The sequence below is a fragment of the Vibrio harveyi NBRC 15634 = ATCC 14126 = KCTC 12724 genome, assembly GCF_001591145.1.
GTDB classification, from domain to species: domain Bacteria; phylum Pseudomonadota; class Gammaproteobacteria; order Enterobacterales; family Vibrionaceae; genus Vibrio; species Vibrio harveyi.
Window position 1 is genome coordinate 1 of record NZ_BCUF01000032.1, and the last position, 57,671, is coordinate 57,671.

At 44.2% G+C, this 57,671-nt stretch carries 49 protein-coding genes (1 of these 49 running past the window's edge); 14 read left to right on the forward strand and 35 right to left on the reverse strand.

Features of this window, described 5'->3' with window-relative positions; all coding sequences use genetic code 11:
- Positions 1-445: 445 nt before the first annotated feature.
- The 7 genes from VHA02S_RS16410 to dusA form a co-directional block, all read right to left on the reverse strand.
- Complete coding sequence (locus VHA02S_RS16410; protein WP_005451533.1) at positions 446-1,225, reverse strand: phosphoadenylyl-sulfate reductase; 780 nt, start codon at positions 1,223-1,225, stop codon at positions 446-448.
- On the reverse strand, positions 1,218-2,954 hold the full coding sequence (gene cysI / locus VHA02S_RS16415; RefSeq protein WP_017817604.1) for an assimilatory sulfite reductase (NADPH) hemoprotein subunit: 1,737 nt from the start codon (positions 2,952-2,954) through the stop codon (positions 1,218-1,220). The genes VHA02S_RS16410 and cysI overlap by 8 nt, the downstream gene beginning before the upstream one ends.
- On the reverse strand, positions 2,954-4,828 hold the full coding sequence (locus VHA02S_RS16420; protein ID WP_102949558.1) for an assimilatory sulfite reductase (NADPH) flavoprotein subunit: 1,875 nt from the start codon (positions 4,826-4,828) through the stop codon (positions 2,954-2,956). The genes cysI and VHA02S_RS16420 overlap by 1 nt, the downstream gene beginning before the upstream one ends.
- A gap of 117 nt (positions 4,829-4,945) precedes the next feature.
- Positions 4,946-5,176 (reverse strand): hypothetical protein, encoded by a 231-nt coding sequence (locus VHA02S_RS16425; RefSeq protein ID WP_005451530.1) that lies wholly within the window; start codon positions 5,174-5,176, stop codon positions 4,946-4,948.
- Between the two features lie 150 nt (positions 5,177-5,326).
- Positions 5,327-5,992, reverse strand: coding sequence for a TIGR04219 family outer membrane beta-barrel protein (locus VHA02S_RS16430; RefSeq protein ID WP_038898100.1), 666 nt, complete (start codon positions 5,990-5,992; stop codon positions 5,327-5,329).
- Between the two features lie 100 nt (positions 5,993-6,092).
- Positions 6,093-6,308 (reverse strand): envelope stress response protein PspG, encoded by a 216-nt coding sequence (gene pspG / locus VHA02S_RS16435; RefSeq protein WP_005451528.1) that lies wholly within the window; start codon positions 6,306-6,308, stop codon positions 6,093-6,095.
- Between the two features lie 163 nt (positions 6,309-6,471).
- Positions 6,472-7,452 carry a tRNA dihydrouridine(20/20a) synthase DusA gene (gene dusA / locus VHA02S_RS16440; protein ID WP_038898101.1) on the reverse strand — a complete coding sequence of 327 codons (981 nt, stop codon included), beginning with the start codon at positions 7,450-7,452 and terminating at the stop codon, positions 6,472-6,474.
- Positions 7,453-7,699: 247 nt separating this feature from the next.
- On the opposite strand from dusA, the gene VHA02S_RS16445 reads away from it, so the two are divergent.
- From VHA02S_RS16445 to VHA02S_RS16455, 3 genes are all read left to right on the forward strand, one after another.
- Positions 7,700-8,767, forward strand: a complete 1,068-nt coding sequence (locus VHA02S_RS16445) for a site-specific integrase (RefSeq protein ID WP_038898102.1) — start codon at positions 7,700-7,702, stop codon at positions 8,765-8,767.
- A 246-nt stretch (positions 8,768-9,013) separates the two neighbouring features.
- A complete protein-coding gene (locus VHA02S_RS16450; RefSeq protein ID WP_038898103.1) occupies positions 9,014-10,078 on the forward strand; it encodes a site-specific integrase in 1,065 nt (354 codons plus the stop codon).
- A gap of 461 nt (positions 10,079-10,539) precedes the next feature.
- Positions 10,540-11,505 (forward strand): replication initiation protein, encoded by a 966-nt coding sequence (locus tag VHA02S_RS16455; protein WP_038898105.1) that lies wholly within the window; start codon positions 10,540-10,542, stop codon positions 11,503-11,505.
- A gap of 107 nt (positions 11,506-11,612) precedes the next feature.
- On the opposite strand, the gene VHA02S_RS16460 is transcribed toward VHA02S_RS16455, so the two are convergent.
- The 5 genes from VHA02S_RS16460 to VHA02S_RS16480 form a co-directional block, all read right to left on the reverse strand.
- Positions 11,613-14,825: a type I restriction endonuclease subunit R gene (locus tag VHA02S_RS16460; RefSeq protein WP_038898106.1), complete on the reverse strand. Its 3,213-nt coding sequence runs from the start codon at positions 14,823-14,825 to the stop codon at positions 11,613-11,615.
- Between the two features lie 11 nt (positions 14,826-14,836).
- Positions 14,837-15,979 (reverse strand): FRG domain-containing protein, encoded by a 1,143-nt coding sequence (locus tag VHA02S_RS16465; protein WP_050567801.1) that lies wholly within the window; start codon positions 15,977-15,979, stop codon positions 14,837-14,839.
- A gap of 2 nt (positions 15,980-15,981) precedes the next feature.
- Complete coding sequence (locus tag VHA02S_RS16470) at positions 15,982-17,322, reverse strand: restriction endonuclease subunit S (protein WP_038898107.1); 1,341 nt, start codon at positions 17,320-17,322, stop codon at positions 15,982-15,984.
- On the reverse strand, positions 17,322-19,361 hold the full coding sequence (locus VHA02S_RS16475) for a type I restriction-modification system subunit M (protein ID WP_038898109.1): 2,040 nt from the start codon (positions 19,359-19,361) through the stop codon (positions 17,322-17,324). Before VHA02S_RS16475 ends, VHA02S_RS16470 begins: the two co-directional genes overlap by 1 nt.
- Before the next feature lie 144 nt (positions 19,362-19,505).
- Positions 19,506-19,841, reverse strand: a complete 336-nt coding sequence (locus VHA02S_RS16480) for a hypothetical protein (RefSeq protein WP_038898110.1) — start codon at positions 19,839-19,841, stop codon at positions 19,506-19,508.
- Positions 19,842-20,053: 212 nt separating this feature from the next.
- Here VHA02S_RS16480 and VHA02S_RS16485 point away from each other — a divergent pair, with 212 nt between their 5' ends.
- Positions 20,054-20,887: a hypothetical protein gene (locus VHA02S_RS16485; protein ID WP_038898111.1), complete on the forward strand. Its 834-nt coding sequence runs from the start codon at positions 20,054-20,056 to the stop codon at positions 20,885-20,887.
- Between the two features lie 21 nt (positions 20,888-20,908).
- Here VHA02S_RS16485 and VHA02S_RS16490 read toward each other — a convergent pair whose 3' ends face one another.
- On the reverse strand, positions 20,909-21,187 hold the full coding sequence (locus VHA02S_RS16490) for a pyocin activator PrtN family protein (RefSeq protein ID WP_038898112.1): 279 nt from the start codon (positions 21,185-21,187) through the stop codon (positions 20,909-20,911).
- Between the two features lie 552 nt (positions 21,188-21,739).
- Between VHA02S_RS16490 and zur the strand changes: the two genes are divergently transcribed.
- Complete coding sequence (gene zur, locus VHA02S_RS16495; RefSeq protein WP_009697566.1) at positions 21,740-22,195, forward strand: zinc uptake transcriptional repressor Zur; 456 nt, start codon at positions 21,740-21,742, stop codon at positions 22,193-22,195.
- Between the two features lie 18 nt (positions 22,196-22,213).
- Positions 22,214-22,675, forward strand: a complete 462-nt coding sequence (locus VHA02S_RS16500) for a chemotaxis protein CheX (RefSeq protein WP_005381269.1) — start codon at positions 22,214-22,216, stop codon at positions 22,673-22,675.
- Between the two features lie 100 nt (positions 22,676-22,775).
- On the opposite strand, the gene pgi is transcribed toward VHA02S_RS16500, so the two are convergent.
- On the reverse strand, positions 22,776-24,428 hold the full coding sequence (gene pgi / locus VHA02S_RS16505; protein WP_033007639.1) for a glucose-6-phosphate isomerase: 1,653 nt from the start codon (positions 24,426-24,428) through the stop codon (positions 22,776-22,778).
- A gap of 306 nt (positions 24,429-24,734) precedes the next feature.
- On the opposite strand from pgi, the gene VHA02S_RS16510 reads away from it, so the two are divergent.
- Positions 24,735-25,154 (forward strand): secondary thiamine-phosphate synthase enzyme YjbQ, encoded by a 420-nt coding sequence (locus VHA02S_RS16510; protein WP_005451524.1) that lies wholly within the window; start codon positions 24,735-24,737, stop codon positions 25,152-25,154.
- 51 nt (positions 25,155-25,205) lie between these two features.
- On the opposite strand, the gene VHA02S_RS16515 is transcribed toward VHA02S_RS16510, so the two are convergent.
- The 3 genes from VHA02S_RS16515 to VHA02S_RS16525 are packed head-to-tail and all read right to left on the reverse strand — an operon-like array spanning position 25,206 to position 28,896.
- Positions 25,206-26,402, reverse strand: coding sequence for a BamA/TamA family outer membrane protein (locus VHA02S_RS16515; protein WP_038898113.1), 1,197 nt, complete (start codon positions 26,400-26,402; stop codon positions 25,206-25,208).
- A 3-nt stretch (positions 26,403-26,405) separates the two neighbouring features.
- On the reverse strand, positions 26,406-27,482 hold the full coding sequence (alr, locus tag VHA02S_RS16520) for an alanine racemase (protein ID WP_005451522.1): 1,077 nt from the start codon (positions 27,480-27,482) through the stop codon (positions 26,406-26,408).
- Positions 27,483-27,495: 13 nt separating this feature from the next.
- Positions 27,496-28,896, reverse strand: coding sequence for a replicative DNA helicase (locus VHA02S_RS16525; protein ID WP_005451521.1), 1,401 nt, complete (start codon positions 28,894-28,896; stop codon positions 27,496-27,498).
- A gap of 320 nt (positions 28,897-29,216) precedes the next feature.
- Here VHA02S_RS16525 and VHA02S_RS16530 point away from each other — a divergent pair, with 320 nt between their 5' ends.
- On the forward strand, positions 29,217-29,981 hold the full coding sequence (locus VHA02S_RS16530) for a DUF481 domain-containing protein (protein ID WP_009697565.1): 765 nt from the start codon (positions 29,217-29,219) through the stop codon (positions 29,979-29,981).
- Between the two features lie 78 nt (positions 29,982-30,059).
- Here the strand turns inward: VHA02S_RS16530 and rplI are convergent, their stop codons facing one another.
- The 13 genes from rplI to pilM form a co-directional block, all read right to left on the reverse strand.
- On the reverse strand, positions 30,060-30,512 hold the full coding sequence (gene rplI / locus VHA02S_RS16535) for a 50S ribosomal protein L9 (protein ID WP_005451518.1): 453 nt from the start codon (positions 30,510-30,512) through the stop codon (positions 30,060-30,062).
- A 32-nt stretch (positions 30,513-30,544) separates the two neighbouring features.
- Positions 30,545-30,772 (reverse strand): 30S ribosomal protein S18, encoded by a 228-nt coding sequence (gene rpsR, locus VHA02S_RS16540; RefSeq protein WP_000090472.1) that lies wholly within the window; start codon positions 30,770-30,772, stop codon positions 30,545-30,547.
- Between the two features lie 288 nt (positions 30,773-31,060).
- A complete protein-coding gene (rpsF, locus tag VHA02S_RS16545; RefSeq protein WP_005451516.1) occupies positions 31,061-31,441 on the reverse strand; it encodes a 30S ribosomal protein S6 in 381 nt (126 codons plus the stop codon).
- Between the two features lie 257 nt (positions 31,442-31,698).
- Positions 31,699-32,370, reverse strand: coding sequence for a ribulose-phosphate 3-epimerase (gene rpe, locus VHA02S_RS16550; protein WP_005451514.1), 672 nt, complete (start codon positions 32,368-32,370; stop codon positions 31,699-31,701).
- 99 nt (positions 32,371-32,469) lie between these two features.
- Complete coding sequence (locus VHA02S_RS16555; protein WP_005451513.1) at positions 32,470-33,309, reverse strand: Dam family site-specific DNA-(adenine-N6)-methyltransferase; 840 nt, start codon at positions 33,307-33,309, stop codon at positions 32,470-32,472.
- A gap of 69 nt (positions 33,310-33,378) precedes the next feature.
- Positions 33,379-34,881 (reverse strand): SPOR domain-containing protein, encoded by a 1,503-nt coding sequence (locus VHA02S_RS16560; RefSeq protein ID WP_009697564.1) that lies wholly within the window; start codon positions 34,879-34,881, stop codon positions 33,379-33,381.
- 53 nt (positions 34,882-34,934) lie between these two features.
- The gene (gene aroB / locus VHA02S_RS16565; RefSeq protein WP_038898114.1) at positions 34,935-36,035 is read right to left on the reverse strand and encodes a 3-dehydroquinate synthase; all 1,101 of its coding nucleotides are present in this window, start codon (positions 36,033-36,035) and stop codon (positions 34,935-34,937) included.
- Positions 36,036-36,066: 31 nt separating this feature from the next.
- Positions 36,067-36,585 (reverse strand): shikimate kinase AroK, encoded by a 519-nt coding sequence (gene aroK, locus VHA02S_RS16570; RefSeq protein WP_005451507.1) that lies wholly within the window; start codon positions 36,583-36,585, stop codon positions 36,067-36,069.
- Positions 36,586-36,774: 189 nt separating this feature from the next.
- Positions 36,775-38,526: a type IV pilus secretin PilQ gene (locus VHA02S_RS16575; protein WP_005451505.1), complete on the reverse strand. Its 1,752-nt coding sequence runs from the start codon at positions 38,524-38,526 to the stop codon at positions 36,775-36,777.
- A gap of 34 nt (positions 38,527-38,560) precedes the next feature.
- Complete coding sequence (locus tag VHA02S_RS16580; protein WP_005451501.1) at positions 38,561-39,076, reverse strand: pilus assembly protein PilP; 516 nt, start codon at positions 39,074-39,076, stop codon at positions 38,561-38,563.
- On the reverse strand, positions 39,066-39,659 hold the full coding sequence (locus VHA02S_RS16585; RefSeq protein ID WP_005451500.1) for a type IV pilus inner membrane component PilO: 594 nt from the start codon (positions 39,657-39,659) through the stop codon (positions 39,066-39,068). Before VHA02S_RS16585 ends, VHA02S_RS16580 begins: the two co-directional genes overlap by 11 nt.
- Positions 39,652-40,227 (reverse strand): PilN domain-containing protein, encoded by a 576-nt coding sequence (locus tag VHA02S_RS16590; RefSeq protein ID WP_005451499.1) that lies wholly within the window; start codon positions 40,225-40,227, stop codon positions 39,652-39,654. Before VHA02S_RS16590 ends, VHA02S_RS16585 begins: the two co-directional genes overlap by 8 nt.
- Positions 40,211-41,227 carry a type IV pilus assembly protein PilM gene (gene pilM / locus VHA02S_RS16595; RefSeq protein WP_029789968.1) on the reverse strand — a complete coding sequence of 339 codons (1,017 nt, stop codon included), beginning with the start codon at positions 41,225-41,227 and terminating at the stop codon, positions 40,211-40,213. Before pilM ends, VHA02S_RS16590 begins: the two co-directional genes overlap by 17 nt.
- A gap of 178 nt (positions 41,228-41,405) precedes the next feature.
- On the opposite strand from pilM, the gene VHA02S_RS16600 reads away from it, so the two are divergent.
- The gene (locus tag VHA02S_RS16600) at positions 41,406-43,976 is read left to right on the forward strand and encodes a penicillin-binding protein 1A (RefSeq protein ID WP_038898115.1); all 2,571 of its coding nucleotides are present in this window, start codon (positions 41,406-41,408) and stop codon (positions 43,974-43,976) included.
- A 66-nt stretch (positions 43,977-44,042) separates the two neighbouring features.
- Here VHA02S_RS16600 and oxyR read toward each other — a convergent pair whose 3' ends face one another.
- The gene (gene oxyR / locus VHA02S_RS16605; protein WP_005451495.1) at positions 44,043-44,951 is read right to left on the reverse strand and encodes a DNA-binding transcriptional regulator OxyR; all 909 of its coding nucleotides are present in this window, start codon (positions 44,949-44,951) and stop codon (positions 44,043-44,045) included.
- Positions 44,952-45,125: 174 nt separating this feature from the next.
- Here oxyR and VHA02S_RS16610 point away from each other — a divergent pair, with 174 nt between their 5' ends.
- From VHA02S_RS16610 to VHA02S_RS16620, 3 genes are all read left to right on the forward strand, one after another.
- Complete coding sequence (locus VHA02S_RS16610; RefSeq protein ID WP_005451494.1) at positions 45,126-45,854, forward strand: redoxin family protein; 729 nt, start codon at positions 45,126-45,128, stop codon at positions 45,852-45,854.
- A 216-nt stretch (positions 45,855-46,070) separates the two neighbouring features.
- Positions 46,071-47,543: a dihydrolipoyl dehydrogenase gene (locus VHA02S_RS16615; RefSeq protein ID WP_009702764.1), complete on the forward strand. Its 1,473-nt coding sequence runs from the start codon at positions 46,071-46,073 to the stop codon at positions 47,541-47,543.
- A 386-nt stretch (positions 47,544-47,929) separates the two neighbouring features.
- The gene (locus VHA02S_RS16620; RefSeq protein WP_026000384.1) at positions 47,930-48,211 is read left to right on the forward strand and encodes a DUF3624 domain-containing protein; all 282 of its coding nucleotides are present in this window, start codon (positions 47,930-47,932) and stop codon (positions 48,209-48,211) included.
- 154 nt (positions 48,212-48,365) lie between these two features.
- On the opposite strand, the gene argH is transcribed toward VHA02S_RS16620, so the two are convergent.
- The 4 genes from argH to argC form a co-directional block, all read right to left on the reverse strand.
- Complete coding sequence (gene argH / locus VHA02S_RS16625; protein ID WP_005432701.1) at positions 48,366-50,240, reverse strand: argininosuccinate lyase; 1,875 nt, start codon at positions 50,238-50,240, stop codon at positions 48,366-48,368.
- A 250-nt stretch (positions 50,241-50,490) separates the two neighbouring features.
- Positions 50,491-51,705, reverse strand: coding sequence for an argininosuccinate synthase (locus VHA02S_RS16630; protein WP_005451488.1), 1,215 nt, complete (start codon positions 51,703-51,705; stop codon positions 50,491-50,493).
- 90 nt (positions 51,706-51,795) lie between these two features.
- Entirely contained in the window at positions 51,796-52,587 is a 792-nt protein-coding gene (gene argB / locus VHA02S_RS16635) for an acetylglutamate kinase (RefSeq protein WP_005451485.1), read from the reverse strand.
- A gap of 21 nt (positions 52,588-52,608) precedes the next feature.
- On the reverse strand, positions 52,609-53,613 hold the full coding sequence (argC, locus tag VHA02S_RS16640) for an N-acetyl-gamma-glutamyl-phosphate reductase (protein ID WP_009701791.1): 1,005 nt from the start codon (positions 53,611-53,613) through the stop codon (positions 52,609-52,611).
- Positions 53,614-53,757: 144 nt separating this feature from the next.
- Between argC and argE the strand changes: the two genes are divergently transcribed.
- The gene (gene argE / locus VHA02S_RS16645; protein ID WP_038898116.1) at positions 53,758-54,894 is read left to right on the forward strand and encodes an acetylornithine deacetylase; all 1,137 of its coding nucleotides are present in this window, start codon (positions 53,758-53,760) and stop codon (positions 54,892-54,894) included.
- A gap of 278 nt (positions 54,895-55,172) precedes the next feature.
- A protein-coding gene (ppc, locus tag VHA02S_RS16650; protein WP_005451479.1) for a phosphoenolpyruvate carboxylase crosses the window boundary here: on the forward strand, positions 55,173-57,671 show its 5' portion. The gene runs 135 nt beyond the window's last position; only the first 2,499 of its 2,634 coding nucleotides appear in the window; the start codon lies at positions 55,173-55,175; its stop codon lies beyond the right edge, outside the window.

Below are 57,671 nucleotides of genomic sequence, written 5' to 3' on the forward strand. Positions count from 1 at the left end.
TTCTTATTTTTAAAGAGCTACTCTTCTTTGTGACTTACATCACTTCGGAAGAGGCGGTCATTCTAGCTAGATAATTTTCTGTGTCAAACACTTTTTGCTATTTATTTTACTTTTTAAAAGTAAAGGCAATTAATTATTTCGCTTTTCTTTCTGACCTTGCCGACTTAGCTTCGAACCCTTGTGAGCTCTGCCCTGTCGACAAGGAGGCATTATAGAGATCGCGCTCACATTGGCAAGCGTTATTTTGCAAAAATTGCAAAAATAATAGTTAAACGACGACTTTTCGATCAAAGCCTTATTTATCCAACTTTACCCCAAGACTGCATACAACTTATCCACAGAGTTATCCTTTTTATGCTCCTTTTTCTTTCACTATATATAAAGAAAGCTGCTTTACAGCAGCTTTCTTTATTTACCCTAAACACGGCTTTTGCCAGATTAGCATCTAAATACCTGAGCCATCCTGCTCACTACCATCGTCTTCATGCAATCCACATTCACGCTTTAAACCAAAGAAACGAGTTTCTTCTTCCGACATGCCCGGTTCCCACTTTCTAGTAGTATGAGTGTCACCGACAGAAAGGTAACCTTGATCCCATAGAGGGTGATAACTCAAACCATGCTCTTCTAGGTAGTAGTGCACATCTTTATTCGTCCAGTCAATCACAGGTAAGAATTTAAATACACCATTTTGGATCGACAAGATTGGAAGACCAGCACGAGATTGACTTTGCTCTCGACGCAGTCCTGAAAACCAAGTACCGACATTTTGCTCACGCAGAGCTCGTCGCATTGGCTCGACTTTGTTTATCTTGTTGTACTTTTCAATTCCCTCTATACCCTGTTCCCAAAGTTTTCCATAACGTGCTTCTTGCCAATTCGCACTTTCTTTAGCTTGATACACTTTAAGGTTAAGGTTCAGTTGCGCTTTCAACTGATCGATGAATTGATATGTCTCTGCAAATAGATAGCCGGTGTCCGTTAGGATAATTGGAATATCCGGTTTTTGTTGTGTCACAAGATGGAGCATCACTGCGGCTTGGATACCGAAACTGGACGAGACAGCGAACTCCCCTTCCAAATTCTCCAATGCCCACTTTACTCTATCTTGTGCCGAAAGCTGTTCGAGCTCGACATTGATTTGAGCAAGACGGAGGATTTGCTCCGTCTTAGTTAATGTCAGTAACTCTGTTAGCTCCGGTTTGGACGCTACAGAATCAAGCATGGAAGTCCCTCTTTGATACGAATACTTCTTGGATAATGCCAGCTCGAATCGTGAAATCGCCAAATGCCTCGCCTTCTTCACGTTCAGCAGCCCAACGAGCCACCAGCAGATCAATCTCTTCTAAGATTTGCTTATCCGTAATGTTCTCTTTATACATCTTCGGTACACGAGTACCGCCTCGGTTACCACCTAGATGTAAGTTGTATCGACCTGGCGCTTTACCAACTAAGCCGATTTCTGCCAGCATTGCTCGCCCACAACCATTTGGACACCCTGTTACACGAAGAATGATATTGTCTTCTTCAGGCAGACCATGCTTTTCTAGAATATCTTCTACATCGGTTACAAATTGAGGAAGGAAGCGCTCTGCTTCTGCCATGGCTAATGGACACGTTGGAAACGCCACACACGCCATCGAGTTCTTACGTTGTTCACTTACGCCGTCATCCATCAAACCATGTTCACGAGCAATCTTCTCGATCTTCGCTTTTTGGCTTTTTGGTACACCAGCAACAATCAGGTTTTGGTTTGCAGTCATACGAAAATCGCCTTTATGGATTTTGGCAATTTCAGCAACACCCGTTTTAAGTGGTTTACCTGGGAAATCTAATAGACGACCATTTTCAATGAAGAGTGCTAGGTGATGCTTACCATCGATACCTTCAACCCATCCGATACGGTCACCACGTTCCGTGAATTCGTAAGGACGGCTTTGCTCAAACTTAACACCGGCACGTTTTTCTACTTCCGCTTTAAACACATCACTACCGACACGATCTAATGTGTATTTGGTTTTTGCATTCTTACGGTTAGAACGGTTACCCCAATCACGTTGAGTTGTTACTACAGCAGCAGCAACATCAAGCGTCTTCTCTAATGGAATAAAACCAAAGTCATCCGCTCTACGTGGATAAGTTGATGTATCGCCATGTGTCATCGCTAGACCACCACCAACAAGCACGTTAAAACCAACCAGCTTACCGTTATCTGCAATCGCTACGAAGTTAAGATCGTTAGCGTGTACGTCTACGTCATTTTGCGGTGGGATAACCACTGTGGTTTTAAACTTACGTGGTAGATAGTTCTTACCTAGAATCGGTTCGTCTTCTTCCGTGCTTTCTACTTTTTCACCGTCCAACCAAATCTCGGCATAAGCGCGCGTCTTTGGTAATAGATGCTCGCTGATCTTCTTCGCCCATTCGTAAGCTTCTTGGTGTAGCTCCGACTCCACTGGGTTAGTGGTACACAATACGTTACGGTTAACGTCACCCGCAGTTGCAATCGAATCAATACCAATGCTGTTTAGCGTTTGGTGCATCAACTTGATATTTGGTTTTAGCACGCCATGGAACTGGAACGTTTGACGAGTAGTAAGACGAATACTTCCATATAAAGAGTGCTCGGTTGCAAACTTGTCGATCGCTAGCCATTGCTTTGGTGTAATGATGCCACCCGGCATACGAGCACGAAGCATGACATTATGCAGCGGCTCCAACTTTTGTTTAGCACGCTCGTTACGGATATCACGGTCATCTTGCTGGTACATTCCGTGAAAACGAATCAATTGGAAGTTGTCTGCAGTAAAACCGCCAGTAATACGGTCTTGCAGATCTTGTTCAATCGTTCCACGCAGTAAATTACTTTCTCTTTTAAGGCGCTCATTATCCGAGAGTGGACCAAGCACCTCACCTAATACTTCTTGGCTGTTTGATTGTTGATTCGCGCTCATTAGTACACATCCCTTTGGTAACGTTTCGCTTTACGTAGATCGTTGATAAATGCTTCGGCTTCTTCACGAGATAGCTTGCCTTGTTGCTCGGCTACAAATACCAGCGAATCGTGAACATCTTTTGCCATACGAGTGGCATCACCACATACATAGATGTAGGCTCCATCTTGAATCCATTGCCACACTTGTTCAGCGTTTTCTAAGATGCGATGTTGAACATAAACCTTCTCTGCTTGGTCACGACTAAACGCAACATCAAGGCGAGTCAGCAAACCTGACTTGAGGTACTTCTGCCATTCAACTTGGTAAAGGAAATCTTGAGTAAAGGTACGGTCACCAAAGAACAACCAGTTCTTGCCTTCAGCGTCACGGTTATCACGCTCCTGAATAAAGCTACGGAAAGGCGCAATACCGGTACCAGGACCAACCATGATGATTGGTGTGTTGTCATCTTGTGGCAGTTTGAAGTTATTGTTGTGCTCAACAAACACTTTCACTTCACCGCCTTCTTCTAGACGTTGAGCGAGGAAACTTGATGCTCCGCCATAGCGCTTTTCATCACCTTTGTCGTATTCAACCAAGCCTACGGTAAGGTGAACTTCTTCATCGACTTCCGTTTGACTCGAAGCGATAGAATATAGACGAGGTGTCAATCGACGAAGTAAACCAACTAATTCTTCTGCACTTAACTTGGTCTTCTTCTCTGCAAGTACATCTACCACTTGGGTATTTGCAGCGTACTCACGAAGCTTGTCTTTATCTTCCACTAGCTTTTGTAGTTTCTTACTACCAGATAGCTCTGCGAATTTAGTGACAAACTGAGGGTTTGATGCGGTGATTTCGTACTTGCTAACCAATGCACTGTGAATAGAAAGGCTTTCGCCATCGACTTCAACACTTTCTACACCGGATAGACCAGCCTTCGCTAAGATAGCGTTGGCTAATTCTGAACTATTGTCGAACCAAACACCTAGCGCATCACCTGGCTGATAGGTCAAACCCGACTCTTCGAGATCAATCTCTACATGGCGAACGTCTTTACCTGAATCACGACCTGTGATTTTCTGGCTTGTCAGTAACGTTGCGGTATATGGATTTTGCTTGTTATAAGCAGAATGTCCTGGAGCAGCTTGACCAACAGGCAGTTGGACTACTTCTGCTTCATTGCCTGAAGAAAGGGCTTCTTTTACTTGTTCAAGCGCTTGCTTACGCCATTCAGCGGCCGGCGCTTCATAATCCACATCACAATCAATGCGATCGATGAAGGCAGTTGCGCCTAACTTAGACAAGTAAGTATCGAAGTCTTTGCCCGTTTGGCAGAAGAACTCATAACTAGAATCGCCCAGTGCGATCACGGCGTATTGTAGATTTGGTAACTTGGGTGCTTTTTTAGATTGAAGGAACTCATGCAGTTCAATGGCATTATCTGGCGCTTCGCCTTCACCATTGGTCGACGCCACGATGATCACGTGAGTCTCTTTTGCTAAGTTCTTGCCTTTGTAATCGCTAGCATCAAACAGCTCTACAGCAATGCCTTCTGCTTTGGCTTCTTGCTCTAGCGCTTCAGCAACGCCTTTCGCATTACCAGTCTGAGAAGCAAAAATGATGCTTAGCTTACCTGCTGGTTTTGCAGCAACAGAAGCAGCAGCCTGTGCGATTGGTGTTGCAGCCGCTGCACTTGGTTGGTTTTGAGCGAGTCCCCAGAAGTAACCGCTGACCCATGCAAGTTGCTGTGAAGACAACTCTGAGACAGTTTGCTGGAGTGAGTTAAATTGCTGGTCATTTAGTGGGCTTGCGATTGGTGGATTAGCACCCTGCCCATTATTATCTTCCGACACTTTCTTGTGAGAATATTCATTCTGTTGAAAAGACATTGTCACGACATCCCTATTCATTGCGTGACGATAGATTAACCACTCTCTCTAATAACAAGAAAGAATAGAAGAGAATGTTTTATAACTTTTTGGAAGTAAGAACGCTGAGCTTAGTGCTCAACGATCCTCAATACGAACTTGTTGAAAGCCAACCGCCAACGCCGATTTTGATGCCGTATCAAGATCATCATATAGGCACTCTTCCCCATGACTGTCTGTGAGGCAAACAAACCCACCACGGGCATGGCGAAACTCGACAACCCATCCTCCCTCTTGAATTGAAGGCTCTATAATGGCTTCGACTAGCTGGTTGTCACGAAATAGATGTCGTAATTCGTTTATTGTCATCGCAATCCCTGCTCCAACTTTTATACATTGCTCCTAGATAAGCATGGTAGAAGAGTGAAACTTGGGCGAGAAATTCGATTTAATATAATGAAGTGATATAAAAAAACGCCGCTTATAAAGCGACGTTTTAAAGGATTTGATGTTATGTAGTTAGAAAGAGTATTGAGCACCAACGAAGAAGCCGTCTGCAAAGATAAACTCTTTACCTAGGCTCGATAAAAACTCCTCTGACTCTAAATCAATCACACGGTAACCACCACGGAAAGTGAGTTGAGACTCTTGAAAAGGAATTCGATACTGAACACCAGCCATTAGATCAGTACTCTTGATACCTTTGTTATCACCAAAGTTCATCTCACCAATTACATCAAAGTTTGTATTTGGCACAGTGATTTCTGCGTAGCCATACCAAGCCCAAATCAGCTCATCAAAATCTTCCGTACGAGCATTAGTGCCTGCGTCTACGTATTTTGTATCACTCAAGTTACTAAAAGTAAGACCCGCATCGAAGTGCATCAGGTCGTGTTCAAGAATTTGGTAGTAAAGAGTAAGGTCGAGCTTCTCAAAACCCATGTAATCCGCATCAACACTTGAGTAACGAAGGCGCGCATTCGGTACGTATTTCACGTCATGCTCAATCGCAGCGTAGAAAGACCCCGTTGTGTCGCTATCTCTTCTTACTTCATTCACTTTGGTATCCGCTACCCAAACTTCCCCACCAACCGTCGTAGTGAAAGAAGACTCTTGTTCTGCGAAACAAGGGTAAGACGCAGCCAACGATAGTGTCGCTAAAGCGATGGTCGCTTTATATGTCATGTAATTTTTACTCCGAGATAGCTGATTTCAACATTAAGGGGCATGTGAGAAATACTAACATACTCTCACAGCCCACCATCAACTAAATCTCTACTATCCGTTACTTATAACGAGGCTGGGCAACGAAGTTTTTAAAAAACCATATACCTAGTGCAATGACTATCAACCAAGGCAATAGTTTTAGTACAGCGCCTACCATACCCAATAAGAACATCACAACCAATGCGATACCTGTTGCGGCAAATACCGTTACCATAGTAATACCGGTTACTAATAGGGTTGCTGTGAAAACTAAAATAAAGATCAGCTCCAACATAATCACTTCTCCTTTGTTTTAGTTTTACTAGAGCAGGTTCCATACCAACTTATAAATATATATCTAATACCATGATCTATAAGTAAAAATAAAGCCAGAGGCATTTCTGCACTCTGGCTTTGTTATTTATCAGTTGGTAAATTTCACCAACCACTGGTGAAATTTACACGTTCAATTCTTTTGGAATCTTCGCCAGTGCATCTTGCAGCACTTCTAGACCTGAACCCGGTTTGTGCGCGTTTTCACTGATGTGACGACGCCATTGACGAGCACCAGGCATGTTTTGGAACAGACCCAACATATGACGCGAGATATGACCAAGGTAAGCACCTTTTGCCAATTGCGCTTCAATATACGGGAACATCTCTTCAACGATTTCGCTGCGCTTTTTCACTGGTGCATTTGAACCAAACAGCTCTTGGTCAACAGATGCTAGCAAGTAAGGGCTTTGGTAAGCCTCACGACCAATCATCACACCATCTAGGTGTTGTAGATGCTCTTTCGCTTCTTCTAAAGATTTCACGCCACCGTTAATCGCAATCGTTAGGTGTGAGAAGTCCTTCTTCAATTGGTAAGCGCGTGGGTAATCCAATGGTGGGATCTCACGGTTCTCTTTCGGGCTTAGACCACTTAACCATGCTTTACGTGCGTGGATAGTGAACTGCTCACAGCCGCCCTTCTCAGAAACAATAGACACGAAATCCGTTAGGAATTCATAAGAATCTTGGTCATCGATGCCGATACGTGTTTTCACAGTAACAGGCACGTCTACCACATCTTTCATCGCGGCTACGCAGTCTGCGACCAACTGCGGCTCTGCCATTAGGCATGCACCAAATCGACCATTTTGAACGCGATCCGATGGACAACCAACGTTTAGGTTAATCTCATCGTAGCCACGCTCTTGCGCAAGCTTGGCACACGTTGCCAAATCTGTTGGGTTTGAGCCACCAAGCTGAAGGGCTAACGGATGCTCTTCCTCGTTATAAGCCAGGAAATCCCCTTTTCCATGAATGATCGCGCCTGTAGTCACCATTTCGGTGTACAGCAGGGTTTCTTTGGTCATTAAGCGATGGAAGTAGCGACAATGACGATCCGTCCAATCGAGCATGGGAGCGACAGAGAGTCTAGATGATGGGTACATTTTACAATACTCCTTTAGTATCAGCATCTTAAGGCAAATACCACAAAGGGGCATTGCAACATTATCTGTCTCATTTGAGCTTATTTTAGCACCGAGGGACAGATAGGGGACAAAACAGGGGACATGCAATGCCCCCTAAAAATACCATTAAAGGCGGCGGATTATAGCTATCTACGGACATAGCTTCAATGCTGCTGAGCAAAAGTAAATCACCTCTAAAGCAATCTATCCAACGCTAGAGGTAAACATGGCTACAATCAACATCGAAAAGGTCGCACGTAAATCAGGGGTCAAATATAAAGCCAGAGTCAGAGCTTCACGGCATAACAAGCGAGTATTCGAGAAATCTAAAACATTCGACAAAAAATCTCTCGCACAAGCGTGGGCTGACGATGTCGTAAAAGGACTAGAGGACAATGGCATACCATCGATAGACATGCCTAAGCAGAATATCCTCATCGGAGATCTGATTACCTTGTATCTTAACGATCAGATAACCTCAAAAGATCTTGGTCGCTCAAAAGAAGCGGTATTACGCAGACTTCGTAGCTACGATATCGCTTTGGTACAAGCAGATCAGTTGACAGCAACACATCTGGTAAGACATTGCAGAGAAAGACTTAATGAACCTAGTGCACCTTTGCCCCAAACTGTATATCAAGATATCACTTACCTGCGAAGCGTCATTAATGTTGCTGGCCCTATCTTTGGATACAAAGCAAATATTCATGCCCACAATGAGGCTATTCCAACTCTCGTTAAATATAGGCTCATTGGTCGAAGCAATAAACGTGACCGCAGACCTAGCAAAGAAGAACTAGCTCTTGCTGAAGAAGGGCTACTCAAAAGACAAAACCATCGTGCATCCCACATACCATTAGTAGATATCTTCCACATATCGATACTTACATGTATGCGTTTAGGTGAAATCACACGTGTAACTTGGAAGGATCTTTCGTTAGTCGACAACACAATCACCATCAGAGATCGCAAAGACCCACGCAAAAAAGCGGGAAATCATTGCACTATCCCACTTTTTCCCGAAGCGCTGAAGATTATTGAGCGTCAGCCCAAACTCGAAGAGCGTATATTCCCATACAACCCAACTTCAATTGGGGCGGCATGGCAACGTATGTGTAAATCCCAAGGCATTGAAGACCTGCACTACCACGACCTAAGGGCTGAAGGAGCATGCCAGCTTTTTGAAAGGGGGCTAAACATCGTTGAGATATCTAAGATTACAGGGCATAAAGATATCAACGTATTAAACAACATCTACCTACGTGTAGGGGTAGCTAACCTGCACGATAGATAGTCATACAGTTAAAGTTAGGCTTGACTAAATCAAGCCTAACCGTGATCTAGTTAACATTTATAGTAATAAATATCTTAAAAAAACAGATTATCAAATCTGCTTTAAGTATGTGAATCACTTCAACTCTTCACAGGTTTCCCCCAGCGAAGTCCGTGAATTACTTGAAAAACGCCTTCACTTTACTTATTTAAAATCAAACAGTTAAATAAACACCTTCTAAAAATATCAATACTTAGAGGGGATTCAATGCCATCAATTTTTATCGAAAAAGTTAACTCCAAATACAAAGTCAGAGTTAGGGGCTTAAAGAACGATCCATTTAAAGGTCAAAAAACTCGCACGTTCCCTTCACGAGCACAAGCGGAAGTATTCATAAGAAAACTCCAAAAACAGTTTAAAAGCGGTGATTTCGGTTTTTTCTGTGGAACAAAGAGCTACCTTACTATCGGTGAAGTGATCGAGTTAATCATCAATCACCCTCAAGGCGCCCCAAAAAGCACCATTGCCCTACTCAAACGAATCTCGAAAAAAACGCCTATTAGCTCAGTGCCAGCAGAAAAAGTTAATAGCTTCCATTGGTACAACTTAGCCGTTTACATGCACGACAACTGGAAGAATCAACCACAAACCATTGCCCACAACTTATCGACTTTGAAAACTCAACTTCAAGATGCCAAAACTATACTTCGTTGCAACGTAGATCTTAGGTCATATCCAGATGCTCTAAGTACACTCAAACGAAAAGGCTACGTTACTCAAAGCAAAGAAAGAACACGTCGCCCTACTCAATCAGAACTAAATACTATTACGGCTCGACTTAGACTGGAATGTTCGAACAAGCGGAGGAAGATTCCATTACTGGATATCTTCGAGTTTGCAATTGAAACAGCGGCAAGGGTCGGAGAGATTTGTAGTAAACGAATATCATGGCAAAACTACGATGAAGATGCAGGCACTCTGACGATTACCAAGCGTAAGTCACCAAAAAAAGGAAGAGAGGTTCGCTCATGCTTTGAACTTTCACCAAAAGCGATCGAGATTATTGAACGCCAACCACGAGGCAAAGATACGGATCCTATTTTTCCATACAACAAAAATTCTTTTGGCTCTGCTTGGCGAACGATAATGAAAGAACTGAACATTCAAGACTTGAGATTTCATGACCTTCGAGCAGAAGCATTATGTCGATTGTACGACAAGGGCTGGGATCTATCTTCGATATCGAAAGTATCGGGACACAGAGATCTAAACATTCTCAACAACATCTATCTTCGCTTCTACCCTTCATACACCAGTCGGCTGGTAGCTTAACCTTCGTATACGCCCTCAACTTCAATCAGAACTGTTGATGAGGGCTAGCTCTTACCAAAAGCATAGGTGTTCAGTACACCTACTTCCCCCTCAAAAAACATGGCACCACTAAACGATGAGGGGTAACCGAAATTCAACAACTACTTGGTCATAGAAATAAGTCTTAAAGTAAATAGGTGAGAGTTAAAGATCCCAGCAGAAAAGTGCCTTTTCGCTGGTATGTAAGTTAGGTGATAAATGAAATATATAAATAATAGGTAATAAAGAGTGACACAGCCCTTATGTACCAATGCTTTCAGAGGCATTGGGGTACTTAATTTGGTATCTGAAGTTACAGAAATTGGTAGTTTTTACTTACTGACTTTGGGACACATGGTTACACAATTTGGTAGACGTATTTTTTTCTTTCGACACTTGAACACTTGTAAATTTCTCACTAGCCTTCTGGAAAAGTAATTATCATGAACGCATTAAGCCACACTTTTCAGCATAATTTTTCTAAATTACTTTCCAATGATTCTCTTGCGTTCCAAACACAAGGTGGGCTTGCTGACCGTCAAGAATCAAATAAAAGAAAACCATATCAACTGAGTGATTCGGCGCTTAGAAATGTTCCTCCGGCTAACCCCTATGGCGGAAAGAAAGTAAAACTCAAAAGCTCACTGGTCTTTGCCGATTACTCTCTAAGTATTCAATCACTTCGACTATTGAACTATGCAATGAGTTATTTTGACAATGAGCCTTATTTCACCGCCAAACGATTCAGTAACGAAGATGCTCACAAGACTTTGGATTGGCACTACGGATTTATTGAAGACCGAACCATTCTAATTCCAGCTAGGGAGGCTGTCCGAATTATCCAGTCAGGCAAGAAGGTAAGCAATAACTACAAAGTGCTCTACAAGGCTGTTGATGAGCTATGTCAAGCAGATATATTGTTCAAGGAGAAGCGAAATGGTGTTACTACAACTAAGCCAGCTAGGATTACAGACACCGTTTATGTACATAGATGCGACGTAAAAAAACAGAAATTTGTTGTTCTGAGTTTCTCCTTAGATTTTATGTCAGCTGTTGTTGCTGAAAGTGGCTACCAAGCATGTGCTCTATCCACTATTAACTCTTTTAGCTCTTCACATGCTGCACGCTACTATCATTGGTTTCTGAATGGTCTTTACAAACGTAAGTTTGAGTTGAAAGTTGAAGAGATAAGGCAACGGTTCGGTCTTGATGAGTTTTCACATCAGAAGCACTTCTTCAAGCGTCTAGTTGAACAACCTGTAAAAGAAGTTATCAAAAAAACTGATCTTCAAATTGATATTGAGCAAATCAAGGACAATCAGAGAAGAGGCAACCCATTGGTTAGAGTTAAGTTCAAGATTAAACGAGACTCTCGTGTGGACGAAATCAGCGATAAAAAAGCAGAATAAGTAATGTTATAGCAAAGCCACACTAGAACCGTAACTATTCTAATTTTAACAACACAGTACGCCCTTAAAGTTGAGCCAGTAACAAAAACTGGCTCTCTCTTCCAAAATTAACTTTCAGACTTACCTAAACCCTTCATCAATACATCAAACATCAACCCAGCAAAGCCTTTTGCAACAGCCTCATTAGATAGTAGCTTCATTGCCATTTCGTTATGAACATCCATACTTTCAATCACGGCATTGCTGATTGACTCAGGGAACTGCCCTAGCATCGCCTGTTCTTTGGTATTACTGCGAAGCTGATCCATTACCACTTCATTTTCTGAGATTTTACCTGCAATGGTATTTGCGTAATTGAGCATATCATTTTCAGATAATCCATCTTCAATGAACAAATCGTTCATTCTCTCGATGATCTCGTTGAGAAACTCAGTTTTTGGATCTTTAGGCGCTGCGCCAGAACCTTCTTTTGCCGCTGGTAGGTAAGGTTTAGGCTCTTCGCCAATTTTATTACCTAGTTGCAAATCCGCTTCACGCTGCTCGTGCAAACGGTAATGGGTCATTACCACATCAGTTAAATCTATATCGTCTTCCACGATATCTAAACGTAATAGTGGATGAAGGTGTTTAGCGAAGATACTGAGCTTTTCTAGCTCATAATCATCAAAATTAACGATCTGAGAAGTAAACTCATAGTAGCGATAGAATGAGATTAAATCCTTCTTGAATACTTCCAGAATATCTCGTGCTTCTTTAGCGTGTTTGACGCTGTTTTCTGCAAACTTAATCCTCTTATCGTTCTTTTCGATTTTCGCTTTGGACAATTCAGCCTGTGCCGATTGAAGTACCTGAGTGGCTTCTTTGTAACGAACCGAGAAGCGGTCAACGGCTGGTTTACACAAATTGGCTAGTTTGGCTTGATTAGCTTGTTTGTCATTGTAAGTATCTACAAACGCTTCAACCTCTCGCCATTGGTAAATACCGACCTTATCAAGCTTTTTCATCAGCTCATAGACGATATTCGGATCTGACACGCCAGCCAGTTCAGCCGTTTGGAAATAAACCTTAAACTCTGCCAAGATCTCTTCTGGGTCATTCACAAAGTCGAGCACAAAGGTCTTGTCTTTAAGCTTGTGGGTGCGATTCAAACGTGAAAGTGTCTGAATACATTCAACACCTTTTAGTGGCTTATCGACATACATCGCAACTAACTTAGGTTGGTCAAACCCCGTCTGAAACTTGTTCGCTACCAACATTACCTGATAATCGGCGGTATCAAATGCTTTACGCATATCACGACCACGCAGATTCGGGTTTATATTGGTTTCAGTGAATGGCTGATCGGGTAAGTCTGGGTCATTCACTTCACCAGAAAACGCAACCATTGCATTAACATTATCGTAGCCTTTAGATTGAACGTATTTTTCAAACGCCAGTTTGTAACGCACCGCTTCTAAACGACTGCTGGTTACAACCATCGCTTTTGCTTCACCGCCTAGCAAGTGTTTCACTTTTTCGTTGAAATGCTCAATGATGGTTTCCACTTTCTGAGCAATATTGTAAGGATGTAAGCGAACCCATTTCGCCATTTTTGAAGCGGCTTTTTTGCTATCCACTTCTTGGTCTAAATCTGGATTTTCGTGGGCTAGTTGGTAAGCAACTCGGTAACTGGTGTAGTTTTGCAGAACATCGAGGATAAAACCTTCTTCAATAGCTTGGCGCATTGAATAAACGTGAAACGGCGACGGTTTGTTTGTATCACTTGCTGGTTCATCAAGATTTGGTCTGCGACCAAACAGCTCTAATGTTTTTGCTTTTGGTGTGGCAGTAAATGCAAAGTAACTGAGTTTGTTTGAACCTTTACGAGCTTCAAGTGATAAGCGCAGCATATCTTCACTGTCTAGCTCTTCGTTACCGTCTAGTTGCTCTGCCATTAATACTTCACGCAATTTACGTGCGGTTGTTCCTGTTTGGCTAGAGTGTGCTTCATCGGCAATAACCGCATAGCTTCGACCAGCAAGGGTTGAGTCTTTGCGGATCGCTTCTAAAACGTGAGGGAACGTTTGAATCGTTACGATAATGATAGAAGTGCTTGCCTTTAGCTCTCCTGCTAATTGGCTAGATTTAGAGCCTTGAGCCTCTTCTCTGTTAACACGAGCAATCATACCTTCGTTATGGTCAAACTGATATATAGTGTCTTGCAACTGGCTATCAAGTACCGTTCGGTCAGTGATGACGATTACGGAATCAAACACCTTATCCCCTGCTTGTTTTTCAAGCTCTGGGTGGTCGGTATAGTAGTGTTTTGATGCGAGTTGGTGAGACAGCCACGCAATTGAGTTTGATTTACCAGAGCCTGCACTGTGCTGAATTAGGTATTTATGACCAGTGCCTTCGCTATCCACCGTTTTAAGCAGCTTAGAAACAACCGCCCATTGGTGATAACGAGGGAAAATCATTGTCTCTTTGACTTTGATTGAGCCGTCTAACTGTTCTTCATCTTTCACTTCGAGGTGAATGTATCGGCTTAAGATAAGCAACAGGTTATCTTTCTGGAAAATCTCTTTCCAGAGGTAAGAGGTCGCATAGCTGCCGTCTTCAGGCACATCATTACCTTTGCCACCGTCAGCCGTACCTTGGTCAAAGGGTAAGAAGAATGTCTTTTTACCCGCTAAACAAGTAGTCATTGCGACATTGTATTGGCTCACAGCAAAGTGAACCAATGCACCACGTTTAAAGGTCAATAACGGCTCTGGTTTACGAGTTTTTGGATCTTTTGGCTGCCTGTCCTTCATATATTGGACTTTGGCGTTATCAATCGACTGCTTAAACTCAGACTTCAACTCACAAGTCGCAACAGGGATACCGTTGACGAAAAGGGTTAAATCTAAACGACCATCATAACCATTTGGTGAATAAACTAGTTCAGGAACAACACGCAGAATGTTTTGCTCATAACGTGCCGTTGCCGTTGGGTTTAGATCGTGATCAGGTTTGAAACTGCAAAGGTCAAACTTCGCCCCACGATTATTGAGTTTATTTCGCAATACCCAAAGTGTGCCTTCGTTTTTAAGCTCTTGCTCCAATGACTTGAGGAGAGCATCAGCGGTTGCGTGAGGGTTATGTTCTGTATCTGGGAAATGCTGCGCTAACTTATCCCACTGTTCTGATTGTGTAGCTTTAGCAAAAGCGATCACATCTTCAGGGTAAAGTGCCAACTCTTTGTTGTATCTGTTCGATTCACCCAGCAACCAGCCGTGAGACTGCATTTGGTCAAGGATGTCGTTTTGGAATATTGTCTCTTTTGCCTTATCTGACATTGTTTCGCCCTTTATACAACTTCCGCAATTCTTCGTTTTAACTCATTGAAAACATTCCTTGAAAATTGTTCTACAATCTCTTCTTCAATGAGTAATTTTAATGCCGCCTCTTCATATTCACCTTGACTTTCTATGATTGCATTTTGTAATAACTTCGGATAATCACCTTGCTTAGCCCGATCTTCAGGGTTATTTTTAATTTGTTCCAGAAGACTTGCATCTGTCATCAGCTTTTCAATTATTATGGCTTCATAAACTGGGGAGATTATCTGTTCAAAATTAACAATCGTATCCTCTTGAGGTTTCACTTTTATATTAGTGTCCTTCTTTAAGAACCTAGCTACATTATCAATTTCTGGGAACAAAGTTGCCTCTGAGATAGACAATGTTGCAAGCTCTTTTAACAGGTTCTCTTTCGAACCCTTTGGTATAGCGATGTGCTTAACGTCGGGACGGAAATGTTCAGGTATACGAATTGGGTCTGTTTTTTTATTTCCCATACCGAACAAAAAGAACGCACCACTCTGTTTTACTATTCGACGGTTGTCCAACTTCGGCTTTACACAGATAACAGAGTGTAAGTGTTCCTCTTTAATGTAAGGTTTGAAGTAGGGTTTTTCGGCTTGGATTGAGTGAAGAAATCGCTCTTGCTCCTCGGTATTGGAGAAGTCAAAGTTTGCTTCTGCTCTAGCCAAGTTACTAACGACAGAAACCGTATCACTATTAAAGTACTTAATTTCATCATTTGGCACTTGGTAAATTAGTACCTGTCCATTCTTGGCATTTTTATCCCTAGAGGTCTCGGGAATCAACGTGCAACAGGCAAAATATAGAGCGACTAAAGGGTTACTTGTAATGTCAAGCAATCTTGTAGGTAAACCATAATGTTGCATTTTGACCAAGAAATCGAAGGTAGATACACAATCTTTAAACTCTTCAGGACACTGAGTCACCAAATTATGAAATAATTCACCTTCACTCTCCACATAACGACTTTTCTTTGCATCATCATTCTGGTTTCTGAAAATAGTAGGCAAAGGATTAAAAGCATCTGAGGCGTGACCACGATAAAACAGTGTATGGTCATCCTTTACCTGTATTTCCGAGCAAGCAGCAATGAAGTGGGCTAGAGACTTAATATGTTTAACTGCCACAATTAAGCCTCCCAATCACTGATATCAATTTTACCTGTTACGGCTGCTGAAATAAGAGCCGCTTTTCGCTCTCTTAAAGTGCTACTTAATAACTCTGATTTCGATATGGCATAGTCAATTTTTGTTAATTTTGGGGCTGTACATTCAATAATTTCATTTTGTTCTTTTACGCAAGGAATTGGTATCGTCAAGTTTTTGATGTTTGACATGTTCAAAAATGGTTGAACATTCGAGTTTGCTATCAACATCAACTGTTGATTCATTGACTGAATTACCCAAACAAGAAATTCAGGAAGGTACAATGTACGTTCAACTGTTATCTTACAACTACCTGTAGTTGAGAGTATTGCTTCAGGTATGTCAGACGGAAGTAAGCAAGCATTTCCAATAGTCCCTACTTTAGAAAACAGTACATCATTAGGATGTACAGAGTGCCTTTGCAGTTGTCGAAACTTCTCTTCACGCATAAACATCAGATTATCTTTAACGAAACCTTTATTTGTTATGTTTACGGTTCTTACGACAGGAATACCATCATCTACATAATCTTCAGATGTATTTACGCTGGAGCCAAATGGTCCATCAACAATTGAATTTTTTTCTTTATCAACAATATGTTTTAAAGCCCCAACATTCCAATGTTCAGGGACTTCACCCAGCCATTCAACGCCTGAGTCTTTCACTGATACGTCTGGGTTAAGCCCTTTGGTAACTGCATGAAAAATTACTGCTTGGCGTTTTTCTTTCAACAGTTCAATCAACTTGTCTTGTTTAGCCATTAAGTCGTCAATTTTGGCCGTTTCGTGATCAAGGAAGTTGGCTATTGTTTGTTGCTCCGAGGTGCTCGGATAAGGATATACAACCTCATTAAATGCTTCTGTAGGAAGACGCCAACGCCCTAAATGCGCACTGCCTTGTCCAAGAGGAAAGAAGATTTTTTGCTTGTAGCACATTTGCAACAAATATAGATAGTATTTGGCATTGAACTGTTTATCATCTTTAAGCGTGAATACCCTGTAGTCAGGGCTAGTCACACCGTTAAAGCAAGATATATCTACATACCCTGTTAACAAATCCATATGGTTCATAGCAAAATCGCCTTCAAAAACCAATTGGTATTTTGAATAGTCCATTGAAAGCTGACCATCACCACTCTCAATATCTTTAACGATAATTCCCTTTTGCGTTACTGAGAGAACATCAAAACCTAACTGCCCTGCAATTCTCTTTTTGATATCGAAAATATACTTAAGGCGTTTAACCCCCCAGTGACTGGGAATTTCGCCAATCCAATCCACACCTGAACTAAAGTAGTCTGGATATTTCTTGTAACTACTAGCCATTATGAATGTACCTCGTTCAGCAACTTCCGAATTTCAGCAGATACTGAATCCAAATCAGCATCAATTTCTTCTAAATCTCGTGGTGGTTCATAAACATAAAAATGGCGATTAAATGGAATCTCATAACCGATGACACCAACCTCTCCATCTGTAGGGTCGGTTTTACTTTCATCAATCCAAGCATCTGGCACATGAGGTAACACTTCACGAGCAAAGTAGTCAGCAGCCGTTTCTGTTAGGGGAATGTTTTCGTTATCCCGAAGCTCTGGATTTGCTTCCTTTTGACCTTTTGTTTTACACAATTCAGCTTCAGCATCATGTTCACCAAGGTGTTTAATGATCAGTCTTAACTGCGCTGCGCTAATTTTGAACATATACAGTTTAGTTTTGAGCTGCTTGAGGAACTCATCACGAGACAGGTACTTTTCTTGTTCAAAAGAGTCAAGAGCGTTCAGCACGGCTTGTTGCGTATTTTCATCTATTTTTGCCCATGCATTATCTGCTTGTAAGGCTTCAAGACGTAGTAAATCTTTAGGGTAAATAGCTAACTGAAGAGGTCGCTCAACGGTAATCCTGCGATAGCCAAATTCTTCGTAATCAAAAATTTTACTAAAGTCATTTTCGACAAACTGACCATAAGTTTTCACTATAGTATCAATCGCTTCAGGAGTAAGCGCTTTACGCTTACTTCCCAGCGATTTTCGCATTACAGCATAAAACACACCATCATCATCACCTTCTACTTCACTACCGCCACTACGTCCTCTACCACCATTCTTCGCTCGCTCTTTTGATGCATTGATAAGCTGAACTTTGCCCTTACGTTCATCGGTCTTATGGCTAGATAGCACCCAAATATAAGTTGCAATACCAGTGTTGTAGAACATATCAGTAGGCAGAGCCACAATTGCCTCAAGTAAGTCGTTTTCAAGAATGTAGCGTCTAATTTCACTTTCACCGCTACCAGCACCACCGGTAAAGAGAGGTGAACCATTCAAGATAATACCTATTCGTGAACCGCCTTCGCTTTGGGGGCGCATTTTGCTAATCAGGTGCATCAAGAATAGCAACGAACCGTCAGAGACTCGTGGTAAGCCTGCGCCAAATCGACCTTCAAAACGTTTTTGATTGTGCTCATCATTTATCTTTTTTTGAATCTTTTTCCAATCTACCCCAAACGGTGGATTTGACAGCATATAGTCGAATTTATCGCTGTAGAGTTGGTCATTCGATAATGTATTGCCGAGCTTAATGTTGTCGACCTTTTGCCCTTTTATCAGCATATCCGCTTTACAGATAGCATAGGACTCAGGATTTAGTTCTTGTCCAAACGCCGATAAAGACGCTTTTTCGTTGAGCTGAAGAACATATTCCATAGCGGATGATAAAAAGCCCCCGGTGCCTGCGGTAGGGTCATAGATTGAACGTACCAATCCTGCACTGGTTAACTCTTTTTCATTTGTGAACAGTAATGAAGTTGTCAGCTCCACAATATCTCTTGGGGTGAAGTGCTCCCCTGCGGTTTCATTAGAGCTTTCAGCAAAACGTCTTATTAGCTCTTCAAACACTAACCCCATATCGTAGTTACTAATAGTATCTGGGTGGAGATCTTCTTTCTTAAAGTGTTTTACCACGTTGTAAAGTAAATCCGCTTCTTGCAGTTTGTCGATAGTATTGGAAAAGTCGAAGTGTTCAAAAATTTCACGAGCATTAGGACTAAATGATTGAATGTAGCTCTCTAGGTTACTTGCTACACCTGTTTCACCAAGGCGGTTTAAGTCCATTTTTGAAGTGTTGTAAAAGCTCAACTGCGCTGCGTGCGTCAATAGTTTATCTTGTGCCTCTATTGGCATCGCCTTTACTACTTCGTATTTTGCGAGAACGTCTGGTTTTGTCGCTTCAAGCACACACTCTAAGCGTCTTAGTAGAGTGAAAGGGAGAATGATACGTCCGTATTGAGATTGCTTGAAATCACCACGTAGAAGGTCAGCTACTGACCATAAAAACGCTGCTGTCGAAGAGAAATTGTTGTTAGTCATTATAATCAGCACATTGAATATGAAAGTTGTGCAGATTATACAACAGAGTGACATCGCTCGCTGCTAGTTCTACCGCATAAACAACAAGCTAAGTACTATCTAAGAGCGCCTTATTTTGGCGCTTCAGGGTAAAGGAACACATTATTAAGCCTCGTAATTAGGTATTCCTAGCAAGATTTTTTGGGCGATCATCTCCACAATGTCTGTAACTTTTTTATCTCTCTCTACCATCAGTAAAGCAATTGAGTCCGCATTAAGTTCGGGTTCAACCCTGCCATCCAATTGGTTTTCAATAGCGTACGCAAATAGGCAACGCTCTGTTAACTTTTGAACCCAGCGTAACCGAGAAGATCGTGTTTCAATATCCAAAGTTGAAACAAATCCAGCCTCTTTACATTTGCCGACAACAAGACTTTCGATTGTTGTTTCTCTGAACCTTTCAATTTGAACAGCTTGTAGTATTGGTGAGTTAGTATTCATAGGTTTTTATTTAAAACTAACCAATTTTTTCTCATATACCAACCGATGCATTCAAAGGGGTAGTTAAGAAGGGATTCCCCCCTTCTTGCCAGTGGACAACAACTCAGCGAAGCTGGGTTGTCCTATCTGGAACCGCAGCTCTGTATACAGGGTTAGCAGCAAGTTTTGGAACAAGAGCAACTAGTTAGTATGCTTAAAGAAAATGAACCAACATGCTAAAAAACTGGACTGTCATTACCCAACCCGTTCGCCTAGCAAGCGATGGTATAATGATGCGGGAGCGCTATTTACTCAATGCTAAACATGCAAACCACAAGCATACTGAGCACATCATCTCCATCTATGGTTGTGCCAAAACATCTCATCAAATCGCATTGGCTGGAGAAGGTTTTCGACTCAAACAACAACTCAACAATCGCAAAGGAGGGCGACCACTATCGAGCTATGCGATGGAATATTGCCTGACGCTCCCCAAAGGGTATCGACCCACTCCAAAACAATGGCAAAGCGTTGTAAGGGATTGTTGTATCGCTTTAGCCAAGCATTGCAAATTGAATAAAGCAGAGTTTGCTCAGTTTCGTCAGCAAATCCGTGCCGTTATTCACCAGCAACACCAAAGCGGCAGAGGCGGTAGTGGTGACCATGTCCATCTAGTCATAGGAAAAATTGTTGGCAATCGCATCCTAAAAGAACTCCAGCAAAAAAAAGCAACAAAGCTGATTAAAAAGGCTTTCAATCAATCAGCGCTAAAGCACATTGGTATCGATTACCGTAGTTACGCACCAGAAGAAAACAAAAAAGGGAAACGACTTGGCGAATGGCAGTATCAATACGAAAAATCTCAAGTTGCTCTGGAACTGGAAAAGCAAGTTTTGCAGATGCAGAAACAGTTCAAGAAGTGGCTCACTGCCCTTGAAGAAAGTGACGAAAGGCAAAAACGCCGACAAAAAAACCGTTTGATGAAAACCTATGACTCTATCGATCATAGGCTATTGTCATCAAAGCAAAGTGAGGAAATCGAAAATATAAGAAAAAGGATACCGTAGCTAGCAATACCTGTTGAGTGACTAGGGCTGCATCCGGCACCAGTCTTGGTGAGACTCGCATAATTGACGTTCGATAAATGAAGCTAAGTGATCAAAACTAACGTACCAAGGGAGCTTTTGAGACTCACCTAGTCGAACCACAGGGAAAGGGAGTTCACTGTTTCGGGCTTTACGTTTTGCTGTGTTAGGCGTTAAGCCTAAGTATTCCTCTGCAACTTCACTCAATGGGATAAGGGGTTGGTAGTTGTACTTTGCCGCCAAAAGGGATTTTGTTGATGGAGAACCCAATAAGCTTGTCATTCTAGCGTCCTAATATCAAAGTCTGTCTATAGCTTTGGGTATTTAGCTGCTAACTTTCACGCCCATCAAGCGTTTTTTTGACCTTCGTTTGTAGGGGACGTAAGATAGGAGCGAGAGTGATTTACTGCTTGTGTTTGTGGTAACCGTCCCTCATCCATCCCTCACTATTTCAGCAATAGACGTAACGCCTTGTTTTAGCTGAATCAACCTCTCTAATCACTTCCAATCCAACATTGGTGCTACAGAGAGCCTGCAAGAATGAGTCATGATATAAACACCCGTTTTTACGTTGCCAAGATAGAGCGCGACGGTGCGCTCAAAAAATGAAGTCGGGTATTGTATACCCACCGTGCAGTGGATGCGAGTGTTGTGAGCTTACTTACCAATAGACATATTTCGGCATTGGGATCTCGTTCTGTGATATCGGTTACTCTCTCTGATATACACTGGCTTGCTTTAATTCATGATTTTCGTTCTGATAGTAGGTAAAATGAAGCCTTTCTAAACGAACTTCGTATAGAAATGGTTTATCATAAAGCACGTCCGATAGTTATGGTGAAAGATTTGGACCCAACAATCCTTGAACAAATTGAACATATCTGCGCTGAGCGCGGAGTAAGGTTGACGCCGCAACGCCGACGCGTTTTTGAGCTCATTTGTTCTAATCGCCGCGCCTCTAGTGCGTATGAGCTATTGGAGCAACTGAAAGAGAGTGAACCACAAGCGAAACCACCGACGGTATACCGAGCATTAGATTTTCTTCTAGAACAAGGCTTTATTCATCGAGTGGAATCTAACAACAGCTTTATCACTTGCTGTTCGTTCAACACTCAACAGCACTTTTTCCAACTGCTAATTTGCGATAAATGTGGCGATGTCGTTGAACTTGAAGACGAGACGCTGATATCCTTATTAGCCAATAACGCCGAGAAACATGGATTCAAACTGACGAATCAAGTTATCGAAACCCATGGCGAATGCCAGGCATGTTCCTCGGAGACGAAATAAGAAAGATAGAAGAACGTTATGCGCGCTGAATTTGTAAACCCGTTTTTAGCTTCTTTAATGAATGTTCTAAAAACTATGGCTTCGCTTGAACTGAAGCCACAAAAACCGCGAATCAAGAAAGATGAGATCGCACGAGGTGACGTTTCTGGTCTTATCGGTATGGTTGGTCCACAAACTCGTGGCTCAATGTCGATTACCTTTGATGAAGCGTTAGCACTGGAAATCATGCAGAACATGCTTGGTGAACGTCCAAATGGACTGAACGAAGAAGTGACGGATATGGTTGGTGAGATCACTAATATGGTGACAGGCGGTGCGAAACGCATTCTAGCGGAAAGTGGGTTTGACTTTGATATGGCAACACCAGTTGTAGTATCTGGTCGAGGTCACACCATTCGCCACAAGTGTGAAGGCTCAATCATCATCATGCCTTTCTCTTCACAGTGGGGAAATGCCTTCATCGAGATTTGTTTCGAATAATAGAGAAAAAATAGGTTGGTCCGTACCAACCTATTTTGTTTCTGCCCCAGGCAATAAAAAAGGTCAGCATTTGCTGACCTTTTCTTTTTCTATTCAAACATTAAGCTTTAAACGCTTTAAATGCATTGATTAGACCGTTTGTCGAGCTATCGTGTGAGTTGATTTCAGACTCATCAGCTAGCTCAGGTAGGATTTGGTTCGCTAGTTGTTTGCCTAGCTCAACACCCCATTGGTCGAAGCTGAAGATGTTCCAGATAACGCCTTGAACGAAGATTTTGTGCTCGTACATTGCGATCAGGTTACCTAGCGTGCGAGGTGTGATTTGCTTAACTAGGATAGAGTTCGTTGGGCGGTTACCTTCAAATACTTTGAACGGAACTAGAGACGCCATTTCTTCTTCGCTCTTACCTGCTTTCGCAAATTCTGCTTTTACTGTTTCTGCTGACTTACCAAATGCCAATGCTTCTGTTTGTGCAAAGAAGTTAGACATCAGTTTTTGGTGGTGATCGCTTGCTGGGTTGTGGCTGATTGCTGGTGCAATGAAGTCACATGGGATCAGCTTAGTGCCTTGGTGAATCAGTTGGTAGAACGCGTGCTGACCGTTAGTTCCTGGTTCACCCCAGATGATAGGACCAGTTTGGTAAGTCACTGCGTTACCTTCACGGTCAACGTACTTACCATTAGATTCCATGTTACCTTGCTGGAAGTACGCTGCAAAACGGTGCATGTACTGGTCGTAAGGTAGGATTGCTTCAGACTCAGCGCCATGGAAGTTGTTGTACCAAATACCGATCAGAGCAAGAATCACAGGGATGTTGCTTTCTAGATCTGTCGATACGAAATGGTTATCCATCTCGTGAGCACCGTCTAGAAGCTCGATAAAGTTGTCGTAACCTACAGACAATGCAATTGAAAGACCGATTGCTGACCATAGTGAGTAACGACCACCAACCCAGTCCCAGAACTCAAACATGTTGTCTGTGTCGATACCAAACTCAGATACCGCAGGAGCATTAGTAGATAGCGCTGCGAAGTGCTTAGCAACGTGTGCTTGATCGCCAGCAGTTTCTAGGAACCAATCACGAGCAGAGTGCGCGTTTGTCATGGTTTCTTGAGTCGTGAACGTCTTAGACGCGATCAAGAATAGTGTTGTCTCTGGGTCTACTTTCTTCAAAGTCTCAACGATGTGAGTACCATCAACGTTAGAAACGAAGTGTAGGTTCAGGTGGTTTTTGTATGGTGCCAATGCTTCTGTCACCATGTAAGGACCAAGGTCTGAGCCGCCGATACCGATGTTTACGATATCTGTGATTGCTTTACCTGTGTAACCTTTCCACTCACCGCCGATTACACGCTCAGTGAAGGATTTAATTTTTTCTAGAACCGCGTTTACCGCTGGCATTACGTCTTCGCCGCCAACCATTACAGGTTTGTTCGAGCGGTTACGCAGTGCAGTGTGAAGAACAGCGCGATCTTCTGTTTTGTTGATCGCTTCACCACTGAACATCGCTTCAATTGCTGACTTAAGCTCAGTCTCGTTAGCAAGAGCGAACAGGTGCTTCAGAGTTTCCTCGTTGATTAGGTTCTTTGAGTAATCGACTAGGATATCTGAGCCGAAGCGTGCTGAGTATTTGTCGAAACGCGCAGCGTCTTGAGCAAATAGCTCTTTCAGATCCATATCTTGTGCAGATTCGAAATGCGCAGTTAGCGCTTTCCAAGCTTGTGTTTGCGTTGGATTGATATTTTTCAACATGGTCTTTATCCCGATGTTACAGTAGGTTCCATTCCTTACAGTCTAGCGAAAACTGCGGAATCCCCGATTTAGCAAATAGAATATAAATGAGATGTTTGGGCGAATTGCCACAAAACAAGTCTTTGTAATTTTTTTTCAGTCGCCAATTATGACTGAGTGCCCTTACACTCACATTGAGTTAGGTCACGTTCCCTGTTTCGAATTTAAACAATTCATTTATGACGTTGGGAATCATATCATTTACTAATGACAGGCTCTAATTGGATTAGGATAGACGCCAAACCAAATTTTTCCAAAGGAACGCATATGTGGGCACAAAAAACTCTGCAATTAAAAGCACGTAGCCGAGGCTTTCATCTGGTCACTGATGAAATTGAACAACAATTACCACAAATCCAATCGCTTTCAGTAGGTTTGTTACATTTATTCATTCAGCATACGTCTGCCAGTTTGACTTTAAATGAAAATGCCGATCCAACAGTACGCATGGACATGGAAGCCCACTTCAATAAGTTTGTGCCTGAGCGTGCCCCTTACTACCAACACACTTATGAAGGTGATGATGACATGCCAGCTCATATAAAAGCGTCTTTGCTTGGTAGTAGTGTGACAATTCCTATTCAAAGCGGTCAATTAGCATTGGGGACATGGCAGGGCATTTACTTAGGCGAGCATCGAGACTACGGTGGCAGCCGACGCATTATCGCTACCATCAACGGCGAATAGCTTAGAGACAACAAAGGCTAACCTCAGGGTTAGCCTTTGTTTTATATCGAGTTAAAACGGTTGGTTTATCATAACTCGGAAAGTACCTTCATCGGCACCTTTTGCCATCTCGGCACGAACAACAATCCCTTCCACTTGGAAGCGTACTGCGCCACCGACGTTCCATTTCATGTCTTCATGTAATGTCTTGAGGTCATAATCGTCCGCGACTCGCCCCACTTCAACAAACGCAACCCATTGCCACCAAGGTAAGTCGTAATAGTTGATCAGAGGAATATCATCAAGCGGCTGCCAGTCTGGCAATACGCGGTATTCCGCAGAATAGTGAATCGCGCTGCGTCCATGGTAACGACCCGCAGTATAACCACGCAAGCGATACAAGCCACCCAAGCGAACTTGCTCCTGCTCTGGAGGACGACTACATACTGCGCCATCGCACTGATTCCATGTCGGTGTATCTGCAGTATAGAAATCGAATGCCAGAACTTGCTGATCAAACCAATCACCTAACGGACCTAGGGAATAGTACTGACTGTTTTGGAACTCCCACTTTAGCCATAAGTCTTCCGCCTGTAAGCTGTCTGCTCCTGTGGTTAAATCAAACGAGGTATGGGAGCCTCGCGTGGTATTACGCACACTGTCGCGGTTGTCCCAGTCAAATGTCAGGCTAAACCCTGTCGCTTCTTCTTTCTTATCGTTGTAGATGTCTAATTCACGAGAAGAATAAAACGGCGTGAAGATAATTGAGCTGACACCAGAATCGACCGGAGAAGCAAAACTTACATCGCGAATAGGTTGGAATGCACCAAGTAACCCATGTTCACGAACGTTACCCCAAGGAAGCAAGTACTTGAACTCGAGTTTATAGTTCTCTTCATCCCCATTGGTTATCGTTTTGTCTTCCGTTGAAGAGTTGTTTGAACCTTGATTGTCTAGGTAATATGGGTTGTCGTTAAAGCGCGCTTGATACATTTGCGTGCTAAACAAAAGATTTGATGACAAAGCGTAGTTGAAGGCAGAAAGAAAACCGACATAGCTATCTTTCTCAGAATACAGCCCCATACCAAACAATGCAGCTTGAGGTTGACCAACACCTTTTGCCACACCAGCTAAACCGATCGTGCTACCCATGGTATCCGTACTGAAATAGAACGGAACAAATGCTGAGTCTTTCTCTTTCGCGACTATCTGCGGGGATAAAAAAAGGCTGGCAGAGAATGCCAGCACTGAGAATAATCTTTTCTTCATGGGTTACTTCGAATATTCCATTTCGACGCGAGAAGTCAGTTTAGTCACCAATTCATAAGCGATAGTGCCGATGTGACTCGCCACTTCTTCTACTGGTAAATCCATACCCCACAAAATAGCTTCGTCGCTTACTTTATCAGTCGCGTCTGGACCTAAATCGACCGTCAGCATATCCATAGAAACGCGACCTGCAATTGGTACTTTGCGTCCGTTAACAAGAACTGGCGTACCATTCGGTGCTGTTCGTGGATAACCATCTCCGTACCCAACAGCAATGACACCGACTTTAGTATCTCGCTCACTGGTCCACATGCCACCATAGCCGACACTTTCACCTTTCTTCACTTCACGTACCGCGATTAAGTGCGATTTCAGTGTCATGACGGGTTTATAGCCCATGTCTTGTGCCGTTTTATCATCAAATGGAGACACGCCGTACATGATGATTCCAGGACGAACCCAATCAAGTTGACTCTGCGGCCATGCAAGCAGACCTGCCGATGCCGCTAAAGAGCGCTCTCCTTGACAGCCTGCGGTAAGCGACATAAATAAGTCGATCTGCTCTGTCGTAATACTATTACCTAGCTCATCGGCACAGCCAAAATGACTCATGTAACGTAGCGGTTTCGCCACGTTTGGACACTCTTTAAGGCGTGTGATGAATTCATCGTACTGTTCTGGACGCACACCAAGTCGGTGCATGCCACTATCGATTTTGAGCCAAACGACAACTGGCGTTTCAAGCTCTGCTTGCTCCAACGCCGTCAATTGCTCTTCACAGTGAACGACCGTTTGAATGTTGTTCGTCACCAATACAGGCAAATCACCTGGCGAATAAAAACCTTCAAGTAAAAGAATCGGCTTTACTACGCCACAAGCGCGTAACTGAAGGGCTTCTTCGATACGAGCAACACCAAAAGCATCCGCATGAGTAGCGTGTTTAGCTACATGACGAAGACCATGACCGTAGCCATTCGCCTTCACCACGGCCATCACTTTGCTGTCTGGTGCTTGTTCTTTTACTCGCTGTAAGTTGTGCTGCAGTGCTGACAAGTCAATGCATGCCATCGCGGCTTTCATGTAGCTCATTGCATTACTCATCATCAATATCAAATGCTGGACCCGCGTAGTTATCAAAGCGCGAGTGTTGACCTTGGAATGTTAAGCGAACCGAACCGATAGGACCGTTACGTTGCTTACCAATAATGATTTCTGCCGTGCCTTTGTATGGGCTGTCAGGATGGTAAACCTCGTCACGGTAAATAAACATGATCAAGTCGGCATCCTGCTCGATAGAGCCCGATTCACGCAAGTCTGAGTTAACCGGACGCTTATCTGCGCGTTGCTCTAGGGAACGGTTTAGCTGTGATAGCGCAACGACAGGCACATTCAATTCTTTCGCCAACGCTTTAAGCGAGCGCGAGATTTCCGCGATTTCCAAGGTACGGTTATCCGAAAGAGCAGGCACACGCATTAGCTGAAGGTAGTCGACCATGATCATGGACAAACCACCATGCTCACGAGCGATACGACGAGCACGAGATCGCACTTCGGTTGGCGTTAAACCTGAACTGTCATCAATGTACATGTTCTTCTTGTCCATAAGAATGCCCATGGTAGAAGAAATTCGCGCCCAATCTTCATCATCTAGCTGACCAGTACGAATCTTCGTTTGGTCAACACGAGATAAGGACGCCAACATACGCATCATCAGCTGTTCAGCAGGCATCTCTAACGAGAAGATAAGTACAGGTTTGTCTTGGCTCATCGCCGCGTTTTCACACAAGTTCATCGCAAAGGTAGTTTTACCCATCGATGGACGCGCCGCCACGATAACCAAATCCGAACCTTGTAGACCTGCCGTTTTCTTGTTGAGGTCATTAAAGCCGGTCGTTACCCCCGTCACACCGTCTTGCGGGGTTTTATATAGAATCTCAATTCGCTCTAGTGTTTTCTCCAGAATGTTATCCACGTTTTGTGGACCTTCATTCTCGCTAGTGCGTGATTCTGCAATGGCGAAAACTTTACTCTCCGCCATATCAATTAAGTCTTCTGAGCTTCGACCTTGAGGATCGTAACCAGCATCAGCGATTTCGTTCGCGACACCAATCAAACCACGTACAATCGCGCGCTCCGCGACAATATCAGCATATGCGTTAATGTTCGCCGCACTTGGGGTGTTTTTGGCAAGATCAGCAAGGTAGGCAAAACCACCCACGTCTTCCAATTGTTCGTGACGCTCTAGGTGTTCAGATAACGTGATCAAGTCGAGAGGCTTACCATCTTCAAGAATGGTTTTAACCCCTTCAAAAATCAGGCGATGGGGACGACTATAGAAATCACTACTTACAACACGTTCGGCTACGGTGTCCCAACGTTCATTGTCTAGTAATAGACCGCCAATTACTGATTGCTCAGCTTCTAGCGAGTGAGGTGGCACCTTGAGTGCTTCGACCTGACTGTCTGAAGGTTTGCGATTTCTGTTTTCCGCCATGACTTTGCTCGATAACTACTAATGACCCAAGATTATAACCTTAAACTTAGCTAAGATGCTTCCCTCATGAGACAATTACTTGTTAAGAATTCCACAAGTGAAGAACTAAAAAGTGGCTTTTTATAGTGCGAATTTGTTCGATTACGATAGAATCTCATCAATCCGTACTGAAGCATATTGTTTGTAAAGTTTAACACCTTCATAAAGGTGTCTAACAAGGTTCTACCGCTTAGGTCTAATAAAAATTAACCTATCATTGACCCAATAAAACATCTGTATCAGTATCATGCCCCTCCTTTTTATTTACGTTCGAGGTTTTTGTGTCCCGATACTGGTTACTTGGCTTTAGCTTACTTTGCACGGGAGCATCGTACGCTGAAGAATCAGTAAAGCCAGAGCAAGAAATTGAAGTGCCCGATCCTCTAAAAACTGAGGTCGAGTTCGGCTATCAAGCTCACACAGGTAACACGGACTCTCGTTCCCTGAATGCTCGTCTGAGTGCTGAATATACTTCTGGTCGCCACCGTTCTAATGGCGAATGGAAGTACTACAACCTTTACAAAGATGGCGAAGAAGACAAACGCTCTTCGACCTATAGCGCACAAACCGACTACAAGTTAGGTCCAAAGACATACTTGTATGGCAGTTTTAAAGGGGTTGATTCACGCTACAGTGCTTACTTTAAAGACTACACTCTTTCTGGCGGTCTGGGTTACCAGTTCGCTTATACTGAAAACTTCACCCTTGAGGCAGAAATTGGTCCTGGTTTTCGCTACCAAGAGCCAAATTTAGATGAGATTGATGATGATGACATCGTCTTTCCAGATATCGTTCAAGAAGGGATCTTGCGTGGTAACATCAATACCACGTGGCACGCACTTGATAACTTGAGCCTTTCTGCAGATATCACGTTAGTGAGTGGTAGAAGTAACACGCGTGTCGACAGTGATCTTAGTGTTACCAATGACATTACCGAAGACATTGCTCTTAAATTAGCGCACTCTCGCCAATATCACGATAAAGTGCCAGAGGGCTTGAGCAAGGCGGATAGTGTATTTTCCGTCAACCTTTTGTTTGCCTTCTAACTCCCGCTTTTCATCATATTCAGACATAAAAAAAGCACCTCCGAGGAGGTGCTTTTTACTATTTCGCTTGGTACTGAATTACTCAGCAGCAACAACTTGTAGGTTGATTGTAGCGAAAACTTCAGAGTGAAGTTGAACGCTGATCTCGAACTCACCAGTGTTACGTAGAGCACCTTCAGGAAGGCGAACTTCGCTCTTAGCAACTTCAACGCCTGCAGCTGTGATAGCTTCAGCGATGTCACGAGTACCGATAGAACCGAATAGTTTGCCTTCGTCACCAGCTTTAGAAGCAAGAACAACTGCTTCTAGAGCGTTAACTTTCTCAGCACGTGCTTCAGCAGCAGCTAGTTGCTCAGCAACTTTAGCTTCTAGTTCAGCGCGACGAGCTTCGAACATTTCAACGTTGCCTTTAGTCGCCATAACTGCTTTACCTTGAGGGATAAGGAAGTTACGCGCGTAGCCAGATTTAACGTTTACTGTGTCGCCAAGACCACCTAGGTTACCGATTTTATCAAGTAGAATAACTTGCATTGCTTAATCCTCTTTCTTAATAAAACGACCGATTACTGATGCTTATCAGTGTACGGTAGTAGAGCTAGGTAGCGTGAACGCTTGATAGCGCGAGCTAGTTGACGTTGGTATTTAGCGCTTGTACCAGTGATACGGCTAGGAACGATTTTACCAGCTTCAGTGATGTAGTTTTTAAGAGTTGCTACGTCTTTGTAATCAATCTCTTGTACGCCTTCTGCAGTGAAACGGCAGAATTTACGACGACGGAAGAAACGAGCCATGGGCTATCTCCTGATCTTAAATTTGAGTAATGTTGTCGGCGATAACACTAACTTCCTAAATCTTTCGATTGGAGTGACAAGTGATAAGCTCACTTATCTTAATGCTACTGCCTTGTACTAAATCTGAGTGAATACTTGTGACCTAAGCCCAGTGACGACTACCTGTCTAAATCTGCAGAGTAAAACTCTATCCGAAACCAACAGTGTCTTATTATCAATAGGCTTAATTACGAATGGGCAATTTGGCAATGAAGCCAAGTAGCACCATCCGGATGGTCAAAAGAAAAATTACTCAGCAGCTGCTTCTGGCTTAGCTTCAGCACGCTCTTCGCGACGAGGAGCACGCTCTTCTTTCTGCTTAAGCATGATAGATTGCTCAGTGATAGCCGCTTTAGTACGCATGATCATGTTACGTAGAACTGCATCGTTGAAACGGAAAGCAGTTTCTAGCTCATCGATTACAGCTTGGTCAGCTTCAACGTTCATTAGAACGTAGTGAGCTTTGTGAAGCTTGTTGATTGGGTAAGCCAGTTGACGGCGACCCCAGTCTTCTAGACGGTGGATTTTACCGCCAGCTTCAGTGATTGAACCAGTGTAACGCTCGATCATGCCAGCAACTTGCTCGCTTTGATCTGGGTGCACCATGAATACGATTTCGTAATGACGCATTGGTTGCTCCTTACGGATTATTCAGCTTCCACAAATGGCTCAGTCGTCCAGAGGAAGCAAGGAACTAAAGAAAATTGACTGAGTTTTAAGGAGCACGAATAGTACAGAAAGGACGCAAAATAGGCAAGTGATTATTTGCACACCGCGATGGATATTTTTTCTCGGTTTGCACTAGAAACAACAAAGGCTGCCGGTACGGTGGCAGCCTTTCAAATCATAGCGTTAACGCGCTAGTTTAAGAGCGTGTTTATCCGCGCTTATTTTGCTTCTGCAAGCTCAGCGCGCATTTTATCGATCACTTGCTTGTAATCTGGCTCACTGAAAATCGCAGAGCCCGCAACAAACATATCTGCGCCCGCTTCTGCGATTTCACGAATGTTGTCCACCTTCACACCACCATCGATTTCTAGGCGAATATCACGACCAGACTCATCAATCATCTTACGCACTGCGCGCAGTTTATCTAATGTGTGAGGAATGAATGATTGACCACCAAAACCTGGGTTAACTGACATCAGTAGGATCAAGTCAACTTTATCCATAATGAACTCAAGGTGAGCAAGTGGGGTTGCAGGGTTTAGAACCACGCCAGCTTTACAGCCGTGCTCTTTGATTAGTTGAAGCGTACGGTCTACGTGCTCAGATGCCTCAACGTGGAAAGTAATCATTGATGCACCTGCTTTCGCGAAATCAGGAATGATGCGATCGACTGGCTTCACCATTAGGTGTACATCAATTGGAGCTGTGATGCCGTAATCACGTAGCGCTTTACACACTGGAGCACCAAAAGTCAGGTTTGGTACATAGTGGTTATCCATAACGTCGAAGTGCACCACATCCGCACCCGCTGCGAGAACTTTCTCTACGTCTTCACCGAGACGAGCAAAATCAGCCGATAAAATGGATGGAGCAATTAGAAAATCTTTCATACCTGACCTCAGTAGTGGCGAGCAAACAGCAAACAATTTGCGCGCAATTCTACCGAAGCCAGTGGGGAGATCCACTATTTCAATGCAATAGTGTGAGAATTAAGAGTCAGATTTGTCCGCGTCAGGTGCACGAAATAGCGCCAGCAACTCGTCAACTTTATTACGGCCACTGCCATTACGACTGATGGTTCGCTTCACTTTTACGACATTAAGCTCCGCACCATGATAAAGGCGACGCGTTAATGTCGTGTCATGGTTTGAGATCAGAACAGGGATACCACGTTCAGTTGCGGCTTTCTCTGCAATATCAGCCAATGCAGCTTGATCATCCAGCGTAAAGCCGTTGCCAGCATAAGAGGTAAAGTTCGCCGTGTTCGACAACGGTGCGTACGGTGGATCGCAATAAACCACACTGCCTTTACGCGCTCGACTGAACGTTTCTGGGTAACCTTCACATACGAACGTCGCTTTCTTTGCTTTTTCAGCAAAGAATTCTAGCTCCGCTTCTGGAAAATAAGGCTTTTTGTAAGAACCAAACGGGACATTAAAGCCGCCTTTTTTGTTATAACGACATAAGCCATTAAAGCCAAAGCGGTTCATGTATAGGAACGCCAACGAGCGGTACATCACGTCATCTGTTTTATTAAACTCGGCGCGAATATTCAAGTACGCTTCTTTGCGATTGTTCTCTGCAACAAACCAGCGCTTCGCTTCTGAGATGTACTCTTCAGGACGCTCTTTTAGTAAGTTATAGAGATTAATCAGGTCGGGGTTAATATCCGCCAGTAGATAGTGGTCATAGTCGGTATTTAGAAAAACCGAGCCAGCACCAACAAAAGGTTCAACTAGCTTTCGAGCCGGTGGTAAATGACGTTGGATGTCTTCAACCAGACCGTATTTGCCTCCTGCCCACTTAAGAAAGGCTCGTTGCTTTTTCATCTACTGCTCTATCTATCGACCAAAAATTAAGGCTGCGGAATGTAACATATTTTTCAACGAAGCTCAGGATTATTTCACGCGATCAATTTCTCGATGTACTTGACCCAGTGATTTTGCCCATGGACTCACCGATTTAAGTGCATCTGGCAAGCTTTCAACAGCGTCTCGCGCCAGCTGAATCGTAGGGTAATCTTGGTAAGTGATAATGTACCACTCTGTTCCGCTACGAACGGTTGGATAAATTCTCACCTGACCATTTAAGTCGTACTTATCAAGGAACGCTTGTACATCCTCCATCGCCGTCATTGCCCCCAACTGTAAAGTGTAAGCACGAGGCGATAGTGCTTTCAGCTCTTCTCGAGCAAAAGAGAACTTCACTATCGGTTTTCCAGACGTCGCTTTCTCTGCTTCAGGCTGCTGACCGGTTTGAACCACATTGATCAATGAGGAATTTGATGCACTTTTCGCTTGAGGGATAGATTCTTCGACAACCGTTTCAATGTTAGTGGTATCGGCTGCTTCAGGCTTACCTTCTAGAAGTGCGTCAACGACATCCGACTCAATCACAACGCGTTGCTGCTTATCTTCGCTGCCGACACTCGCTACTTCACTCGTTACCGCTGGAGGAAGAGCATCTGAATCATCCGTAGCGTCTGTCAGGTTAGTATCATCCGAAGGCTCTGAGCCATCATCCATCGATGAATCTGCACGACTGATTTGAGCCTCTGGCTCGTTTAGAGTTGGAATGGCAGTTTGCTCAATGACTTCAGTGATTTGCTGCGCTTTATCATCAGGGCTTGGTTGATTATACATCCACCAATATCCACCAGCCGCCAACAAAAGTAATACCAGCACAACGAGTGCAATGTTAAGGGGCGAACCGACAATTGAGCGGATAATGATCCTTTTTTCCACTTTCATCTCTCCTAAAGCCATGATGTCACCCGGTACCGGGTCAACTTTCTTGAATGCATCTCGAACGCGTTTTTCAGAGTCATCATCGACATATCGAATCACTAGCGACTCAAAAAAGCGACGAGCTTCAACTTCTGACAGCATATCAATATCGAGTTCAACTGGCTTGTACTCTTGTCCGTAGCTAATACGCGACAATACTGACTCTAAACGCCCAGTTTGCGTGAACAGTAAGACGTTGATTTTCCAATTTGGATTGGCTTGCGCAGCAAGCACTAGCATCCATAGCTCTGAAACTAGGTTTTCACTCAACAAATGCGCATCATCGACCACGATGGCAATATCGCACGTGTCATCACCTAAGATTCTCTCCAAGCTATCGAGCAAAGTATCTTGCTGATTGAACAACGCATCCGAGACGATCTGACTCAAGATAAGCATGCGACGCTGCACATCATCTTGATTTGAATGACAAAGTAACAAACATTGATTTTTGTTACTGGCACCGAGCTCAAGGTATCGCTGTGCCAACCAAGATTTTCCGTACCCGGCTTGACCATTAACAGCGATCAGATTAGACGCAAAGTTAGTTAATAAGCCTAATCGGTCTAATAACTCGGTTTGTGAATCCAATTCAAGAACGTGAGCGAAACTCATCTAAATAACCTTAATAAACTACAAGAATGACGCCCCAAGGCGCCATTACAAGGTTAAATGTCTCGACCGAAGTCGATAGCTTGTTTGATTATGTCTTGCGGCGTATCAGCAATGACTTCGGCACTACCAATACCCGTAGGTAAAACTAAGCGTAATTGACCAGACAATACTTTTTTGTCGCGCATCATGTGCGTCATGAAGTCATCAAAAGTCATGCTATCTGGCGTATGCACTGGCAGTTTTGCTCGGCGCATAATGGAAATGATGCGATCAAGCTGCTCTTGCGAAATTAATCCACGCAAATGAGATGTTTTCGCCGCCATAATCGTACCCGAAGATACCGCTTCACCGTGTAGCCAGTTACCATAGCCAAGTTCAGCTTCAATGGCATGGCCAAAGGTATGACCCAGGTTCAACAGCGCTCGAATGCCCGACTCTTTCTCATCTTGAGCAACCACTTCCGCTTTGATTTCACAACAACGTGCAATAGCGTAAGTTAGCGCCTCTTCGTCAAGTGCATACAATCGTTCTAGATTCTCTTCTAGCCAATCGAAAAAAGCAGCATCGTAAATGATGCCGTATTTGATCACTTCTGCAATACCCGCTGCAAACTCGCGTTCTGGCAGTGTCGATAGGCAGTTAGTATCGATGATAACGGCTTTAGGTTGGTAGAAGGCACCAATCATGTTTTTGCCCAGCGGATGGTTAACTGCGGTTTTACCACCTACTGATGAATCCACTTGAGACAATAATGTGGTTGGGATTTGAATGAAATCAACACCACGTTGGTAACACGCCGAAGCAAAACCCACCAAGTCGCCAATAACACCACCACCTAACGCAATAATCACCACATCACGAGCATAACTTCCCTCTAGCAGGAAGTTCATGACTTGATTAAATACGTCTAAGCTTTTGTATTGTTCGCCATCTGGCAATTCAAGCAGGGATGCATCACAACCGAGCTGTTTTAGTTGGCTAAGAATTTTATCCGCATACAGAGGCGCGACCGTAACATTACTGATCACAACCACTTTCTGGTTTGCGTTTTTGCTTGAAAGAATTTGAGAAAGGTACGCCGGGTCTTCAAATAACCCGGCGCCAATTGAGATTGGGTAGCTACGCTCTGCTAGATTGACCGTAATCCGTTCCATCGGTGTGCTCCAATTTGAAAAAGATAAATGCTTATCTCTCTTCTAGCATTTTTACGATCTGGTTGGCTACCACTTTTGCACTCTGATCGTCAGTACGAACTGTGTAATCCGCTACTTCTTCGTATAGAGGGTTACGTTCGCCTGCCAAACTTTCCAACACTTCACGAGGGTTTTCAGTTTGAAGTAGAGGACGCTTCTTGTCGCGGTTTGTACGCGCAAGTTGCTTTTCAATAGTTGTTTCTAGGTAAACAACAACACCACGTGCTGAAAGACGGTTACGGTTTTCTTTGCTCTTAACAGAACCACCGCCTGTTGCTAGCACGATGCCTTGCTCTTGAGTTAGGTCTTCAAGTACCGCTTCTTCGCGCTTACGGAAGCCTTCTTCGCCTTCTACATCAAAAACCCAAGCAATGTCTGCACCAGTGCGTTCTTCGATCACTGTATCAGAGTCTACGAACTCCATATGCAGTTGCTGTGCTAGATGTCTACCAATTGTACTTTTGCCGGCACCCATTGGGCCAACAAGGAAAATATTACGTTTCTCAGCCATATTTAGCGATAATTTACAACGTTAATTCAATAAGATCGCCACAAGAAACACACAGCCAAACTGCTGTTCTACAAGGCTTGTGGCACCAATTCCTCACAGATAATTCGTGATAAGACCCGAAATTATCCAAGCATGGTGCCACTAATGCAACTTTATTTTTGATCTAATCGATTTTTTACTCGCTGAGTCTTACTGAATCACCACTTTAGGCGTAACAAAAATCAGCAACTCACTTTTACCGACATTTTCGTAACTTCGACGGAAAAGTGCCCCTAAGAGCGGTAAATCACCTAATAAAGGTACCTTATCGACGGAGTTTGTAATGCTGTGTTGGAAAATACCACCAAGCACAACCGTCTCACCATTATTCACCAATACTTGAGTGCCAATACGCTGAGTATCAATCGCAACTGCCTCACCGGTACCAGTTTTTACCACTTGACCCGGTCTATCTTGCGTAACACTCAAATCCAGCACCAAACGGTTATCAGGCGTGATCTGCGGTGTCACTTTTAAGCTCAGCACTGCTTTTTTGAACGTTACGGAGGTCGCACCGCTGGAAGAGGATTCTAGGTAAGGAATTTCAGTACCTTGTTCAATATAAGCTGGCTTCTTATTGGTAGTAATTAAACGCGGACTAGAAATGATTTCTGCTTTTGATTCTTGTTGCAACGCAGACAACTCCAAATCCAACAAAGTATCAGACCCTAGTTTCGCAACTTGGAAAGCAATACTGGTTGCATTCGGGCTGGTTGCAGCAAGGTTAACGTTCAGGAAGTCATCAATACCAACACTGCCGCCACCGTCTTCACCATCGCCGTCGCCACCGCCGCCATCGTAGAGACCAATAGTTGCAAGGTTGTTCTCGATCGATCCACCAACCGTATGACTACCATTAATCGATGTGAAGCCCCAGCGAACGCCAAGTTCATCCATGTTACCTTCATTGATAGTCACGATACGTGCTTCAATCTGAACTTGTTTTACTGGGATATCTAATGATTCAATGATTTCGCGAATTACTTGAATATTCTCCGGCAACTCACGGATCAATAATGAGTTAGTACGCTCATCAATCGTCATGCTGCCACGATCAGAAAGCATACTAATGTTACCTTCACCGTTAATCATCTCTGCAATATCCGATGCTTTCGCAAAATTCACTTTGATAATTTCAGAAGAAAGTTCACCCATTTCTTGTTCAAGCTTTTGTTTTTCTAGTTGTTGCTTCTCGCGCAGATCGAGCTCATCCTTCGGAGCAACCAAAATAACGTTACCATCTACACGCTTATCCAAGCCTTTGACTTGAAGGATGATATCCAGCACTTGTTGCCAAGGTACACCGTCCAAACGCAAGGTCAGGTTCCCTTCAACTGAGTCTGAAACCACAAGGTTAAACTGGTTGTAATCAGCAATAAGCTGCAGCACATTTCGCACCGGAATATCTTGGAAGTTAATCGAAATCAACTTGCCTTCTTTTTCCAGAATACTTTTGTCTGGTGCTTTTTCGTTGGCTTTGAGCTTACCAACCTTCACCTCAAGGTAACGTCCTGTGAGGCGATAGTCATGGGTATAATCTTCATCAATGTAAGCGACCAAACGCGTCGTAGAGGTATCGCGGAAAACCTCAACACTCTCTACCACTGTAGAGAAGTCTTTTACATCAAGTAGATAAAGCTGATCGTCTTTAACTGACGTATTGAGCAAGTCGATACTTAAACCTTCTTGCACACGCTTGATATCAACAATAGCAGCTGGCGATGCAAGCTCTACGACGATAACCGCGTCTTTATCTTTATTAGTACGGAAGTCGATGCTCTTAAGCGAGTTAGACTTTACTTCTTCCGCTGCGACTAAAGGGGCTAAAAGTAGAAACAACCATAAAGAGAAGAGCCCTGTTAGCTTCCTTGGTGTCAGTGTTAATCCTTGTCTCATTTTCATCATTACTCAATATCAAAAATAAATGCAGCTATGCCTATCTCAAAGCCAACTTAACTTTGCGTTTTTGCCAACAGCCCAAACCGTCTGGCAAGGTTTCATTAATCAATAAATAGTTGTGGGATACATGGGTAACCTTGCCATTGTTGCGTCCGAGGTATTGACCTGGTTTTACTTTGTAAACAGTGCCATTCGGAGCCTGAACCAACCCAGAAACACTGCTGCCGATACCCATCACACCCTTCAAGCGCAGTTGCGCAAGAGGAAACCTTTCCAATTTGCCAGTTCGCTTTCTTGAAGGAGGTTGCCAGCAGTCTTTTCTTGCAACAGGTTGAGTCGCAATCGTTGCCTCTTTTGGTAATTCGAAAGGTGCACGCAATATTTCGGGTTCGTAATTAACGACAACATACTCTTCAACAGGCTGCAGTTTGGTGACATCACGGCGAGCTTGGTTCTCCACGTCACGAATAAATTCCGTCAGTGATTCATCATTGGCTTGGCAGGCAGTCAAAACGCCAGCAATACACACCATCAGCAAAGATTTACTTCTCATCTTTCTTCACCTCTGGTTTGAACTGGTAAGTGTTTGCTTTCACACGAAAGTGCAGAGTTTCACTCTCTTGGCTGACACGCTGCCAAGTCACGTCTTTAAAAGTGATGATGCGTGGCAACGTCGCAATCGCTTGGGAGAAACGGCCGATATCATGAAAATCCCCTGTCAACTCAATGTCGAGCGGTAAACGATAAAGGAAGTGTTCTGATTGCTTATCACCCCAGTCGATTCGGGTGAACGTCAACTTATTATCAATTCCGAGTTCATTCACCGAAGCCAACATGGTTGCCAGCTCTTTCTGTGCAGGCAGTTGTTGCAGTAGCAATTCGTATCGAGTAGTAAGCTCATCAAGTTGCGATTGCAATTGAGGCAAAGCAGCGACTTTGTTCGCTTTGATCCGTAACGCAACTTTTAAGGTTTGTTCTTCTTGAATAAGGTTATTCAGCTGTTCTTGCTCTGGCTTTAAATAAAACCAATAACCAAGGCCTTGAATCAGCACAACTAACAACAAGATCACTACTATCTGAGGCACCAATGGCCACTCAGCGATCTCATCCATTTCTAGATCTTGCCAATTAACCATGTTGGTTACCTCCTTTCACCGAGGCGTCTTTGAACATGAAGGAAACTTTGAAAGTCTGAAACTCTTTTCCAAAACGCGCTTTACCATGAACGATAGAATGCATGTCGACATCTAGCAGCTTGGCTGAACGCTCCATGTTGTCGAGCATGGTGGCCAAGCGAGGTGTACTATCAGAGATACCCGAGATTTCAATTTCATAATCATTCATTTTGATCTTATCGACGTAGACTCCTTCAGGGATCACCGACGGCATCAGGTTCATGAACTCCGTGGTCTTATTACGCCCATTTTGCAAACCTTCAACGATCTTTAACCTCTCCAAGATCTTGCTGTGCTCTTGTTCAGCAATCTTCATCGCTTCGATTCGTTTATCAAGCTGGGAGATATAGTGCGCCAAATAATCAAGGCGCTGCTGTTGTTGATCCTGCTGATATTGATAGAACTTACCAATGCCCCATTGCACGCCCAACGCAACAATCACCCCCAAGACGATCAAACTGAGAAAGCGGCGGCGGTGTTCTTCACGTTGATTCTCACGCCACGCAAGGAGGTTAATGTGATACAGCATGTTTGCCTCCTAGCCATTGAATACCTCTAACCGCTAAGCCCGCAGCCGCAGTAAAATGCTGCCAATCTGCTGCACGGCGTTTGCGTTTCGATACTTTCATCTCGAATAGACCGAGCGGATTAAGCAACTCACACTCCAATGCCAACTGACTTGAAAGTTCTTCTGCTAACATTGGCGTAGCTGCACCTTCACCAGACAACCAAATGCCTTTGATGTCTTGACTTCCATTAATCGAGGTATAGAGCTGAATCTGGCGCTTTACACGATCAACGATTTGTCGATTAAACTGCTCGGTAGCAACCTGCGTGTCTTCAGCAAGAGGGTCTTGCTGAAATAGATCATTTGAAGTGCGCGTGCCGTAAGGAAATTCCTTGTGGAACAATTCACTCTGCTCTGTAAACATGGTGAAAGAGCTGCTCAATGCACTGATATCCAACAAGCAATACTTGCTCTTTTCAGGGAAGCGCTCGACAGCCAGTTTCCATATATGCCCTAAACTTTGTGAATGCACGTCCACCAGCACGGTTTTCAAGCCTGACTTTTGCAGAGCATCGACACGAGTTTCAACGACATCTTTGCGAGTCGCGAATACTTGATAACCGTCTGTTCCACGCATCTGCTCATCGGCATCAAGCTTTACAAAATCAAGACTGAGCTCTTCAACAGGAAATGGGGATTGATGCGAGAAAGCTTGCACCACGGCAAACTCTTTCTCACTCTCCTCCAAGTTCTGCTCAATTTGCAGCTTCTTGCTGATCACGGCATTGTCAGGAACAGAAATTGCGACCCGTCGAGCCCAAAATGGCAGCTCTTTTCTTATCTCTTTAAGGGTCTTTACAATTTCTTGATGATTTATGGTGTTATTTTCAGCGACAATACCTTCCTTAAGTATTATTTCTTTGTAACCCAATAAGGCGTAACTGTTGCCATTGGGTTTAAGTACCACGGCTTTGAGGCTGTTATGGCCAATATCTATGCCCGTAACTAATAGCTTATCCATCTCTACTCTCGCTCCGAAATTCCTGCGTGCTTATGTAGTTAGCGCACAGAGAATTTTCTTCGTGCAAAGGTTGTTATTAGCACCCAAATAGGAGTTAATACCTCTTATGTGCTAAATTTTTGACCTAAGAGTACAAGGGTTTGCCGTTACACAGCCTCAACCAATCAGGGATTCTCCGGTGAAGTTCATAAAGCGTTTATTATTTTTAACATTGATTTGCATAATTCTTGGAGTCACCACAATTTTTGGCTTCTATCAGTACGTGAAGCCTGAATTGCCAGATGTTGCAACCCTAAAAGATGTTGAATTACAAACACCTATGCAGGTTTTTAGTCAAGATGGGAAACTGATCGCACAGTTTGGCGAGAAGCGCCGAATTCCTGTTACCTACGACGAAATTCCGCAAGATTTGATTCACGCGCTGATTGCGACCGAAGATAGCCGCTTTTATGAGCACCCTGGTATCGATCCAATCGGTATTACTCGTGCTGCTGTTGTGGTGGCGTTATCTGGTTCTGCAAAACAAGGTGCGAGTACCATCACTCAACAGCTAGCGCGTAACTTCTTCTTATCTAATGAGAAGAAAATCATGCGTAAAGTGAAAGAGATCTTCATTGCGATTCACATTGAGCAGTTGTTGACAAAACAAGAGATCATGGAGCTATACGTTAACAAGATTTTCCTTGGCTACCGCTCTTACGGTTTTGGTGCAGCAGCTCAGGTTTATTTCGGTAAGAGTTTGAATGAACTGACTCTCAGCGAGATTGCTACGTTAGCAGGTATGCCAAAAGCGCCATCAACCATGAACCCACTTTACTCACTAGAGCGAGCGACAAAGCGTCGTAATGTGGTGTTGATGCGTATGCTGGATGAGAAATACATCACTCAAGCGCAATACGATGAAGCACGCTCAGAGCCAATTGTGGCACGCTACCATAGCGCTGAAATCGAACTGTCTGCCCCATACGTCGCAGAACTAGCACGTTCTTGGGCAGTAAAAGAATACGGTGCAGACAAAGCGTATACGTCTGGTTTGAACATTTACATGACGGTAGATTCCAAGCTTCAAGACGCAGCAAACAAAGCATCCATCAACAATATCCTTGCTTACGATGAACGTCACGGCTATCGCGGAGCAGAGAAAGTACTGTGGAAACAAGGCGAACCTGCTTGGGATACAGAGCAGATTGAGAAGCATCTGAAGAAGCAGCCAACATATGGTCAACTTTATCCAGCGGTTGTGACCAAAGTAGACGGTAAAACGGCACAAGTTTGGGTGAAAAACAACGACGAACAAACTCTCGCTTGGACAGGCATGAGCTGGGCTCGTAAGTTCCTGACTGATGAACGCCAAGGCGCAGCACCAAAATCAGCGCAAGAGATCCTAGAAGTAGGCCAGCAAGTTTGGGTTCGCGAAGTCAGCACAACTGACAAAGATGGCAACACCATCAACAATTGGAAGTTGAGCCAAGTGCCAAATGCAAACACCGCGTTTGTCGCAATGAACCCAGAAAATGGTGCGGTACTTTCTCTCGTTGGTGGTTTTAACTTCGTCCATAGCAAATTTAACCGTGCGACCATGTCGGTCCGTCAGGTAGGTTCAAGTATTAAGCCTTTCATCTACTCTGCTGCGATCAATAAAGGTCTAACGCTGGCATCATTAGTTAACGATGCTCCAATCAACAAATGGGATGCAGGTTCTGGTTCGGCATGGCGTCCGAAGAACTCACCACCGACATACATTGGTCCTACTCGTCTACGTATCGGTTTAGCACAATCGAAAAACGTAATGGCGGTGCGCACTTTGCGTGAAGTAGGCTTAGATGCGACTCGCGAATACCTGACTCGCTTTGGTTTTGATATCAACGAAGTGCCGCGTTCAGAGACTATTGCGCTTGGTGCGGGTAGCTTAACGCCGATGAAAGTAGCACAAGGTTACTCGGTCTTTGCCAACGGTGGTTACTATGTTGAACCATTCTACATTGACCACGTTGAAGACTCTTTCGGTGAAGTGCTATTTAAAGCCAATCCAAAAGTTATCTGTCAGCATGATTGCCCTCAAATGGAGCAAGAAGCGCCAGTTGAAGATAAGTTTGCCGCAGAGTTTGGCGAGCAAGATATCGCAATGGATGAGCCAACATCAGACAACGCATTAGAAGACGATACACCACAATATGCGAAGCAAGTTATCTCAGCACAAAACGCATTCTTAATGCGTGAGATGATGTACAGCAACATTTGGGGCGGCGGTAGCTGGCGTGATGGTACCGGTTGGAACGGCACAGGTTGGCGCGCTCAGAAACTCGAACGCCGCGATATTGGCGGTAAGACCGGTACAACCAACGATTCAAAAGATACATGGTATAACGGTTACGGTCCGGGCATTGTCGCTATTGCATGGGTTGGCTTTGACGATCACTCCCGCACTCTAGGTCGAACGACTGTGAACAGCAACCTTGGTAAAGGGCAGATTTCTGGTGCGGAATCGGGGGCGAAGACAGCTGAGCCAGCTTGGATTGATTTCATGCGCGTCGCACTTGAAGGTACGCCTCAAAAAGCGAAAAACATCCCAGAAGATATCGTCCGTGTTCGTATTGATCGTGATAGCGGTCTTCTGACTCATAAAGTCGATGGTTCATCCATGTTCGAATATTTTGAGAAAGGAACTGAGCCAACTGAGTACGTCGGTAACAGTTTAGAAGACAGTATCTATTCAGGTGCTGGTAGCGGCTCAGAAGAGTTGTTCTAACAACCACTCATCAGATAAAACAAAAAAGGGAGCCATTGGGCTCCCTTTTCCTATATTAACTTGCGCTTAAGCGGCAATAGAGTCTTCCTGAGCCTCTAGTACCCCTTTAATCGTTGCAGCCAAGGTTTCGAAGCGAGCACGCAGTGGAGAGCCCGGACGATAAACTAAAACAATGCTGCGCGAAGGTGTTGGATTAATCGCAGGGACATAACAGACACCATCCTTCTTCTTCTCATGCGGTACAGATAACTGTGGTAATAACGTGATACCTGCGCCCGCCGCAACCATATTACGTAATGTTTCTAGGCTGGTGGCTTTAAAGCGCTCGTCATCTTTTGCTCCTGCAGCAAAGCAAAAACCAAGCGCTTGGTCGCGTAGGCAGTGACCATCTCCTAGCGCCAAAACGGTTCGCCCATTAAGATCCAACATGTCTATATGGTCTAAACCAGCCCATTCGTGATCGCAAGGTACAGCAACACTCAACGGCTCGTTATAGACTTCAATCTCTTTAAACGGAGCTGTTTCATCAACTGACGCTAGAACAAGACAATCAAGCTTACCTTCTTCCAACTGACGTACCAGTTGGTGGGTTTGAGCCTCATGTAAAAACAATTCTAACTCAGGAAACTCTTCTTTCAGTCGAGGGACTATTTTGGGCAATAGGTAAGGACCAACGGTTGGAATAAAGCCAATGTGCATTGGACCGGTCATCGCACCGCTTTGACCGCTCGCCATATCTTTGAAAGTTTTCACTTCACTTAAGATGCGTTTTGCTTGCTCCACCAATTGCAAACCAGAATCAGTAAACAGCACTCGACGGCTGCTCCTTTCTAGTAAGGCTGTACCAAGTTCGTCTTCCAGTTTTCGAATCTGGCCACTTAAAGTTGGTTGGCTAACAAAACAGGCTTCTGCTGCTTTTCGAAAATGCTTGTGCTCCGCAAGCGCCACCAAGTACTCAAAATCTCGGATATTCATACGTACGATTCGCTTCTTGTTTGGCGATAGAAATAATCTATCAAAACCATAGCATTAAACGATTAGAGCTATCAAAGTTTTTTTTCAATAATGAGCTCAACAAAACGAAACTGAGCGACAAATAACGCTAAGCTCGAAAACGAATTATTTCATAAATTTAAAAAGGAAATCATCATGTTTGCATCAAAAGAAGGTCAAGCTGTACCACAAGTTACTTTTCCTGTTCGTAAAGGTGACGCATGGGTGAATGTAACCACGGATGAACTGTTTAAAGACAGAACGGTTATCGTATTCAGCTTGCCAGGTGCGTTTACTCCAACCTGTTCGTCAAGCCACCTACCTCGTTACAACGAGTTATTCTCAGTATTTAAAGAGCATGGTGTGGATGAGATTCTATGTGTATCAGTAAACGACACGTTTGTAATGAATGCATGGAAAGCTGACCAAGAAGCTGAAAACATCACTTTCATCCCAGATGGTAACGGTGAGTTCACAGATGGCATGGGTATGCTAGTAGACAAAAACGACATCGGCTTCGGCAAGCGTTCATGGCGTTACAGCATGCTAGTGAAAAACGGTGTGGTTGAGAAAATGTTTATTGAACCAAACGAACCAGGCGACCCGTTCAAAGTTTCTGATGCAGACACAATGATGAACTACGTAGCACCTGAGTACAAAACTCAAGAATCGATCACTGTGTTCACTAAACCAGGTTGCCCTTTCTGCATGAAAGCGAAACAAAATCTGATTGACCACGGTCTTCAATATGAAGAAGTGATTTTGGGTAAAGACGCAACAACAGTCAGTCTACGTGCAATTTCGGGTCGTACGACGGTTCCTCAAGTGTTCATCGGTGGTAAACACATCGGTGGTAGCGAAGAATTAGAAGCTTACCTAGGTTAATAATTTGCCTAATGGGCTTGGGTTGGCAATTTAGCTGTCCAGAACTCAGCCCTCAGTCTCCCGGAGCATCCCTCGCCCGGGAGACTACCCCCTCAATCACTTCCTATGCTTAGTCTTGATCACTGCTCTTCTTCGGACTATCAAGATTAATGAACTCAAATTCACTCTTCTAAACTTAGTCATCTCAACTCAGTTTGGACAAAACGAGAATCCATTATGAAACAGTTAAATGTTGACGTAGCAATCATTGGTGGTGGTACAGCAGGTCTTGGTGCATACCGCGCAGCAAAAGCGCACACAGACAGTGTTGTGATGATCGAAGGTGGTCCTTACGGCACAACATGTGCTCGTGTAGGTTGTATGCCCTCAAAACTTTTGATCGCTGCAGCAGAAAGCGTACATCAAATCGAGAAAGCACCAGGTTTCGGCGTGCACCCACAAGGCGAGATTTACATTAACGGTCGTGAAGTAATGGATCGAGTAAAGCGAGAACGTGACCGCTTTGTTGGCTTTGTGTTGGAAGGCGTCGATGAGATCCCTGCTGAAGATAAAGTTTCAGGCTATGCCAAGTTTATTGATGACAATACGCTAGTCGTTAATGACCACACTCAGATCACCGCAAAGCGCATTGTGATCGCAACAGGCTCACGTCCAGCATACCCAGCGGTATGGAATGAGCTCGGCGATCGCCTAGTCATTAACGATGATGTATTCGATTGGGATGACTTGCCAGAATCCGTTGCAGTATTTGGTCCAGGTGTCATTGGTCTTGAATTGGGTCAAGCGCTGCATCGTTTAGGAGTGAATGTGAAGCTATTTGGTCTTGGTGGTCAAGTAGGACCATTGACGGACCCTGAAGTGATGGCGTACGCCGATAAAGCATTCAAAGAAGAGTTTTACCTTGATGCCGATGTAAAAGTCGAAAGCATGAAACGTATTGCTTCGCCAGAAAATAACGGTGAAGATAAGGTCGAAATTCAGTTCATCAACCACGATGGTGAACTAGAAACCTTTATTGTCGATTACGTATTGGCAGCAACAGGTCGTCGCCCGAATGTGGATAAGCTCGCGATTGAAAACACCAGTGTGGCATTAGATGAGCGCGGCGTACCAACGGCGGATCACTATACATTGCAAACTTCGGTAGAGAGCATCTTCATCGCAGGTGATGCAAGTAACCAAATTCCACTGCTTCATGAAGCGGCAGACCAAGGTCGTATTGCTGGTGATAACGCTGGTCGCTTTCCTGATATTCGTGCAGGTTTGCGCCGCTCGCCTATTTCTGCTGTATTCTCTGATCCACAAATTGCCATGGTTGGTGAAACCTTTAAGCAATTGGAAGCACGTTTAGGCACCTGCGGCTGTTTCGCAACCGGAGAGGTCTCGTTTGAAAGCCAAGGTCGCTCACGAGTGATGCTACGCAATAAAGGCATATTGCATGTGTACGGAGAACAAGGCACCGGACGCTTCTTGGGCGCAGAAATGATGGGACCAAACGCCGAGCACTTAGCCCACCTGCTCGCTTGGGCACATCAAAATAAAATGACAGTTTCAGCAATGTTGGATATGCCGTTTTACCACCCAGTAATTGAAGAAGGCGTTCGCACCGCACTGCGAGATTTGAATGCAAAACTTCACTTAGGCCCAGAGACAATCAAGCACTGCCTAGACTGTGGTCCTGGTTGTTAATCCTGCCCTCATTATCCTTAACATCGATAAACAAAAAGCCTCGTCATAGACGAGGCTTTCTTCTTTCAGCTTTATCAATTCAAGAATCAATAGAGCTGTGGTTATGCAGTCATCATTGCATAGCGACTCACCAACACAATGGCTGTTAATCCAATCGTGAAAAAGCTACCCGCTAAACCAAGTGCTACTTTAAGTTCTGTCGACATTATTATTTTTCCTATTGTCAGGCTGACAGCGCACCATACATCAGTTACGTGCTACACAATTTTGACCAAGCTAATTTTTCATTTTTGGTTTGATAAGTGAGACTAAGAAACCAAGCAAAAACACTATCAAACAGGAGTTGAGGTTATAATCAGAAGCAAATAGATAGTTTGGGTAGAACAATGACTTGTCGAAGTTGCCAAGAGCATTGGTTTTGGAAAAAAATCGGGCGTTGTCAGCGATGCATGGATCAACTTACCGTGCTCTCTGTCTTATGTTGGATCGTATGGTGGTTTGCATTTAAAGATGATCCACAAAGCATCGAGTCGATCGCACTGATCTTTGCGGGCTTTGCGTTTAATGGTCTGCTGTTTTTACACCTCTGGATGCGCTTCGTTATTCTGCCGTGGCAGCGCCGCCATAGAAAACAAAATAAAGATGATCATCATCCAGATGACAGATAGAAAAAAGCCCCAAAACCAATACCGGTCTTGGGGCTCTCTTAGATTCTTCTAAGAAAAAGCAGTGGTACTTTAATAGACCGGGCTTCCTCTCAAAGGTTCCAAATTTTTTTCTGATTTTTTTAGTATTTTCTTAAATACTAGTAGAATCATTAACCTAGGCTACATTACTTTTCTGGATCAATTGTTCGAACAAGTTGATCTCCAGTGCAACTTCATCACATGCATGCTGACGTGGGCACTGATCGCAATCTTTCAGTACTTTCTCTGGCAGCAATGACTTCGACGTTGGCAAGAAGCTTTGCTTCATAAAGAACTCTGGCGTACGTGTCAGCACAAAGACTTTCTTAATAGCCATCTGGCGCGCCTTCTCAACCAGATAGTTCACAATCGCACTGCCCTGCCCTTGACCTTGCCAACCCGCTTCAATACCTAAAGAGCGAATCTCTGCTAAGCCTGAGTCATAGACATACAAAGACGCACAACCAGTGACTTCTCCGTGGTGCTCGGCAACCGCGAAAGAACCAATGTCACGTACCAACTCATTACGTGAGCGTGGTAGATTCTCACCCATATTTGCCCAGTACGCCACCATGCCTTCCAGTGTCTCAATATCCGTCAGACGTGCTGGACGTACTTTGACTGCTGAAGTGTCACGTTGAGATAGACGCTTGTCTGCTTGGTCGACAGCATAAGCCACTTGCTGCGGCGACACGCCGCCAAGCGCACAACGTTTCTCAAGGCATGAATCGATGGTCAAGATGTCATACACATCCGCCTCAATCACTTCAGAGAAAGATTTCAATTCTTCAATCGACAACTCTTCTAACGCACAGCCTTTGGCAATTGCACCAACCACAGCAACACCGACGATATGGTGCGCTTCACGGAATGGGATGCCTTTCGCCACTAGGTAATCCGCCAGCTCAGTTGAGTTTGCGTAACCTTGCTTCGCCGCTTCTAACGTACGCTCGCCATTAACCTTAATGCCATCGAAACACAATGCTGCCATTTCCATACAGTCATTCCATGTATCAAGCGCATCGAACAGACCTTCTTTGTCTTCTTGCATGTCTTTGTTGTAAGCCAGTGGCAGCGCTTTCACCGTCATCATCATGCCAGCAAGCGCGCCGTATACACGACCTGTCTTGCCACGAATAAGCTCTAATGCATCTGGGTTTTTCTTTTGTGGCATCAACGAAGAGCCTGACGTCACGGTATCGGCTAGTTCAATAAAGTTAGACTCACCCGAGTTGTAGAAGATCATGTCTTCTGCCAAGCGAGATAGGTGCAACATCGAAATAGATGCCACAGACATCAGCTCCATCACATGGTCACGGTCAGAAACCGAGTCTAGCGAGTTACGTGTCGCACGGTGGAAACCAAGGTTGTGAGCCAGCTCTTCACGGTCGATAGGGTAAGCGGTCCCCGCAAGCGCACCCGAGCCGAGTGGACACGTATCCAAACGCTTTAGCGCATCGTTCAGACGTGAGTAATCACGCTCAAACATTTCAACATAAGCCAAGCACCAGTGAGCAAACGTCACAGGCTGAGCACGTTGTAAGTGCGTATAACCAGGAAGAACAGTACCTTGATGCTGCTTAGCAACACCAACCATTTGAGTTTGTAGGCGATCAAGTGCAATCAACAGTTGTTGGCCTTGCTGACGACACCAAAGCTTGAGATCGGTTGCAACTTGGTCGTTACGAGAACGTCCCGTGTGTAGCTTTTTACCTAGGTCACCAACTTTATTGATCAGTTGCTGCTCGACCCAAGAGTGGATATCTTCAGCGTCTGAACGTAAGATTTGATGTGGGTCTTCCATCACTTCAAGCTTGAGTTCATTTAGTGCTAGCTCAAGCTTTTGTTGTTCATCTGCAGATAACACGTCAACAGACAGCAATGCTTTAGACCACGCAATTGAGCCTACGATGTCTTGCTCAGCCAATCGGTAATCGAAACGCAACGAATCGTTGAAGTCTTTAAATCTGGTATCTGCCGCTTGGGTAAATCTTCCGCCCCATAATGCCATTGCGTCTCTCCTGATGACTATTGCTTACGCTAACGTGTTATTCATTAAGTGTTGACCAAATCGGTGGTCATTTGCTCACTTTTTCTTATGCCTCAACGTTACGATAATCGTAGACAAAAATAAAGTAGAAATTCAATATTTCTACATATTTATTCATGACTATTTTATCTTTATGCCAATAAGGTCAGCAAAAACCAAAAAGACCTGCCAATAGTGGCAGGTCTCTTATCTTATAAGACGTTAAATTGGCTTATTTTTTCTGGCTGTTCAGCGCACGGATACGGCTTGATAGTGAGTAAAGACGGATAAAGCCTTCAGCATGGCTTTGGTCATAAACTTCATCTTCACCAAAAGTAGCAAACTCTTCAGAGTACAAACTGTTATCCGAACGTTTTTGCGTTACCGTTGCGTGACCTTTGTAAAGCTTCACAACCACTTCGCCATTCACGTCTTGCGCGAGCTCTTCAGAAGCCGCAAGAATAGACTTGCACAGCGGCGTGAACCAACGACCATCATAAACAAGGTGCGATGCTTTCAGACCAAGCTCCTCGCGGAATTCAAATGACGCTTTATCCAGCACCAGTTGCTCTACCGCACGCAGTGCTTCCATCATGATGGTGCCCCCCGGAGTTTCGTAACAACCACGAGACTTCATTCCCACTAGACGGTTTTCGACAATATCGATACGACCAACACCGTGCTTCGCACCTTTTTCGTTTAGGTAAACCAACGCGTTATATGGTGTCATCGCTTCACCGTCTACCTCAACAACTTCACCTTTCGCTACTTTTAACGTCACGGTTTCTGCTTCATTCGGTGCTTGCTCTGGGTCTACAGTCCAAGCCCAGCAATCTTCATTTGGCGCGTTCCATGTATCTTCTAGAACGCCACCTTCAGTAGAAATGTGCCATGCGTTCGCATCACGCGAGTAAATCTTAGTAAGAGATGCTGAACAAGGAATGTTACGCTCTGCTAGGTAATCTAAGCACTCTTCACGGCTCACTAGATCCCATTCACGCCAAGGCGCAATAACATGCAGATCTGGTGCTAGTGCTGCAAATGCACCTTCAAAACGTACTTGGTCATTACCTTTACCTGTACAACCATGGCACAGAGCGTCTGCGCCCACTTTACGTGCAACTTCAACCTGCGCTTTGGCAATGATTGGACGCGCCATTGATGTACCTAGTAAGTATTTACCTTCGTAGTAAGCACCGGTTTTTAGCGTAGGGTAAATGTAATCCGCTACCATTTCTTCTTTCAGATCAGCGATGTAACATTCAGAAGCACCAGAAGCTTTTGCTTTCGCTTCAATACCTTCTAGCTCCTCTGCACCTTGACCAACATCGGCAACGAAAGCTACTACTTCACAGTCGTAGTTCTCTTTTAGCCACGGGATGATTACTGAAGTATCTAGACCGCCTGAGTATGCGACTACCACTTTATTTACGTTCACTTTGCTCATGTTTTTTCTCCAAACTTAACTGGCGCTGCTCTCGGCGGTCAGTGCCAACCACTTCCTAATGTTCAATTCTTTAACTGGTTTGCTTCTGCTCTATTGCGGCAGAAATTGCGTTCCGATACTTTCACCCGCGAATAGCTGGGTCAGTTTCTCTGGGTAACGCCATGTCGCAACTTCGATAGGACGACCAAGATCATTGGCAGCCTCCAAAGCGGCTTTAACTTTGACGATCATACCGTCGGTGATCACTTGCCCTTTGATCAATGCATCGGCTTCTTGCTCGGATAGCGTTTTGATCAGGTGACCTTTGCCATCGAGTACACCGCTAACATCAGACAGAAGTACTAACTCCGCATCTAACGCACCGGCCACTGCAACAGCGGCTTGGTCAGCATTCACATTCATCATCTGACCTTTTTCAGTCAGACCAATTGAGCTGATGATCGGCAATGCGTCTGCGTTTAGCACCGCTTGTAATAGGGTTGAATCACCCGGTGATGCTTTACCTACTGCGCCTAGCTCTGGGTCCAGCTCTTCAACATGACATAGCCCACCATCAGCGAGACTAAGACCTACAGCGTTTAGACCATCCGCAATCGCTTGACCTTGAAGCAATTTGTTTGCTGTACCCGCAAGCGCACCTGCAATCACAGGAATTTGCTCATAAGGCGTTACGCGAAGACCGTTTTTCTTAACGGTTTCAAGCTGAAGCTTTGCCATCAATTCATCAACTAGGTAGCCACCGCCATGAACGATGGCGATTTGTCGCTGTGCCGACTTTTGGTAAGCCGCAATGGCACCAAACAGTTGGCTTAAGGTTTGAGTGCAAGATAGGGCTGCACCACCGAGCTTAATGACTAAAGGAGCTTGATTGGTTTGCGTCATCGCATTTCCCTCTTTCAACGACTACAGCAACGCTGTCAGTTCTGGGTAACCGTAATGAATATTGAGACATTGCATCGCTTGACTCGATGCACCTTTAAGTAGGTTGTCGATCGCCGAAATCACAATGATGTGTTCGCCTTGTACCTTCCAGCCGATATCACAAAAAGGCGTATTTTCGACATCCTGAATACGTGGAATACCGTCACCTTTAAGGCGAACCGCTGGCTTGCCTTGGTAAGCTTGTTCAAACGCTTGTACCACTTGTGCTTCCGTCACACCTTGTGCCAATTTCATCGTGATAGTGGCAAGAATGCCGCGTTTGAAGTTGCCTAGGTGTGGAGTAAAAATCACATCGCAACCTAAATGCTGAGCAATCTCTGGTTGATGACGATGGTTAAAGACACCGTAAGGTTGCAAGCTCACTTCGCAGAAGCTGTTAACCATGGAAGCTTTACGCCCTGCACCTGATACACCACTGGTTGCATTAATCACAGGCCATTGGTTGGTATCCAGTAATGCGTGTTCTAATAAAGGTTTGATTGCAAGCTGTGAAGCGGTTGGGTAGCAACCTGCCACTGCAATCAAAGGAGTGGTTTTTATTGATTCTTGGTTCCACTCTGCTAAGCCGTATGCTGCTTTATCTAGCCAGTTGTTATATTGATGTTCGAAGCCATAAAAGGTGTCGTAGAAGCCTTCGCTTTTCACACGAAATGCACCAGATAAATCGAATACCTGACATCCCGCCTCTAAGAAGATAGGAGCTAAGTCATGGCTCACTTCATGTGCCGTTGCCAGAAAGACCACATCAGACACTTGAGCAACTTGCTCAGGGTCAGTCAGTGGTGAAACTGGCATATCAATCACACCCGCTAGCTTGCCGTGCAATTGAGCAATATTCTTTCCTGCATCTACGCTATTGGCGGAAACGTATAAACCTGATAGCGTGAGTTCAGGGTGTTTGTTGACCATTAAAGCCAACTCTGCGCCGGTGTAGCCGCTGGCTCCGATAATCGTGGTTTTTAGCATTACATGACATCCATATACTTAAGGCTCAAAATGACTATTCATATTTAATTTTTGCTTTATTTTGATTTTTTATTCATTAAATATGATTTAATATGTGTTTTACATTTTTGTGCTCTGTCTGTCAATAGGAGAATTGAAGAATCCATGCAATTACCAAGTTTTCTAGAGGTCTATGAAGGACTGATCAGTACCTCTTCGATCAGCTCAACCGATCCAAGTTGGGATCAAGGCAATGCCAAAGTGATCGAGAAGCTAGCTTCTTGGTTTAAAGATCTTGGCTTCAGTGTTGAAGTGATCGAAGTGGAGCCAGGCAAACACAATATGATTGCACGTATGGGTGAAGGTGAAGGCGGTCTACTTCTCGCAGGTCACAGCGACACAGTGCCATTTGATGAAGGACGTTGGAGTTTTGACCCACATAAGCTGACCGAAAAAGACAACCGCTTTTACGGTTTGGGTACTGCTGATATGAAAGGCTTCTTTGCCTTTATTTATGAAGCGGTAAAGAAAATCGACTGGAGTAAGCAAACCAAGCCGCTTTATGTATTGGCGACCTGTGATGAAGAAACCACCATGCTAGGTGCCCGTCATTTCACTGAGAATGCGCCTTTTAAGCCGGATTACTGCATCATTGGCGAACCCACCAGCCTCGTACCAATTCGAGGTCATAAAGGGCATGTGGCAAATGCCATTCGCGTAACAGGCAAGTCCGGTCATTCGTCTGATCCTGCGCTCGGCATCAACGCAATTGAAATAATGCATGAAGTCATGTTTGCCATGATGCAACTGCGCGACAAATTGGTTAAAGAGTATCACCATCCGGGTTTTGCTATTCCAAGCCCTACCCTAAACCTTGGTCATATCCATGGTGGTGACAGCGCAAACCGTATTTGCGGTTGCTGTGAACTGCATTATGACGTTCGTCCTCTTCCTGGCATTAGCCTTGATGGTTTAGAGAACATGCTGCGCGGAGCATTGAAAGAAGTCGAAGCGAAATGGCCAGGGCGATTAGAAATTATTCCCCTGCACGAGCCAATTCCGGGTTACGAATGTCAACACGATCACCCATTTATTGGTGGTGTTGAAGAGATCTGTCAAACCAGCTCAGAAACCGTCAACTACTGTACTGAAGCGCCATTTCTGCAGCAACTGTGTCCAACCTTAGTTCTAGGTCCCGGTTCAATTGATCAAGCTCATCAACCAGATGAGTTCCTCTCTTTCGACTTTATCGACCCAACCATCGACGTGTTATCACGTGCGATGGTGAAATATTGTTGTTAGTCGCATTCTGTACTTTCCTCACAATGCAGCTCGATTGAGCTGCATTTTGTTATCTTCGCCACTATTCTTCTAGCACGCTATATCCTTCTTTAAGCGGCAATTTTGTAATTAATTTTCACTTCGAGTGGCATAAGCTGACCTAATTTTGCTCTAAATCAGGTCAGCAGCGGAATAATTGCAAACTTACTCTGCTTTATTTGACTAGAACTGGTTATTTTCGCTAGATTGGAGTCTTAACAAGGACAATGGATGTAGTTTTTTTACGAGGCAGGATGACAATGAACGAGAAATACGCCGCACTTAAAAGCAATGTGCGCATGTTGGGCCACCTTCTGGGTAACACGATTCGTGATGCTCATGGCGAAGAAATCTTCGAGAAAGTGGAAACCATTCGTAAATTATCCAAATCGGCTCAAGCTGGAAATAACGCTGACAGAGAAAGCTTAATAGAAGAAATTAAAAGCTTACCAGATGAGCAATTGACGCCAGTGACCCGCGCGTTCAACCAATTTCTAAACCTGACCAATATTGCTGAGCAATACCACACCATTTCACGCCATTGTGAAGAGCATATCTGCGAACCTGACGCAATTAATTCGCTGTTCTCAAAACTAGTGCAAAATGATGTGAGTAAGCTAGACACGGCACAAGCGGTTCGCGATCTGAACATTGAGTTAGTTCTGACTGCGCACCCAACCGAAATCACTCGTCGCACTATGATCAACAAGCTTGTAAAGATCAACGAGTGTCTATCTAAGCTAGAGCTGAGCGACCTCTCTTTCAAAGAGCGTAAGAAAACTGAACGCCGTCTTGAGCAGCTGATCGTTCAAAGCTGGCACTCTGACGTTATTCGTCAACAGCGCCCGACACCGCTTGATGAAGCCAAATGGGGCTTTGCTGTAGTAGAAAACTCACTATGGGAAGCCGTACCTGACTTCTTACGTGAAATGAACGACCGTCTAAAATCATACCTTGGCGAAGGTCTACCGATTGATGCTCGCCCTGTGCACTTCTCATCTTGGATGGGTGGTGACCGCGACGGTAACCCATTTGTAACTCACAGCGTAACTCGTGAAGTACTGCTTCTGTCTCGTTGGAAAGCTGCAGACCTATACCTCAACGACATCAACGAACTGATCAGCGAACTGTCAATGACAGTGTGTAACGACAAAGTTCGAGAGCTTGCGGGTGAAGATCAACACGAACCATACCGTGCGATCCTTAAACAGCTACGTTCGCTACTGAACGAAACAAAAGACATTCTCGACGCAAAAGTTCACGGTCAGAAACTGGCAGTCAAAGCGCCGCTACAAAAAGTAGAGCAGCTTTGGGAACCACTTTACGCGTGTTACCAATCACTAAACGAATGTGGCATGGGCGTGATTGCTAACGGCTCACTGCTGGATACGCTACGCCGTGTTAAAGCATTCGGTATCCACCTAGTTCGTCTCGATATCCGTCAAGAAAGTACGCGTCATGCCGACGTTCTATCTGAACTGACTCGTTACCTAGGTATTGGAGACTACGAACAGTGGAGCGAGCAAGATAAGGTAGCTTTCCTAACTAACGAACTCGCATCTAAGCGCCCTCTTCTGCCTCGTGACTGGGAACCATCGGAACCAGTTAAAGAGGTTTTGGATACCTGTAAGATTGTTGCAGCACAACCTCGCGAAGCATTCGGTGCTTACGTTATCTCAATGGCGCGTACCGCTTCTGACGTACTTGCCGTACACCTACTACTTCAAGAAGCAGGTTGCCCTTACCGCATGGACGTTTGTCCTCTGTTCGAAACGCTAGACGATTTGAACAACGCAGAAGCGGTAATCAAGCAGCTAATGGGTATCGACCTATACCGCGGCTTTATCCAAAACCACCAAATGGTGATGATCGGCTACTCTGACTCTGCAAAAGACGCAGGCGTAATGTCAGCAGGTTGGGCGCAATACCATGCGATGGACTCACTGGTTAAGGTTGCAGAAGAAGAAGGTGTAGAACTCACACTATTCCACGGTCGTGGCGGTACAATTGGTCGTGGTGGTGCGCCAGCACATGCTGCACTACTATCTCAGCCACCTAAGAGTCTGAAAGGCGGCCTGCGCGTAACAGAGCAAGGCGAAATGATCCGCTTTAAGTTGGGTCTACCTGATGTAGCAGTTAATAGCTTCAACCTGTACGCTAGTGCAATCCTTGAAGCAAACCTACTGCCGCCACCAGAGCCTAAGCAAGAGTGGCGTGACCTAATGGACGTCTTGTCAGAAGTAAGCTGCGAAGCATACCGTAGTGTAGTTCGTGGCGAGCCAGATTTCGTGCCTTACTTCCGCCAAGCAACACCGGAGCTTGAGCTAGGTAAACTGCCACTTGGTTCACGACCAGCGAAACGTAATCCAAACGGTGGCGTAGAAAGCTTGCGTGCGATTCCATGGATCTTCTCTTGGAGCCAAAACCGCTTGGTTCTGCCAGCATGGTTAGGCGCAGGTGAGGCTATTCAGTACTCTGTCGACAAAGGTCACCAGGCGCTACTGGAAGAGATGTGTCGTGAATGGCCGTTCTTCTCTACTCGTCTAGGCATGCTTGAGATGGTGTACACCAAGTGCAACATGGAAATCTCTCGCTACTATGATCAACGCCTAGTGGAGAATCAACTTCTACCATTAGGTGATCGACTACGTGAGCAACTCCAGCGTGATATCAAGTCGGTACTAAACGTAGAGAACAACGAGAACCTAATGCAAAGCGACCCTTGGGGTCTAGAATCTATTCGCCTACGTAACATCTAC

Coding starts and splice junctions, on each gene's coding strand:
- rpsR (WP_000090472.1), bottom strand. CDS start 30,772: ATGGCTCGTTTCTTCCGTCGTCGTAAATTCTGCCGTTTCACTGCAGAA.
- VHA02S_RS16470 (WP_038898107.1), bottom strand. CDS start 17,322: ATGGCTAGTAGTTACAAGAAATATCCAGACTACTTTAGTTCAGGTGTG.
- zur (WP_009697566.1), top strand. CDS start 21,740: ATGGTGAAAGATTTGGACCCAACAATCCTTGAACAAATTGAACATATC.
- VHA02S_RS16410 (WP_005451533.1), bottom strand. CDS start 1,225: ATGCTTGATTCTGTAGCGTCCAAACCGGAGCTAACAGAGTTACTGACA.
- pgi (WP_033007639.1), bottom strand. CDS start 24,428: ATGTTGAAAAATATCAATCCAACGCAAACACAAGCTTGGAAAGCGCTA.
- VHA02S_RS16510 (WP_005451524.1), top strand. CDS start 24,735: ATGTGGGCACAAAAAACTCTGCAATTAAAAGCACGTAGCCGAGGCTTT.
- argB (WP_005451485.1), bottom strand. CDS start 52,587: ATGACGCAAACCAATCAAGCTCCTTTAGTCATTAAGCTCGGTGGTGCA.
- VHA02S_RS16455 (WP_038898105.1), top strand. CDS start 10,540: ATGAACGCATTAAGCCACACTTTTCAGCATAATTTTTCTAAATTACTT.
- alr (WP_005451522.1), bottom strand. CDS start 27,482: ATGAAAGCCGCGATGGCATGCATTGACTTGTCAGCACTGCAGCACAAC.
- pilM (WP_029789968.1), bottom strand. CDS start 41,227: ATGGATAAGCTATTAGTTACGGGCATAGATATTGGCCATAACAGCCTC.
- VHA02S_RS16590 (WP_005451499.1), bottom strand. CDS start 40,227: ATGCTGTATCACATTAACCTCCTTGCGTGGCGTGAGAATCAACGTGAA.
- VHA02S_RS16475 (WP_038898109.1), bottom strand. CDS start 19,361: ATGACTAACAACAATTTCTCTTCGACAGCAGCGTTTTTATGGTCAGTA.
- VHA02S_RS16420 (WP_102949558.1), bottom strand. CDS start 4,828: ATGTCTTTTCAACAGAATGAATATTCTCACAAGAAAGTGTCGGAAGAT.
- VHA02S_RS16580 (WP_005451501.1), bottom strand. CDS start 39,076: ATGAGAAGTAAATCTTTGCTGATGGTGTGTATTGCTGGCGTTTTGACT.
- dusA (WP_038898101.1), bottom strand. CDS start 7,452: ATGTACCCATCATCTAGACTCTCTGTCGCTCCCATGCTCGATTGGACG.
- aroB (WP_038898114.1), bottom strand. CDS start 36,035: ATGGAACGGATTACGGTCAATCTAGCAGAGCGTAGCTACCCAATCTCA.
- VHA02S_RS16430 (WP_038898100.1), bottom strand. CDS start 5,992: ATGACATATAAAGCGACCATCGCTTTAGCGACACTATCGTTGGCTGCG.
- VHA02S_RS16515 (WP_038898113.1), bottom strand. CDS start 26,402: ATGAAGAAAAGATTATTCTCAGTGCTGGCATTCTCTGCCAGCCTTTTT.
- VHA02S_RS16525 (WP_005451521.1), bottom strand. CDS start 28,896: ATGGCGGAAAACAGAAATCGCAAACCTTCAGACAGTCAGGTCGAAGCA.
- VHA02S_RS16555 (WP_005451513.1), bottom strand. CDS start 33,309: ATGAAAAAGCAACGAGCCTTTCTTAAGTGGGCAGGAGGCAAATACGGT.
- rplI (WP_005451518.1), bottom strand. CDS start 30,512: ATGCAAGTTATTCTACTTGATAAAATCGGTAACCTAGGTGGTCTTGGC.
- VHA02S_RS16575 (WP_005451505.1), bottom strand. CDS start 38,526: ATGAAAATGAGACAAGGATTAACACTGACACCAAGGAAGCTAACAGGG.
- VHA02S_RS16480 (WP_038898110.1), bottom strand. CDS start 19,841: ATGAATACTAACTCACCAATACTACAAGCTGTTCAAATTGAAAGGTTC.
- rpsF (WP_005451516.1), bottom strand. CDS start 31,441: ATGCGTCATTACGAAATCGTATTCATGGTGCACCCAGATCAAAGCGAG.
- VHA02S_RS16450 (WP_038898103.1), top strand. CDS start 9,014: ATGCCATCAATTTTTATCGAAAAAGTTAACTCCAAATACAAAGTCAGA.
- VHA02S_RS16445 (WP_038898102.1), top strand. CDS start 7,700: ATGGCTACAATCAACATCGAAAAGGTCGCACGTAAATCAGGGGTCAAA.
- VHA02S_RS16630 (WP_005451488.1), bottom strand. CDS start 51,705: ATGAGCAAAGTGAACGTAAATAAAGTGGTAGTCGCATACTCAGGCGGT.
- argC (WP_009701791.1), bottom strand. CDS start 53,613: ATGCTAAAAACCACGATTATCGGAGCCAGCGGCTACACCGGCGCAGAG.
- VHA02S_RS16620 (WP_026000384.1), top strand. CDS start 47,930: ATGACTTGTCGAAGTTGCCAAGAGCATTGGTTTTGGAAAAAAATCGGG.
- argH (WP_005432701.1), bottom strand. CDS start 50,240: ATGGCATTATGGGGCGGAAGATTTACCCAAGCGGCAGATACCAGATTT.
- VHA02S_RS16460 (WP_038898106.1), bottom strand. CDS start 14,825: ATGTCAGATAAGGCAAAAGAGACAATATTCCAAAACGACATCCTTGAC.
- VHA02S_RS16485 (WP_038898111.1), top strand. CDS start 20,054: ATGCTAAAAAACTGGACTGTCATTACCCAACCCGTTCGCCTAGCAAGC.
- oxyR (WP_005451495.1), bottom strand. CDS start 44,951: ATGAATATCCGAGATTTTGAGTACTTGGTGGCGCTTGCGGAGCACAAG.
- aroK (WP_005451507.1), bottom strand. CDS start 36,585: ATGGCTGAGAAACGTAATATTTTCCTTGTTGGCCCAATGGGTGCCGGC.
- VHA02S_RS16585 (WP_005451500.1), bottom strand. CDS start 39,659: ATGGTTAATTGGCAAGATCTAGAAATGGATGAGATCGCTGAGTGGCCA.
- pspG (WP_005451528.1), bottom strand. CDS start 6,308: ATGTTGGAGCTGATCTTTATTTTAGTTTTCACAGCAACCCTATTAGTA.
- argE (WP_038898116.1), top strand. CDS start 53,758: ATGCAATTACCAAGTTTTCTAGAGGTCTATGAAGGACTGATCAGTACC.
- VHA02S_RS16615 (WP_009702764.1), top strand. CDS start 46,071: ATGAAACAGTTAAATGTTGACGTAGCAATCATTGGTGGTGGTACAGCA.
- VHA02S_RS16610 (WP_005451494.1), top strand. CDS start 45,126: ATGTTTGCATCAAAAGAAGGTCAAGCTGTACCACAAGTTACTTTTCCT.
- cysI (WP_017817604.1), bottom strand. CDS start 2,954: ATGAGCGCGAATCAACAATCAAACAGCCAAGAAGTATTAGGTGAGGTG.
- VHA02S_RS16560 (WP_009697564.1), bottom strand. CDS start 34,881: ATGAGTTTCGCTCACGTTCTTGAATTGGATTCACAAACCGAGTTATTA.
- VHA02S_RS16425 (WP_005451530.1), bottom strand. CDS start 5,176: ATGACAATAAACGAATTACGACATCTATTTCGTGACAACCAGCTAGTC.
- rpe (WP_005451514.1), bottom strand. CDS start 32,370: ATGAAAGATTTTCTAATTGCTCCATCCATTTTATCGGCTGATTTTGCT.
- VHA02S_RS16490 (WP_038898112.1), bottom strand. CDS start 21,187: ATGACAAGCTTATTGGGTTCTCCATCAACAAAATCCCTTTTGGCGGCA.
- VHA02S_RS16500 (WP_005381269.1), top strand. CDS start 22,214: ATGCGCGCTGAATTTGTAAACCCGTTTTTAGCTTCTTTAATGAATGTT.